At 69.9% G+C, this 57671-nt stretch carries 51 protein-coding genes (1 of these 51 running past the window's edge); 17 read left to right on the forward strand and 34 right to left on the reverse strand.

What is annotated here, in order from left to right:
• Positions 1–99: 99 nt before the first annotated feature.
• The 7 genes from JNW98_RS06935 to JNW98_RS06965 form a co-directional block, all read right to left on the reverse strand.
• On the reverse strand, positions 100–1062 hold the full coding sequence (locus tag JNW98_RS06935) for a hydroxyacid dehydrogenase (RefSeq protein ID WP_223767195.1): 963 nt from the start codon (positions 1060–1062) through the stop codon (positions 100–102).
• A 116-nt stretch (positions 1063–1178) separates the two neighbouring features.
• Complete coding sequence (locus JNW98_RS06940; protein ID WP_223767196.1) at positions 1179–2735, reverse strand: type VI secretion protein; 1557 nt, start codon at positions 2733–2735, stop codon at positions 1179–1181.
• A 2-nt stretch (positions 2736–2737) separates the two neighbouring features.
• Positions 2738–4171, reverse strand: coding sequence for an ATP-binding protein (locus JNW98_RS06945; RefSeq protein ID WP_223767197.1), 1434 nt, complete (start codon positions 4169–4171; stop codon positions 2738–2740).
• Between the two features lie 54 nt (positions 4172–4225).
• The gene (locus tag JNW98_RS06950; protein ID WP_223767276.1) at positions 4226–5779 is read right to left on the reverse strand and encodes an SCO6880 family protein; all 1554 of its coding nucleotides are present in this window, start codon (positions 5777–5779) and stop codon (positions 4226–4228) included.
• 2 nt (positions 5780–5781) lie between these two features.
• Positions 5782–7194 (reverse strand): hypothetical protein, encoded by a 1413-nt coding sequence (locus JNW98_RS06955; protein WP_223767198.1) that lies wholly within the window; start codon positions 7192–7194, stop codon positions 5782–5784.
• The gene (locus tag JNW98_RS06960) at positions 7184–8059 is read right to left on the reverse strand and encodes a DUF8175 domain-containg protein (RefSeq protein WP_223767199.1); all 876 of its coding nucleotides are present in this window, start codon (positions 8057–8059) and stop codon (positions 7184–7186) included. The genes JNW98_RS06955 and JNW98_RS06960 overlap by 11 nt, the downstream gene beginning before the upstream one ends.
• 262 nt (positions 8060–8321) lie before the next feature.
• Positions 8322–8630 carry a DUF8827 family protein gene (locus JNW98_RS06965; protein WP_004955155.1) on the reverse strand — a complete coding sequence of 103 codons (309 nt, stop codon included), beginning with the start codon at positions 8628–8630 and terminating at the stop codon, positions 8322–8324.
• Between the two features lie 402 nt (positions 8631–9032).
• On the opposite strand from JNW98_RS06965, the gene JNW98_RS06970 reads away from it, so the two are divergent.
• Complete coding sequence (locus JNW98_RS06970; protein ID WP_308015509.1) at positions 9033–10601, forward strand: serine/threonine-protein kinase; 1569 nt, start codon at positions 9033–9035, stop codon at positions 10599–10601.
• A gap of 21 nt (positions 10602–10622) precedes the next feature.
• Here the strand turns inward: JNW98_RS06970 and JNW98_RS06975 are convergent, their stop codons facing one another.
• The gene (locus JNW98_RS06975) at positions 10623–11591 is read right to left on the reverse strand and encodes a GlxA family transcriptional regulator (protein WP_223767200.1); all 969 of its coding nucleotides are present in this window, start codon (positions 11589–11591) and stop codon (positions 10623–10625) included.
• The gene (locus tag JNW98_RS06980; RefSeq protein ID WP_223767201.1) at positions 11588–12184 is read right to left on the reverse strand and encodes a cysteine hydrolase family protein; all 597 of its coding nucleotides are present in this window, start codon (positions 12182–12184) and stop codon (positions 11588–11590) included. The genes JNW98_RS06975 and JNW98_RS06980 overlap by 4 nt, the downstream gene beginning before the upstream one ends.
• 213 nt (positions 12185–12397) lie before the next feature.
• Here JNW98_RS06980 and JNW98_RS06985 point away from each other — a divergent pair, with 213 nt between their 5' ends.
• From JNW98_RS06985 to JNW98_RS06995, 3 genes are all read left to right on the forward strand, one after another.
• The gene (locus JNW98_RS06985) at positions 12398–14095 is read left to right on the forward strand and encodes a serine/threonine protein kinase (protein WP_223767202.1); all 1698 of its coding nucleotides are present in this window, start codon (positions 12398–12400) and stop codon (positions 14093–14095) included.
• A 180-nt stretch (positions 14096–14275) separates the two neighbouring features.
• The gene (locus JNW98_RS06990) at positions 14276–15280 is read left to right on the forward strand and encodes a bifunctional lytic transglycosylase/C40 family peptidase (protein WP_308015510.1); all 1005 of its coding nucleotides are present in this window, start codon (positions 14276–14278) and stop codon (positions 15278–15280) included.
• Positions 15281–15471: 191 nt separating this feature from the next.
• The gene (locus JNW98_RS06995) at positions 15472–16206 is read left to right on the forward strand and encodes a phosphatase PAP2 family protein (protein ID WP_223767204.1); all 735 of its coding nucleotides are present in this window, start codon (positions 15472–15474) and stop codon (positions 16204–16206) included.
• Positions 16207–16272: 66 nt separating this feature from the next.
• Here JNW98_RS06995 and JNW98_RS07000 read toward each other — a convergent pair whose 3' ends face one another.
• Together JNW98_RS07000 and JNW98_RS07005 are read right to left on the reverse strand one after the other, a co-directional pair.
• The gene (locus tag JNW98_RS07000) at positions 16273–17853 is read right to left on the reverse strand and encodes an FAD-binding oxidoreductase (RefSeq protein ID WP_223767205.1); all 1581 of its coding nucleotides are present in this window, start codon (positions 17851–17853) and stop codon (positions 16273–16275) included.
• Positions 17854–18033: 180 nt separating this feature from the next.
• Positions 18034–18213, reverse strand: a complete 180-nt coding sequence (locus tag JNW98_RS07005) for a hypothetical protein (RefSeq protein WP_223767206.1) — start codon at positions 18211–18213, stop codon at positions 18034–18036.
• Positions 18214–18334: 121 nt separating this feature from the next.
• On the opposite strand from JNW98_RS07005, the gene JNW98_RS07010 reads away from it, so the two are divergent.
• Together JNW98_RS07010 and JNW98_RS07015 are read left to right on the forward strand one after the other, a co-directional pair.
• A complete protein-coding gene (locus tag JNW98_RS07010) occupies positions 18335–19390 on the forward strand; it encodes a hypothetical protein (RefSeq protein WP_223767207.1) in 1056 nt (351 codons plus the stop codon).
• Positions 19391–19555: 165 nt separating this feature from the next.
• Positions 19556–19750, forward strand: coding sequence for a hypothetical protein (locus JNW98_RS07015; RefSeq protein ID WP_223767208.1), 195 nt, complete (start codon positions 19556–19558; stop codon positions 19748–19750).
• Between the two features lie 82 nt (positions 19751–19832).
• Here the strand turns inward: JNW98_RS07015 and JNW98_RS07020 are convergent, their stop codons facing one another.
• On the reverse strand, positions 19833–20252 hold the full coding sequence (locus tag JNW98_RS07020) for a metal-sensitive transcriptional regulator (protein ID WP_223767209.1): 420 nt from the start codon (positions 20250–20252) through the stop codon (positions 19833–19835).
• A gap of 287 nt (positions 20253–20539) precedes the next feature.
• On the opposite strand from JNW98_RS07020, the gene JNW98_RS07025 reads away from it, so the two are divergent.
• On the forward strand, positions 20540–21160 hold the full coding sequence (locus tag JNW98_RS07025) for a DUF47 domain-containing protein (RefSeq protein WP_171171115.1): 621 nt from the start codon (positions 20540–20542) through the stop codon (positions 21158–21160).
• A gap of 6 nt (positions 21161–21166) precedes the next feature.
• Entirely contained in the window at positions 21167–22165 is a 999-nt protein-coding gene (locus JNW98_RS07030) for an inorganic phosphate transporter (protein WP_223767210.1), read from the forward strand.
• A gap of 293 nt (positions 22166–22458) precedes the next feature.
• Here JNW98_RS07030 and pstB read toward each other — a convergent pair whose 3' ends face one another.
• From pstB to pstS, 4 genes are all read right to left on the reverse strand, one after another.
• A complete protein-coding gene (gene pstB, locus JNW98_RS07035; protein ID WP_223767211.1) occupies positions 22459–23238 on the reverse strand; it encodes a phosphate ABC transporter ATP-binding protein PstB in 780 nt (259 codons plus the stop codon).
• A gap of 33 nt (positions 23239–23271) precedes the next feature.
• Entirely contained in the window at positions 23272–24354 is a 1083-nt protein-coding gene (pstA, locus tag JNW98_RS07040; RefSeq protein ID WP_372459182.1) for a phosphate ABC transporter permease PstA, read from the reverse strand.
• The gene (gene pstC / locus JNW98_RS07045) at positions 24351–25376 is read right to left on the reverse strand and encodes a phosphate ABC transporter permease subunit PstC (protein ID WP_223767212.1); all 1026 of its coding nucleotides are present in this window, start codon (positions 25374–25376) and stop codon (positions 24351–24353) included. Before pstC ends, pstA begins: the two co-directional genes overlap by 4 nt.
• Before the next feature lie 112 nt (positions 25377–25488).
• Positions 25489–26619, reverse strand: coding sequence for a phosphate ABC transporter substrate-binding protein PstS (gene pstS, locus JNW98_RS07050; RefSeq protein ID WP_223767213.1), 1131 nt, complete (start codon positions 26617–26619; stop codon positions 25489–25491).
• A gap of 385 nt (positions 26620–27004) precedes the next feature.
• Between pstS and JNW98_RS07055 the strand changes: the two genes are divergently transcribed.
• The gene (locus JNW98_RS07055) at positions 27005–28183 is read left to right on the forward strand and encodes a C40 family peptidase (RefSeq protein WP_223767214.1); all 1179 of its coding nucleotides are present in this window, start codon (positions 27005–27007) and stop codon (positions 28181–28183) included.
• A 593-nt stretch (positions 28184–28776) separates the two neighbouring features.
• Positions 28777–30018, forward strand: a complete 1242-nt coding sequence (locus JNW98_RS07060; RefSeq protein WP_223767215.1) for a PP2C family protein-serine/threonine phosphatase — start codon at positions 28777–28779, stop codon at positions 30016–30018.
• Between the two features lie 13 nt (positions 30019–30031).
• On the opposite strand, the gene JNW98_RS07065 is transcribed toward JNW98_RS07060, so the two are convergent.
• The 4 genes from JNW98_RS07065 to JNW98_RS36525 all read right to left on the reverse strand — a co-directional run bounded on the left by JNW98_RS07065 (position 30032) and on the right by JNW98_RS36525 (position 32238).
• A complete protein-coding gene (locus tag JNW98_RS07065) occupies positions 30032–30370 on the reverse strand; it encodes a DUF2516 family protein (protein WP_223767216.1) in 339 nt (112 codons plus the stop codon).
• 192 nt (positions 30371–30562) lie between these two features.
• A complete protein-coding gene (locus JNW98_RS07070; RefSeq protein ID WP_223767217.1) occupies positions 30563–31186 on the reverse strand; it encodes a hypothetical protein in 624 nt (207 codons plus the stop codon).
• A gap of 43 nt (positions 31187–31229) precedes the next feature.
• The gene (locus tag JNW98_RS07075; protein ID WP_223767218.1) at positions 31230–31607 is read right to left on the reverse strand and encodes a helix-turn-helix domain-containing protein; all 378 of its coding nucleotides are present in this window, start codon (positions 31605–31607) and stop codon (positions 31230–31232) included.
• Between the two features lie 136 nt (positions 31608–31743).
• Positions 31744–32238 carry an Lrp/AsnC family transcriptional regulator gene (locus JNW98_RS36525; protein ID WP_308015514.1) on the reverse strand — a complete coding sequence of 165 codons (495 nt, stop codon included), beginning with the start codon at positions 32236–32238 and terminating at the stop codon, positions 31744–31746.
• 465 nt (positions 32239–32703) lie between these two features.
• Between JNW98_RS36525 and JNW98_RS07085 the strand changes: the two genes are divergently transcribed.
• From JNW98_RS07085 to JNW98_RS07105, 5 genes are all read left to right on the forward strand, one after another.
• Positions 32704–33855 carry an HNH endonuclease gene (locus JNW98_RS07085; RefSeq protein WP_223767219.1) on the forward strand — a complete coding sequence of 384 codons (1152 nt, stop codon included), beginning with the start codon at positions 32704–32706 and terminating at the stop codon, positions 33853–33855.
• Positions 33852–35186 carry an SMODS domain-containing nucleotidyltransferase gene (locus JNW98_RS07090; RefSeq protein WP_223767220.1) on the forward strand — a complete coding sequence of 445 codons (1335 nt, stop codon included), beginning with the start codon at positions 33852–33854 and terminating at the stop codon, positions 35184–35186. Before JNW98_RS07085 ends, JNW98_RS07090 begins: the two co-directional genes overlap by 4 nt.
• Positions 35187–35372: 186 nt before the next feature.
• Positions 35373–36803, forward strand: a complete 1431-nt coding sequence (locus tag JNW98_RS07095) for a zinc finger domain-containing protein (RefSeq protein ID WP_223767221.1) — start codon at positions 35373–35375, stop codon at positions 36801–36803.
• 282 nt (positions 36804–37085) lie between these two features.
• Positions 37086–37412: a hypothetical protein gene (locus JNW98_RS07100; protein ID WP_223767222.1), complete on the forward strand. Its 327-nt coding sequence runs from the start codon at positions 37086–37088 to the stop codon at positions 37410–37412.
• Positions 37413–37448: 36 nt separating this feature from the next.
• The gene (locus JNW98_RS07105; RefSeq protein WP_223767223.1) at positions 37449–37655 is read left to right on the forward strand and encodes a hypothetical protein; all 207 of its coding nucleotides are present in this window, start codon (positions 37449–37451) and stop codon (positions 37653–37655) included.
• A gap of 218 nt (positions 37656–37873) precedes the next feature.
• Here the strand turns inward: JNW98_RS07105 and JNW98_RS07110 are convergent, their stop codons facing one another.
• On the reverse strand, positions 37874–38137 hold the full coding sequence (locus JNW98_RS07110) for a helix-turn-helix transcriptional regulator (protein WP_223767224.1): 264 nt from the start codon (positions 38135–38137) through the stop codon (positions 37874–37876).
• A gap of 163 nt (positions 38138–38300) precedes the next feature.
• Between JNW98_RS07110 and JNW98_RS07115 the strand changes: the two genes are divergently transcribed.
• Together JNW98_RS07115 and JNW98_RS07120 are read left to right on the forward strand one after the other, a co-directional pair.
• Positions 38301–38747: a hypothetical protein gene (locus JNW98_RS07115; protein WP_223767225.1), complete on the forward strand. Its 447-nt coding sequence runs from the start codon at positions 38301–38303 to the stop codon at positions 38745–38747.
• Positions 38748–39038: 291 nt separating this feature from the next.
• A complete protein-coding gene (locus JNW98_RS07120) occupies positions 39039–42629 on the forward strand; it encodes a tetratricopeptide repeat protein (RefSeq protein ID WP_223767226.1) in 3591 nt (1196 codons plus the stop codon).
• A 127-nt stretch (positions 42630–42756) separates the two neighbouring features.
• On the opposite strand, the gene JNW98_RS07125 is transcribed toward JNW98_RS07120, so the two are convergent.
• The 13 genes from JNW98_RS07125 to JNW98_RS07185 all read right to left on the reverse strand — a co-directional run.
• A complete protein-coding gene (locus JNW98_RS07125; protein WP_223767227.1) occupies positions 42757–43311 on the reverse strand; it encodes a hypothetical protein in 555 nt (184 codons plus the stop codon).
• Positions 43308–43478, reverse strand: coding sequence for a hypothetical protein (locus JNW98_RS07130; protein WP_223767228.1), 171 nt, complete (start codon positions 43476–43478; stop codon positions 43308–43310). The genes JNW98_RS07125 and JNW98_RS07130 overlap by 4 nt, the downstream gene beginning before the upstream one ends.
• Positions 43479–43484: 6 nt before the next feature.
• Positions 43485–43718 (reverse strand): hypothetical protein, encoded by a 234-nt coding sequence (locus tag JNW98_RS07135; RefSeq protein WP_223767229.1) that lies wholly within the window; start codon positions 43716–43718, stop codon positions 43485–43487.
• 243 nt (positions 43719–43961) lie between these two features.
• Positions 43962–45086, reverse strand: coding sequence for a restriction system modified-DNA reader domain-containing protein (locus tag JNW98_RS07140; RefSeq protein WP_223767230.1), 1125 nt, complete (start codon positions 45084–45086; stop codon positions 43962–43964).
• Positions 45087–45091: 5 nt separating this feature from the next.
• The gene (locus JNW98_RS36530) at positions 45092–46783 is read right to left on the reverse strand and encodes an AAA family ATPase (RefSeq protein ID WP_223767231.1); all 1692 of its coding nucleotides are present in this window, start codon (positions 46781–46783) and stop codon (positions 45092–45094) included.
• Entirely contained in the window at positions 46767–48266 is a 1500-nt protein-coding gene (locus JNW98_RS07150; RefSeq protein ID WP_223767232.1) for a class I SAM-dependent DNA methyltransferase, read from the reverse strand. The genes JNW98_RS36530 and JNW98_RS07150 overlap by 17 nt, the downstream gene beginning before the upstream one ends.
• Positions 48263–49612 (reverse strand): restriction endonuclease subunit S, encoded by a 1350-nt coding sequence (locus JNW98_RS07155; protein ID WP_223767233.1) that lies wholly within the window; start codon positions 49610–49612, stop codon positions 48263–48265. The genes JNW98_RS07150 and JNW98_RS07155 overlap by 4 nt, the downstream gene beginning before the upstream one ends.
• Positions 49612–52665 carry a DEAD/DEAH box helicase family protein gene (locus JNW98_RS07160; RefSeq protein WP_223767234.1) on the reverse strand — a complete coding sequence of 1018 codons (3054 nt, stop codon included), beginning with the start codon at positions 52663–52665 and terminating at the stop codon, positions 49612–49614. Before JNW98_RS07160 ends, JNW98_RS07155 begins: the two co-directional genes overlap by 1 nt.
• 1035 nt (positions 52666–53700) lie before the next feature.
• Positions 53701–54279, reverse strand: coding sequence for a TniQ family protein (locus JNW98_RS36830; RefSeq protein ID WP_372459183.1), 579 nt, complete (start codon positions 54277–54279; stop codon positions 53701–53703).
• 398 nt (positions 54280–54677) lie between these two features.
• A complete protein-coding gene (locus JNW98_RS36835) occupies positions 54678–55244 on the reverse strand; it encodes a TniQ family protein (RefSeq protein WP_223767236.1) in 567 nt (188 codons plus the stop codon).
• Positions 55245–55421: 177 nt separating this feature from the next.
• Positions 55422–56597 carry a TniB family NTP-binding protein gene (locus tag JNW98_RS07175; RefSeq protein WP_223767237.1) on the reverse strand — a complete coding sequence of 392 codons (1176 nt, stop codon included), beginning with the start codon at positions 56595–56597 and terminating at the stop codon, positions 55422–55424.
• The gene (locus tag JNW98_RS07180; RefSeq protein WP_223767238.1) at positions 56590–57330 is read right to left on the reverse strand and encodes a hypothetical protein; all 741 of its coding nucleotides are present in this window, start codon (positions 57328–57330) and stop codon (positions 56590–56592) included. Before JNW98_RS07180 ends, JNW98_RS07175 begins: the two co-directional genes overlap by 8 nt.
• Positions 57327–57671: the final stretch of a hypothetical protein gene (locus JNW98_RS07185; RefSeq protein ID WP_223767239.1), read on the reverse strand. The gene runs 648 nt beyond the window's last position; 345 of the gene's 993 nt are visible here — the last part of the coding sequence; its start codon lies beyond the right edge, outside the window — the gene reads right to left on this strand; it ends in the stop codon at positions 57327–57329. Before JNW98_RS07185 ends, JNW98_RS07180 begins: the two co-directional genes overlap by 4 nt.

Genomic DNA, 57671 nt, shown 5'->3' on the forward strand with positions numbered 1-57671 from the left:
GGACGCCGCCGAACTAAATTTGATAAAGCCGTGGGCTGGATCGTTGGAAAACGATCCGGCCCACGGCTTTTTTGCGTTTCCGCGGCATCGCTTTTCCCGTCACGCCATCCGCGCCCATTCCTCCCGCTGCACCGCGCCCACCAGCGGTTCACCCCGCGCCAGCCGCCCCACCTCGTCCACCGCGAAGACGCCCAGCCGGCGAACCTCGTCGCCCTGGCAGCCGGCGATGTGCGGCGTGAGGAAGACGTTCGGCAGGGAGAACAACGGGTGGCCGGCGGGCAGGGGTTCGGGGTCCGTCACGTCGAGGAAGGCGTCCAGGCGGCCCGCGGCACACTCCCGTACCAGGGCGTCCGTGTCGATGAGCGAGCCTCGCGCGGTGTTGACGACCGTGGCGCCGTCCGGCAGCAGGGCAAGGCGTTCGGCGCTCAGCAGGTGCCGGGTCTCCGGAAGTTCGGGCGCGTGGAGCGTGACGATCGAACTGGATGTGCACAGGGTGTGGATATCGGCGGGCTCGGCCCCCAACCGCCACGCGTCCGCCGCGGAGACGTACGGGTCGTACAGCAGGACCCGGTAGCCCGCCTCGGCGTCGCGCAGCCGGGAGAGGACACGCCGGCCGATCCGGGACGCGCCCACGACCCCCACGGTCCGCCCGTCCGCGCCCTCCCGCTCCCTGAACACCGGCCACTTCCCCGGCCGGTAGCCCGCCATCGCACCGAGGGCCCTCTTCGCCGCCAAGGCGATCTGGGCGTAGGCGAACTCGGCCACCGGGCCGGCGTTGACGTCGGCGGCCGAGGAGACGGCGAGTCCCCGTTCCCACACCGCCGGCGTGACGATCCGTCGCACCGAGCCTCCCGCGTGCACCAGCGCCCGCAGGCGGGGTGCCGCCGTGAGGGTCTCCTCGTCCAGAACGAGAGACGTCCCCCAGCCCGTGACGACGACGTCCGCGTCCGCCAGGGACCCGACCGGCGTCGCCCACCGCGCGAGTCCCGCCCGCAGCTCCGGAGGGAATATGGCGGCTGCCTGCTGCCGGCCCGCCGTCACGCACACACGCAGATCCGTCACGACCGTCATCTAGCGCGCTCTGCCCGCCCCCGTGGAACGGGAAACATCCGCCGTTGTCCCTGAGGGGGAAGATCCGGCCATTCCTTCGGGTCCGGCCGGCTGGAGGCGTGCGCCGCTCAGTGGGTGAGGGCGTGGCGGGGCCAGCGGGTGCGGGCCTGTTCCTCGGAGCGCATCAGGGCGAGAGTGGGGAGGCCCAGGCCGGCGCCGTCCTCCAGGAGGTCGGGGAGGGCGGGCAGCGGGGCGACGGCCGCGACGTCCTCAAGCACCAGGGTGAGTGGTGGGTCGAGCCGACCGGAAGGTGACCGTTCGGCCACGCCCCGGCCGCGCTCGACCACGTTCGCGGTGAGTGCGGTCAGCAAGGGCATCGCACCCGGGCGGGTGCGGGGATCCTCAATCGCCTCACCCACCACGTAGAGCGTTCCCATCTCGGCGACGAATGATTCCAGCGCGAGCACATCCGACCGATTTGGATTGCACGCATCGCGAATGTGGACTGATGACAGCGCATTGAGCGCACGGGCCGTCAACTCTTGCGCCATGTCTCGTCGTTCCGGGTGACCGGTCAACGCGGACTCCAGCTCACCCGCCGCGCCGCCCGCGGCCTTTGGGTTGGTGCGGAGGATCCGTACGGGCTCGTGTGCCGAGGTGCCCTGGGCCCAGCGGTGCACCTGCCGGAACGGGCGGCCGTCCACGGCCGCCGCGTGCAGCCAGCAGCGAAGCAGCGTCTCGGCCGTCTCCGCGGTCACCGAGTCCAGCGAGCTCAGCGGGCGGACGGGCGCGAGGAGGGCTTGTGCGCGGGCGGCGGCCGTGACGCGCGACTCGCAGTCGGCCGCCGGGTTCCAGCGGAGCCGGTCGGGGGTGTCGAGGAGGTGCCCCGGGTCGAAGACGCGGACCGGGCCGAGCTTCGCGCGGGAGTCCTTCGTGTCCGCCCACAGTTCGGGGTCGCTGGTGGTGACCAGCACCGGTCCGGCCGCCTCCAGGATCGCCCGGGCGGCTATGGAGCGGCGGTCGGTGCCGTAGACGAGGCGCTGGGGTCTGGCAGCGGGCGTCGGGGGAGTGGTCGGCGTGGGGGGAGCGGCGGGCGTGGGCGGGGCGGCTTCGGCAGGGGCGGCCGGCTCGGGCGGCGTCGCGCTGAGGGGCTCCTGCGGGAGCCGCGCTGCCGTCAGGGGTGCTTCGGTGGCCGCAGGGGTGGGGAGCGGCGGTTCGGTCGCCGTGGGGTCCGGCACGGTCGCTTCCGCCGTCCGTTCCGCGGCCACGCGTTCCGCAGCCATGCGTTCCGCGGTCGCCCGTACCGCCGCCTCCCGCCGCGCCCGCCGGACGCGGCGCCACCGGGCCAGGGTGCCGAGCGCGAAGACCAGCAGGACGACGGCCACGAGCGCCTCGCTGATCGCGAAGCCCCAGAACAGCCCGTAGCCCGACAGTTCGTCCGGCGGGGTGTCGGGCCAGGCGGTGGGGAGGTCGCGCGGGTCGGACATCAGGTGCCGCAGGGCGGCGGGCGTATGCGTGAGGTTGACGGCCGCCGGCCAGTCTCCGTGCGCGAAGAAGCCGGCCAGGCCCGTCGCCGACCACAGCAGCAGCGTCACGCCCAGCAGGAAGGCGAACGTGCCGACCAGCAGGCCGTCCGGTACCCCGCCCGTGCCCCGCTCCCCCGGGGGCCGCGTACCGTGCGCCACGGTCAGGCCACCGTCGACCGGGGCGTCGACCGGGGCGTCGTGCCGTATACCTCGTCCTCGTCCGGATACCGCTCCATCGCCGCCGTCGCCCGTTCCGCCACCGCCCGTTCGGCGGCCGGGTCGCGGTCGAGGACGCCGTCCTCGGTCATGGCGCGGTCGGTGTAGACGAGGGGGCGTTCGGCGTCCGTGATCAGGTGTTTGACGACCTGGACGTTGCCGTTGACGTCCCAGACGGCGATGCCCGGGGTCAGGGTCGGGATGATCTCCATGGCCCAGCGCGGCAGGCCGAGCACCCGTCCGGTGGCGCGGGCCTCGTCGGTCTTCTGGGCGTAGATCGTCCGAGTCGACGCCATTTTGAGGATGGCCGCCGCTTCTTTGGCGGCCGCCCCGTCGACCACGTCGGAGAGGTGGTGCACCACGGCGACGAACGACAGGCCGAGCCGGCGGCCGAACTTCAGCAGCCGTTGGAAGAGCTGGGCGACGAAGGGGGAGTTGATGATGTGCCAGGCTTCCTCGACGAGGAAGATGCGCTTCTTGCGGTCCGGGCGGATCCAGGTGTGTTCGAGCCAGACGCCGACGATCGCCATGAGGATGGGCATGGCGATGGAGTTGCGGTCGATGTGGGAGAGGTCGAAGACGATCAGGGGGGCGTCGAGGTCGATGCCGGCCGTCGTGGGCCCGTCGAACATGCCGCGGAGGTCGCCGTCGACCAGGCGGTCGAGGACGAGCGCGACGTCCAGGCCCCAGGCTCGTACGTCGTCTATGTCGACGTTCATGGACTCCGCGGACTCGGCTTCCGGGTGGCGGAGTTGTTCGACGATGTCCGTCAGCACCGGTTGCCGGTCGGTCACCGATTCGTTGACGTAGGCGTGGGCGACCTTGAGCGCGAAGCCGGAGCGTTCGTCGAGGCCGCGGCCCATGGCGACTTCGATGATGGTGCGCAGCAGGGCGAGCTGGCCGGTGGTGGTGATGGACGGGTCGAGCGGGTTGAGCCGGATGCCGCCGTCGAGGGCGGCCATGGGGTCGAGCCGGATCGGGGTTATGCCGAGCTGCTGGGCGATGAGGTTCCACTCGCCGACGCCGTCCTCGCCCTGGGCGTCGAGGACGACGACCTGCCGGTCGCGGAACCGGAGCTGCCGCAGGACGTACGTCTTCTCCAGCGCCGACTTGCCGTTGCCGGACTCGCCGAGGACCAGCCAGTGCGGCGCGGGCAGTTGCTGGCCGTACAGCTGGAACGGGTCGTAGATGTAGCCCTTGCCGGAGTACACCTCGCGCCCGATGATCACGCCCGAGTCGCCCAGGCCGGGCGCCGCGGTGGGCAGGTAGACGGCCTGCGCCTGCCCGGTGGAGGTGCGGACGGGCAGGCGGGTCGTCTCCACCTTCCCGAAGAGGAAGCTGGTGAAGGCGTTGGTGATGGCGGAGAGCGGATCGAGCACGGCGGTCGCCCCTAGGTCTAGCGTCGTCTGCGGCGTCTGACGGTCATGTGCCGGTCAACGCCGGATGCCGGTCGCGAACGGCAGCGTGTTGACGAAGGCGCGGTGGTGCTCGCGGTCGCACCACTCCAGCTTGAGGTAGCTCTTGCCGGCCGACGCTCTTATGGTCCGCTTGTCGCGGGCCAGTTCCTCGGGGGAGCGGGACGAGACGGTGATGTAGCCGACCAGGTTGACGCCGGCGGCGCCGCTGGCCAGGTCCTCGCCGCGCTGGTCGACGCGGGAGTGGTGGGCGACGTCGCGCGGGTCGACGACGCGGTTCATCTTGGCAGCGCGGGAGGCGTCGGCGTCGTCGTTCGTCTTCTCGGTCAGCATCCGCTCGATGGCGACGTCCGTGGGCTCAAGGTCCATGCAGACGGCGACGGTGCGGATGACGTCCGGGGTGTGGACGAGCAGCGGGGCGAGGAAGTTGACGCCCACCGGGGTCATCGGCCACTCCTTGACCCACGCGGTGGCGTGGCACCACGGCTCGCGCGTCGACGACTCGCGGGTCTTCGCCTGCAGGTAGGTGGGCTGCATGGCGTCGAGCTCGGCGGGCCAGGCGTTGCGCTGGGTCATGGCCTGGATGTGGTCGATCGGGTGGTCGGGGTCGTACATGGAGTGGACGAGGGACGACAGCCGGCTCTGGCCGAGGGGCTGGCGGACGCGGATGTCGGCCTCGGCGAGCCGGGCGCAGATGTCCGTCAGCTCGCGGGCCATGACGACGGCGAGGCCGCCGTCCCGGTCCAGCTTCCGCTTGCCGCCGCCGTGCCGGGAGGCGCGGGCGATGGCCTGGGCCTCGGCGGAGAGCTCGCGGGTGTAGTGCATGCAGGCGACGAGGTAGGCGCGGTGCTGCTCGGAGGAGGTCGAGACCATGGACTGCAGCTGCTCGTAGGACTCCTTGAGCCACTCCGGGGACTTGTGGTCGCCGCGCCGCTCGACGTCCTTGGCGTGCGCGTCGGGGTCGGCGGGAAGCGTGCGCGCCAGCATCTGGAGGCGGGTGACGTAGCCGTCGCCGTTGGCGACGTGCTTGAGCAGCGTGCCGAACCGTTCGACCAGGGCTTCCTGGTCTTCGGAGTCGCGCAGGCCGACGCCGGGGCCCTCGATCTCGATCGCGGCGGTGACGGTGCGGCGGTCGGCGTGGAGGAGGACGGCGATCTCGTCGGGGCCGAAGGGGGCCGAGAGCCAGTTGATCCGGCCGATGCCGGGCGGCGGGCCGACCTCCACCTCGCGTCCGTCGAGCCGGGTGCCGGCCTCGACGGCGGCGGAGCGGTAGGTGACGCCGCGGCGCACGGTGCGCTTGTAGCTGCGGTTGATCTCGAACCACTTGTAGAAGGTGCGCTGCTTGTAGGGCACGTAGACGGCGGCGAGCGCGAGGGCGGGGAAGCCGGTGAGCGTGAGGATCCGCAGCGGCAGGATGGGCACCAGCAGGCCGCACATCATGCCGAGGAAGGCCCCCGCGATGATCAGTCCGATCTCGCCGGTCTCCCGGTTCTTGCCGACGACCGCGTTGGGGCGGGCCCGGCCGATCAGATACGTACGGCGGGCCGCGACCGGCGGGGACTGCGCCTCGATCGTCAACTCCGCTCACCTCCAGAGGTATTGCCGTTGTTCTGTGCCCGCGTGCTCTGTGGCCGCGGTGCCGGGGTGGCTCCGCCTGGGGTGCCGCCGCCGGGTGCGCCGCCGCCTCCGGTCGGGGGGCGGCGGGCGCTGTGGGCGGCGACGCCGCCGGAGACGGGGTTCGCGGGACGGGCGGGCTGGACGCCGCCTCCGCCCCCGCCTCCGCTGCCGCGGGCGCTGTGGGTGGTGATGCCCTGCTTGACCAGGCTGGCGGGGGAGGAGATCACGGCCGCCGCCTGACGGGACGCGGCGTCCTTGCTGGCGTTGCGGCTGCTGATGATCTCGTCGCCGAAGCCGGGGACGAAGCGGTAGATCATCGCGCTGGAGAAGATGGCGAGGATGATGATCGCCAGGCCGGACACGACGGCGGAGAGTTCCTTCGGGCCCTGCCCGGAGGAGAGCGCTCCGGCGAGGGCCAGCACGATCACGATGATCGGCTTCACCAGGATCACCGCGATCATGATGCCCGCCCAGCGGCGGACGTGGCCCCACATGTTCTTGTCGACGAGCCCCGAGTAGACCGCCGTGCCGAGCAGCGCGCCCGCGTAGAGCAGGGCCGCCCTGATCACCAGCTCCAGCCAGAGCACGCCGGCGGCGAGGACGGAGACGAGGGAGACGACGATCAGCATGATCGGGCCGCCGCCGATGCCGTCGCCCTTCTTGAGGGCTTGCGAGAACGAGTTGAAGAACTGCTCGTTCTTCGCTCCGGTGCCGGACGCGATGGCCTCCGTCACGGCGTCCGTGGCCTGGACGACGGTGTAGAGGATCAGCGGCGTGAAGGCTGAGGCCAGCACCGTCAGCCACAGGAACCCCACCGCTTCCGTCACCGCCTCCGTGAACGGCACTCCGCGCACGGCGCGCTTGGCGACTGCCAGGAGCCAGAGGACGAGCGTCAGGATCGTCGACGCGGCGAAGACGACGGCGTACTGGCGGAGGAAGGTGCCGTTCGTGAAGTCCACGTTGCTCGTGTTCTTCACGGCTTCCGACAGCTTCTCCACCGTCCACTGCGCGGCCTCGGCACAGCCCTTGGCGAGGGCGGCGGCGGGGTCTATGGCGTTGGCGGTGTCGGGGGGGCCTTTGGGGGCTTTGTCGGTGGGGGATTGGCAGTATTGGCGGGCGGGGCCGTGGATCAGGTCACAGGGGTCGTTCGTGCGCCCCGGTGAGGGGCTGCCGCTCGGCGACGGCGTCGTGGACGAGCCCGGGGAAGGCGTGCCGGAGCCCCCGGGGGAGGGCGTGGTGCTGCCCCCCGGGGTGGGAGTGGGGGGGGCGGGAGCGGCGAAGGCCCGGGCCGAGAGGAGGACAGCGGTCGTCTGCACTGCTACGCAGACGGATGTGAACGAGAGGGCACGTCGAGTGCGCCTACCTGGCATAGGTGAACCCTCCGTACCCCTTCACGGCGTTGGCGATGGCATCCGCACCGGATGCCGGATCATCTCCATTGACCGGGGCCGGCCCTGGGGTCTGCGAGTGCTCGGCGACCTTCCAGTCGCCGCCCGTCCAGCTCAGCTGCATGCTTATGGTGAACCAGCTGTTGGCCACCGGCTTGGTGGAGCCTTGCCCTGCAAGCCCTACGAGCCCTGTGCACCAGACTTCGACCGTCGGGTTGTCGTCGCCGGCCTTGGTGACCTTGGTGCCGACGGGGACCGTGCGGGAGACGAAGGTGTAGCCCTTCGGGGTCGTGCCGTCGTCATTGAGCCCGAGGTTCTTGAAGAAGGCCGTGGAATAGGCGCTGTCCAGTGTTCTCTGGTACTTGTCCACCGAGGAAGGCGCCATGACGGTCTTCACGATGTCGTGGCGTTTGTCCACGTTGAACATGTCCGTCGAACCGAGTGCCACGGCGAAGTTGGCCGCTGCCGACTGGGCGCCCTGCTCGTCGTGCCCGAACCCGGAGGCGATCCCCCCGCTCTTCCCCTCCACCGGCTTCACCCCCGACGGCGCCGTCGCGCTGCTGCCGCCGCCCTTCGCCGCGTTTCCGTCGTCGCTGTCCGACGACGAATCGCCGCCGCCGCGGTTGGCGAAGGCGATGGCGGCGATGAGGAGGACGACCACCGCGACGATGGTGATGAGGTTGCGGCTGGGGCGGACCGGGCGGCGTTGGGGGGCGTAGGGGTCGACCTCGCCCTCGGGGAGCCGGGTGCGGGTGAGGTGGTGGTCGTCGGCGTCGTACCCGCCGTAACCCCCGTGGTCGCCGCCGGAGCCCTGACCGCTTCGGTAGCCGTCGTCACCGAGACTCATCGCGTGCCTGCTCCCTCATGCGTCGTCGCGGGCGTGCCGCCATGAGACGACGGTAGCGGTGCGGGCGGTTTCCGGGGGGAGGGCCTGAGGGAGTGAGGGGGCATCAGGAAGCAGCCTTGGGTGGGGGGACTCGCGGGTGAGCGGGTTCGCGCGGGGTGGTGGCACCGTACGGGCGCGCCGGGGGGCGGTGGGTAGGGCCGTCCGGGCCGGAGCGCGCCGGTGGTCCGCCGGCCGGGGCGGCCGGGTCCGGCGGACCATCGGGTCACACGGCCATGCCGTAGACGATCGTGAAGAGCGTGCCGAGCGAGCCGATGATGAACACACCGGTCAGCCCCGCGACGATGAGGCCCTTGCCCTGCTCCGCGCTGAAGGTGTCGCGGAGCGCCGTCGCGCCGATGCGCTGCTTCGCCGCGCCCCAGATCGCGATGGCGAGGCAGAGCAGGATCGATACGGCCATGATGACCTCGATCATCACCCGGGCCTCCCGGCCCAGGCTGCCGAACGGCCCCCAGTTCGGGGCGATTCCACCGATAATGGTGTTGATGTCGCCTTTTCCGGCTGCCAAGAACATTCGTAACTCACCGCCCCTAGAGGGTAGTTGCGCCGCCTCTGCCGCACGGCAAAGGTCGGTACCTATCTTCGCCGACGATGCCGCACTTGCATGTCGATTTGGCGGCATTTTTTGACGGAGCCCGCATATGCCGACGGCAGATCCGGCCGCCGTGGCCGCGCGGTCCGCCGGCCGTTGTCAGTGGGTAGCCCTATGGTGACTCTGTGTATCACGCATGCCCACGGCGGGCAATGGGCGTGAGGGCAGGGGGTGTACGGATGTTCGGGGATCCGTTGGTGTGGTCGGTAGGCTGTGGGGGCCGTTCTCGCACGCGCCGCGGAGGGCGGTGGCGGGGCCGGTTCATCGCGTTCATCGCACTCATCGCCTGGGCCGTGGGGTGCGTCGAGTTCAAGGGTGGTTGGGGTGCTGGTTGCCGAACGCTACCGGCTGGGGGAGATGCTCGGCCGTGGCGGTATGGGCGAAGTCTGGTGCGGGCAGGACGAGGTGCTGGGGCGTCAGGTCGCGGTCAAGCTGCTCCTGGGCGACGACGGCGACGACTCCGCCGCCCAGCGCTTCCGGCTGGAGGCCCAGACGGCGGCTCGCCTGAATCACCCTCAAGTGGTCTCGGTCTACGACTTCGGTTCTTGGGACGGCCGCTTCTACCTGGTGATGGAGCTGGTGAACGGTCCCAGCCTGGCCCAGCAGCTGGCCGCCCGCGGACCGCTGTCGCCGGCCGGGGTCGCCGACGTCGCCGCGCAGGCCGCGGCCGGGCTGGCGGCGGCCCACCAGCAGGGGGTGGTCCACCGCGACGTGAAGCCGGGCAACCTCATGCTGGACCGCAGCGGCACGGTGAAGATCGGCGACTTCGGCATCGCCCGCTTCGTAGACGAGACGTCGGCCGGGCTGACCCGGGCCGGGCAGATCGTCGGCACGAGCACCTATCTCGCTCCCGAGCGTGCGCTGGGGCGCGTGGCCGGGCCCGCGTCGGACGTCTACGCGCTGGGGTGCGTTCTCTACCACTTGCTGGTCGGGCAGCCGCCGTTCTGGGCCGAGAGCCCCACCGCGCTCCTCTACCTCCACGTCGACACCCCGCCGGTGCCGCCGCGAGAGCACCGGGCCGAGGTGTCGGGCGCCCTGGACGACTACCTCCTCCGCATGCTCGCCAAGGAGCCGGAGGCGCGGCCTTCGGCGCAGGAGGTGGCCGACTGGTTCGCGAGCGGGGCCTGGCGCGGCGACCGGCAGCCGTTCGCACCCGCCATGGCACCGCCCGTGCCGGCACCTTCTGCCATGACGCCTCCTGCCACGGCGCCTCCCGTCGGCGCTCATGCTGCGGCGCCGGCGGCCTTCCCTTCCGCGCCGGCCGGGGGCGTACCTCCGATGCCGTCCAACGGTCCCGTGGGCACCCCGTTCGCGTCGGCGGGCCACCTGGCGCCGCCGCACCAGGAGAGCGTGACGACGTACGCCCTGCCGGGCTCGCCGGCGACGCGCACGACCCCGGCCGTGTCCGGGCGGCGACGGGCCGACGGCGGCCGTGGCAAGGGGCCGGGCCGGGGGCTGCGCAGTCCCAAGGCGCTGGCCGGAGCGGCGGCGGGGGTGGTGGCGTTCGCCGTGGCGGCGGTCATCGGGGCGTCCCTGTTCGCCTCCGACGGCGACGACGGCAGCGGGGGCCGCCCGGACGGCGGCCGCACGGGAGAGATGAGCGAGGGGCTCCAGCGCGACGCCGGTGACACCGGTGGCGCTGGTGACACCGGTGACGCGGGCGGCGCGCGGCGCGTGACGCCCGCGGCCACTCCCGGACTGCCGCAGGGAGGCGGTCGGCCGGTCCCGGGAACGGACAAGACCGGCGGGGACCGTAAGGAGAAGCGGGAGAAGGCGGGGAAGTCCGGGCAGGGTTCGGCGCGGCACGGCGGCCACGGCGGACGCACGAGCGCCGACGACGCGCAGGACGCCGAGGGCGACCGCGATGACCGCGACGGCGGGGACGACGACTGACGCCCCGGCCGGTGGGCCGGCCTAAGCGGGAGCCGGCACCGCTGTGCGCGCGGGTGCCGATGCCGGCGCCGGCCCCGGGCCGGGCTGCGTCCTGCCCCTGAGCCGGCGCAGCATCCGGGCGTCCTGGAAGCCGACGGCCCGCGCGGCCGATTCCACGGTCGAGCCCTGGGCTATGAGGTGTTCGGCGTGTTCGAGCCGCAGTTCCTGCTGGTAGCGCAGGGGCGTCAGTCCGGTCGCGTGGGTGAAGTGGCGGGTGAGGGAGCGTTCGCTGAGGCCGACGGCGGAGGCGAGGTCGGAGAGGCGCAGGACGGAGGTGTAGCGGGAGTCGATGAGGTCCTGCGCGTGGTGGACGGCGTCGCTGAGGTGCGCGCGGTGCCGCAGCATCGCGCTGTGCTGCTGGTCGTCGCCGTTCCGCCGGGCGAAGACGACCATCTCCCGGGCGACCCGCGCCGCGCTCGCCGCGCCGTGGCGGAGGGCGACGAGGTGGAGGGCGAGGTCGATGCCGCTGGCGATCCCCGCCGAGGTGATGATCCGCCCGTCGGTGACGTACAGCACGTCGCGCACCACGTGCGCCTTGGGGTAGCGCCGCGCCAGTTGGTCCTGGACGTCGTGGTGGGTGGTGCAGCGCCGGCCGTCGAGGAGGCCGGCCCGGCCGAGGGCGTCCGCGCCGGCGCAGATGCTGGCCACCGTCCCGCCGGCGTCGTGGTGGGCGACGAGCCGGTCGAGCAGCGGCCCGGGGATGCCCACGGGCTCCCGGAGGGCGCGGGTGCGCCATCCGGGGACCACGACCAGGTCGTCGGGCGTCAGCACGGGCCAGTCGGTGCCGGCGCGCAGGGTGATGCCCTGTGCCGTGGGGACGTCTTCCCGCTCGCTCACGTACGTGATCCCGTAGGGGTGCCCGAGGTCGTCGGCCGTGGAGAAGACCTGGGCGGGGCCCGCGAGGTCCAGCAGGTGGAGCCGGGGCACGAGAAGGAAGACGACGCGCGTCACGATCCGGTCAGCTCCTTGGTCACCTCGTCGACGGTGGCGATCCGCGCGAAGCGGCCCGCCAGGGCGTACTCGGTGCGGGCCACGATCGCGTCGGTGGTCAGCGTACGCGGGTCCGCGAGGATCTCCTCCAGGGTGCGGCCCTTCGGGGCGTCCCAGTGCTCGATGGGGTGGGTGGCGGTCGCGTCGGTCACGAACGTCACGTCGTAGCCCAGGTCGGAGGCGACGCGGGCGGTCGTCTCGCAGCACTGCTCGGTGCGGATTCCGCTGATCAGGACCTCGCGGACGCCCTGCTGGGTGAGGAGCTGCTGGAGGTTGGTGGTGGTGAAGGCGTTGTGCGAGGACTTGACGAGGACGGGCTCGCCGGCCGCCGGCTCCAGCCCCTCGATCGGCCGGTTGAAGCCGAGCTCGGGGTCGAAGACGCTGCCACTGCCCGGCTCGGAGTGCAGGATCCAGACGACCAGCTCGCCCTTGGCCCGCTGGGCCGCCACCAGGCGGTTGACGTTCTCGACGATGTCGGGGTTGTCGGTGGCGGCCCAGTTGGCCCGCTGGCGGAAGGATTCCTGGACGTCGATCACGATGAGTGCGCTGTTCATGCCTTCATCCTGCGGGGCGGGAGGGGGCCTGCTGAAGGCTTGATCGGGCCTGGGGGCGGAACGATCCGGTCACGAGCGGAGAGGTCGTCCCGAGGGCGGGTCGGGCGCTCGGGGGCGTCCGGTCGGCCCCCCAACCGGAGTGACTCGCTCCGTTAACTCCCGCCCCACCCCTCCCCGTTCGAAATCGCCCGGCCCTGTGGCAGAGTCTCGGCCGTGGAACCCCTGCGCCCTCACGATCCCCCGGCCATCGGCCCGCACACGCTCCTCGCCCGGCTCGGCAGCGGCGGCATGGGCCAGGTGTACCTGGGCAGGTCGCCCGGCGGGCGGCAGTTGGCGATCAAGGTGATCCGGGAGGACTTCGCCCAGTCCGGCGAGGCGTCGGCGCGCTTCCGGCGCGAGGTGGCGACGGTCGGGGCGGTCCGCAGCGCGTACACGGCCAACCTGGTGGACGCTTCGTTGGAGACGGTGCCGTACTGGCTCGCCACCGAGTACGTGCCGGGCCCCACGCTGACGCGGGCCACCGGCGAGCGGGGGCCGCTGCCGCCGGAGACCTGCTTCCGGCTCTTCGCCGCCCTCGCGGAGGCGCTCGCGCAGGTGCACGGGCATGGGATCACCCATCGCGACCTCAAGCCGCACAACATCATCCTGTCGCCGGTCGGTCCGAAGCTGATCGATTTCGGCATTGCCCGGGGCGCCGAGCAGACGGCCCTCACCCGGACCGGCATCGCGCCCGGTACCCCCGGTTACACCGCGCCCGAGGTCATCACGCGGAACGAAGTGTCGTTCGCCGCCGACGTGTTCGCCCTCGGCGCGACCATGGCCTGTGCGGCGACGGGCCGTCCTCCGTACGGCGAGGGGTCCCTGGAGTCCGTCGTCTACCGCGTCGTACACGGCGAGGTCGACGCGGCCGGACTCGAACCGCGGCTGGCCGACCTCGTCCGCGCCTGCACGGCCGCCGACCCGGCCGCGCGTCCCGCCCTCTCCGAAGTCATTGAGCGCTGTGCTGTCAGGTCCTCCCTCGTCGACGATCCGGTGTACCGCGCGGTCGCCGCTCTCGGGGAGAGCGCCCCGGAGGACGTCCCGGCGGCGCTGGCGGCCGGCCTGATACCCGAGCGGCCCTTGGGGGCCGCGGGGGCTCCGGGGGGCGCGTACACGCCGACGTACGTGCCGCCGCAGCCGGCCGGGCCGCCGAGGCGTCCGCGCCGGTGGTCGGCCTACGCGGCGGCGGCCGTCGCCTCGGCGGTGGTCGGTGGCGTCGCGGCGTACGGCGTGCTGCGGCCGGACGGCGGCGATGACGGCAAGGAGCCCGAAGTCGTGGCGCAGGGCACCGGCCGGGCGACTCCCGGGGTGTCGGGCGGCGGCGGACCGAAGGTGCCGCCCGCGTACGTGGAGCAGGCGGACAGCTATCGAGGCTCCTGGCAGCACAAGGAAGGCGGTCTGTCCTTCGAGGGCCAGTGCACCGAGCCGCCCGAGGAAGGTCTCGACAACCTCCAGACCTCCATCTCCGATCCGCAGAATCCGGACGGGGACACGCCTCCGGGGAAGGTGAGGATCGGATTCCGCCTCAAGTACCTGATCGGCAAGTTCGAGAAGCCGTACTACGTCTCGGTGGCCGTCAAATCGCCCCACTGGATCGACGAAGAGACCGGTAAGCCGAACCCGCACCAGGGAAACATCGGAAACCTCGATCTCGGGTACACCAGCAAGCCGGTGAACCTCTTCGGCGACGACCCGCAGAAGTGGGTGTACCTGACGTTTCCCGATGACTTCGGCAGGACGGTGCGGGGGAAGACCGAGGCGACACGGGTTCCGGTCACCAACGACCCGGGTGGTTGGACGGTGAACTTCCTCCACGTCAGGGGCCCGCAGCAGTACAAGAGCTTCGCGTGCGGCGGCTTCCTCGTCGAGTGACTCCGGTGCTGGAAAGGCGGCCGCGCCGGGGTATTCGCGGCCGCCGGAGCGGGGCGCGCGGCCTCAAGGCGGCAAATGCGCGGGAATGCCCTCGGGGGCGCCCCTGAGCCACCTTGTGGCTTCCCCTGATCCTCCCCTGAACTACGGGTACATGACGGGCCAGTGGGGGAGAATCGCGGGGTGCGCAAGTGGTGGGTGGGCGTCGGCGTCGGCATCGGAATGTGCCTGAGCCTCCTCGGGCTGCTCTTCTTCGCGATGTTCAGCGTGGCCTCGAGCATCGGGAGCGGGGCACGCGGTGCGGTGGGGCTCGCGAAAGGCGCGGTCCCCGTCGCGTACCAGCCGTTCCTGGAGAAGTGGGGCAACCTGTGCGAGGCCATCACCCCCGCCCTGCTGGCGGCGCAGCTCTACACCGAGAGCAACTGGAAGCCGGACGCGAAGAGTCCCGCGGGGGCGCTCGGACTGGCTCAGTTCATCCCCGAGACGTGGGCCCGCTACGGCGTCGACGGCAGTGGTGACGGCAGACCGGACATATGGGAGCCGGCGGATGCCATCGCCTCCGCAGCCACGTATGACTGTGCTTTGGCCAAGGACGTCAAAGGCGTGGGGGGCGACGCCACCAACAACATGCTCGCCGCGTACAACGCGGGCCCCTACCGGGTGATCCAGTCCGGCGGCGTCCCCGCCATCACCGAGACCCAGGGCTACGTCAAATCCATCCGTGATCTCGAGAAGAGCTTCGCACGCCCCGTAGGCCGCGTGGCCCCCTCGCAGCAGGCGGCCGGGGCGATCTACTTCGCTCAGGCGCAGTTGGGGAAGCCGTACCTGTGGGGCGGGGACGGGACGAAGGAGGACGGGGGGCGGTTCGACTGCTCCGGGTTGACGAAGGCGGCGTACGCGTCCGTCGGGATCGAGCTGCCGCGCGTCGCGAACGACCAGTGGAACGCCGGGGCGCACCCGAAGCGGGACGAGCTGATGCCGGGGGATCTCGTCTTCTTCGCGCACAACCTGAACGACCCGCGTTCGATCCATCACGTGGGGCTGTACGTGGGCGGCGGTTACATGATCAACGCGCCGCACACGGGTGCCGTGAACCGGTTCGACAAAATCGATACCCCGGATTACATCGGTGCCACGCGCGTGACGGATGCGGGGGCGAAAGCGTTGCCCAGGCCGAACGGCGTGTGAACCCTGGGCCTCCTGCTCCGTCCCTGGTCACCCTTGGATAACGTCCTGGTGATCATTGGGTGGAGAGCGGAACGCCGGGTCGGAGAGGCGCGTTCCATGGGGGTGGGCGAGCCGCGCCTCACCATGGGCGCACGGACCACGGGGGTTTGGCAGCTGCACCGAGCTACAGGCGACAGATAAGGGGGCACCACATGCCCGGACACGAGGCGGTCCATCCCCTGGCGGAGGCCAAGGGAGGCTCGTCGGGCCCCGACGTCGGCCTGCTCTACGACATCAACGGGCTGGCCAAGGACGCCCCGGGCTGGCTCGACCGCACGATGGAGTTCGTTGGCGAGTACGGAATCGTGCTCGGGCTCGGTGTTCTGATGGTGTGTGCGTGGTGGAGCGTGCGCCGCGGCCCGGACGCCCCGGCCGGGGTGGCCGCGCTGCTGTGGGCGCCCCTGGCGGCCGGCTTGGCGCTGCTCGTCAACGTGCCGATCCGCGGCTTCGTCCGGCGCCCCCGCCCGTTCCTGGAGCATCAGGGGCTCGACGTGCTGGTCAAGGGCAAGACGGACTTCTCGTTCGTCAGCGACCACGCCACGCTCACCATGGCGTTGGGCGTGGGCCTGTTCGTGGCGCACCGCCGGTACGGGCTGGTCGGTATCGGGCTCGCCTTCCTCGAGGGCTTCTGCCGCGTCTTCATGGGCGTGCACTACCCCACGGACGTGATCGGCGGCCTCGCCCTCGGCACCGCCGTCGTGCTGCTGCTCGCCCCGCTGGCGATGATGCTGCTGACGCCGCTGGCCGGGCGGGTCGCCGCCACGCGGGCCGGATGGCTCGTCCGGTCGCGGAGCGCGCCCGCGCCGGTGGCCTTGGCCGAGGAGCCGGACGGTGGTGGAGTCACGGGGCGTCAGCCTCAGCGGCACGACAAGGGGTTGGCCGCGTAGGCGGCGCGGACAGTGGAAGTGAGCGGCCCGGCCTCCCGAAGGACAGGAGGCCGGGCCGCTCACTTCCTACAGCGCCTGCGCGAAGTCGAACACCCGCTGCGGGTCGTACTGCCGCTTCAGTTTCGTCAGCCGGTCCGCCGCGTCCCCGTAGTAGGCCCGGCGCCAGTCCTTCAGCCCGGCGTCCGCGTAGTTCTGGTAGGCGGCGCCGGACGCGTACCGGCGCATGGCCGCGTGGACGCCGTCCAGCCAGGCGACCTGCGGTCCGCCGGAGGCCGACGCCCCCCACGAGGTGAGGTACTGGGCCAGGAACCGCGACCGCCGGTGCACGAACGCCGTGTCGAGCGGCTTGACGCGGTTGACCGCGCCGCCGAGCGCCGTCAGCTGGATCGACCCGCCGCCGCCCCCGCCCTTGCGGCCGAACCGCTCGGTCTGGTCGAGCAGGGTGCGGATGCCGGCCGTGGTCAGCGAGCGGTCGTAGAAGTCCGAGCGGGCGGCGTACGTCTCGCGGCCGAGCTTGCCGGCCTTGTCCCGGCCGGGGGTGCGGCCCGGCAGGTGGGACTGGGGGAGCGTCAGGTCGGCGCAGCCGGCGTAGCGGCGCATGCTGTCCAGGTACGAGCGGCTGCGCACCGAGATGCTCGCCTTGCCGCCGCCGACCTTGGCGGCCAGCTTGTCGAGCGCGTTGGCGAGGCCGCTCTTGGTGCCGAGGGAGAAGGCGGCGACGGCGATGCGCGGGGTGCGGCCGGGGGTGACGGACAGGTCGCAGGCGGACCAGATCTCGTCCGGCTGGGTCGGCCCCCACTCCTGCCAGGCGCGGATGACGTCGGCGGCCTTGGCCCACGGCCAGGAGACGTAGCCCGTCACGCCGTCGCCCACGCGGCGGGTGCGGAAGCGGAGTTCGGTGACGACGCCGAAGTTGCCGTTGCCGGCGCCGCGCAGGGCCCAGAAGAGGTCGGGGTTGCGCTTGGCGTCGCACTCGACGGTCTTGCCGTCGGCGGTGACGAGGGTGGCGCCGGTGAGGCTGTCGCAGGTCAGGCCGTACGCCCGGGAGAGGACGCCGTGGCCGCCGCCGAGGGTCAGGCCGGAGACGCCGACCGTGGGGCAGGAGCCCGCGGGGATGGTGACGCCGCTCGCCGCCAGGCCGGTGTAGACGTCGATGAGCTTGGCGCCGGCGCCGATGACGGCGGAGGACGAGGTGGGGGTGCGGATCGTCTTCAGCCGCGAGACGTCGAGCACGAGCCGTCCGTCTCCGCCCGACCAACCCGCGTAGCTGTGCCCGCCGTTGCGTATGGACACCGGTATGGAGAAGCGGCGGGCGAAGGACAGGCAGGCGGCGATGTCCGCGGTGCCGCCCACGTAGGCGACGCCGGCCGGGCGCTGCCCGTCGTAGCGGGTGTTGTACAGCTGCCGGGCGGTGGAGTAGTCGGCGTCGCCGGGGCGGATGAGGCCGCCTTTGAGGCCCTTGCCCAGCGCCGTCCAGTCGGACGCCTGGACCTTGGCGCTACGGGCGGTGGTGCGGCCGGTGGTGCGGGCCGCGGCGGCCCCGGCGGTCACCGGCGCCGCGGTCGCCGTGCCGCCGGTGAGGCCGGGCGCGGCCCAGGCCGCCGCCGTCAGTCCCGTCGCGGCCGTCAGCAGTGTGCGCCTGTCCATGGTGCGTTCGCCCCCGTTGTTCCCGTGTGCCCTGATACCCGTCCGACGTTAGGAACAGATGATCAGGATGGGGGGAACGGTTCCGCCCGGGGGCGACCCTGATGAGACCTGAGGATCCTGATGAGACCCGAGGATCTTGATGAGACCTGAAGACTCTGATGAGACCTGACGAGAGGGTGGCTAGTGGCCCACGTGCGCCAGGTGCTCGTCGGCGTCGTGGCGGGCGAGGGAGCGGGCCCGGCGGGCCGGGCCGAGCCAGCCGCAGGTGCAGCGGGCCGTGCAGAAGGAGCCGCGTTCGCCGGTGGTGACGCGGTGTTCGGCGGCGGGGACCGGGTGCGGTACGGAGTGCGTCTCGGACACACCACCACGCTACCGGCCCGCCGGGGCGCGGTCGCCGCCTCCCCGGGACCGTGACGGCGGCCCGGACGCGGTCGTTGGAAGAGAACGGGTTCCACCAGCGCGCGGCAGGGAGCTGACGGTCATGGCGGTGCAGGGGCACGGACGCAGGGCCGCGGTGGCCACGGCGGTGGCGGGCGGCCTCGCCCTCGGGCTGCTGGTGACCGGCTGCGACGAGCCGGAGCCGGCCGAGGAGCCGCGGGCCGCGCTCGGCGGTGGAAGCGGGGGCGTGCGGCAGGTGGTGCGGACGACCGACGCGCGCCTGCCGGGAGGGGTGGCCGAGGCGCTGCGCGGCGCGCGGGAGGCCCTGGTCCGCGCCGGCGGCGCCCGCGTCCACACCTCCATGGAGACGGAGAGCGGCGGGACGCGGCTGATGATCCGGGGCGCCGGCGACTACGACTTCGCCCGGCCCGTCGGCAGGCTGACGGTGCTGGTGCCCGAGGACGCCCGCGGGGACGCCGAGCACCGGCCGATCACCGAGGTGTTCACGCCCGGTGCGCTGTACATGAAGAACCGGGGCGCGGGCGTCCCCGAGGACAAGTGGGTGCGCCTGGAGACGGCCGCTCTCCCCGACGGCGACCTGCTGACCAGCGGCGCGACGGACCCGCTGGCGGCGGTCGAACTCCTCGGTGGCGCGCGCGAGGTGAGTTCCGCGCGGGACGAGGGCGTGGACGGCGTCCCCGTGCGGCACTACTGGGGGAAGATCGACTTGGCCGAGGCGGCGCGCCGGGCGCCCGCCCGCGACCGGTCGGCGCTGGCCGCGGCGGCGAAAGGGTTCTCCTCGGGGACCGTGGCCTTCGACGCCTTCCTCGACGACGCGGGCCGGCCGCGCGTCCTGCGCTACCGGTTCAGCGTCGCGGAGGAGGGGGAGGCGGGCGAGGCGGGCGGGGGAGGGGAGGCCGGTGCTGCCGCGGCTCGTACGCCGTCCGGGGCCGGGGCGCGTACGGTCGCGGAGGCCGCCGCCGTCTCGTCCGCCCCCGCGACCGCTCCGTCACGGGCCGGCGGACCGGCTCCCGGCGCCGGAGCGCCGATGACCGTGGTCTCCACGGTCGAACTCACCTCGTACGGATCCACGCCCGACATCCGCCTCCCGGCGTCCGGCGATATTTATGCGGGGACGGTCGCGTCCCCCCGCAAATAGCGGAGTCGGGCCCGCCTGGCCATGGAAATGGTCCTTCTGTGCCATGCGCGGCGTGTGTACCGATCACTAATCTGGAAACCGGACCCTCGTAAGACGCCCGGCCGGGTGCCCGGCCGGCGGCCAGTACGCCTGTACCGACACGCAAGGCCCGAGGAGGTGAATCACGTGGTTTCGCGGCGCGGTTCGTCGCCCGGTCCGGATCCCGTGGCCCTCGTCGAGATCGACCTCTACGGCGAGTTGATGATCGCCGCCACGGGCGCGGCCGAGGACCGGCTGAGCCAGGACCGGATCGACGAGGTGCTGAGAGTCGTACGGTCCCACCCCCGCCGTCCGGCGCCGCCGGGCGACGCGGACGCCTGAGCGGGGCCCCCGGGGCCCGTTCCTCGGCTTGAACCGGTTTCGAACCGGCTCGAACCGGCCTTGAACGGTTCGAACCGGCGTCTCAGGACCGCAGCAGCCGCGCGATGGCCGCCGTCGCCTCGGCGACCTTGGCGTCGATCTCGTCGCCGCCCTTGACCGCCGCGTCGGCGACGCAGTGCCGCAGGTGCTCCTGGAGCAGCTGGAGGGCGAAGGACTGCAGCGCCTTGGTGCCCGCGGAGACCTGGGTGAGTATGTCGATGCAGTAGACATCCTCCTCGACCATGCGCTGGAGGCCCCTGATCTGGCCCTCGATCCTGCGCAGCCGCTTGAGGTGCTGGTCCTTCTGGTGGCTGTAGCCGTGGGGCCCGTGGTGCGGCCCGGTGGTGCTGTGAGCATTGTCGCTTCCGGCCGCCCCGGGCGCGGAGGCGGCGGCGGGCGCGCCGTGGCAGGACGCCGCGGCCGGTTCGCCGGTGCCGGCCGCTGTGGTTCCCGTCGTGGTCATGGCGTCCTCCGTTGTCCCGCGCGTTCCGCGCCGTCGGCCGGCGCGTCGCCGTCCGTTCGGGGCGGGGGCGCGGCGCGTTCCGTGTTGCTGCCCGGCTTATACCCCATGCGTATACCCCTGCCGGGTATATGGTAGCGAAATCCCCGGCATACGGCCGTGGAGAGGGTGGTACCGGCTTGGTGTGCACTCTGCCCGATGGGCGACACTGAGGGAATGCCAGTTAGCTGTGGCCGGATGATGCGCCTAGCATCAACGAGACCGAATCCGCTGCACCCCGAGGATCCCACGTGCGCTTTCGTCTGACCCCCAGGGAGACGAGCTTCTACGACATGTTCGCCGCGTCCGCGGACAACATCGTCACGGGCTCCAAGCTCCTGATGGAACTGCTCGGCGCGGAGCCGTCCGCCCGGGCCGAGATCGCCGAGCGGATGAGGGCAGCGGAGCACGCCGGGGACGACGCGACCCACGCGATCTTCCACCAGCTGAACTCCTCGTTCATCACGCCGTTCGACCGCGAGGACATCTACGCCCTCGCGTCCTCGCTCGACGACATCATGGACTTCATGGAAGAGGCGGTCGACCTGGTCGTCCTCTACCAGGTCGAGGAACTGCCGAAGGGCGTCGAGCAGCAGATCGAGGTCCTCGCGCGAGCCGCCGAGCTCACCGCCGAGGCGATGCCGAACCTGCGCACGATGACCAACCTCACCGAGTACTGGATCGAGGTCAACCGCCTGGAGAACCAGGCCGACCAGATCCACCGCAAGCTGCTCGCCCACCTCTTCAACGGCAAGTACGACGCCATCGAGGTGCTCAAGCTGAAGCAGATCGTGGATGTGCTGGAAGAGGCGGCGGACGCGTTCGAGCACGTCGCGAACACGGTCGAGACCATCGCGGTCAAGGAGTCCTGACCTCCGGTGGATACGTTCGCACTTGTCGTGACCATCGCGGTCGCGCTCGGATTCACCTATACCAACGGCTTCCACGACTCCGCGAACGCCATCGCGACCTCGGTCTCCACGCGGGCGCTGACCCCGCGCGCGGCCCTGGCGATGGCGGCGGTCATGAACCTTGCCGGTGCCTTCCTGGGCAGCGGGGTCGCCAAGACCGTCAGCAAGGGGCTGATCGAGACGCCGGTGGGCGACAAGGGGATGGGCATCCTCTTCGCCGCGCTGGTCGGCGCGGTCGTCTGGAACATGGTGACCTGGTACTTCGGCCTGCCGTCGTCCTCCTCGCACGCCCTGTTCGGCGGCATGGTGGGCGCGGCGCTCGCGGGCGGGACGACCGTCATCTGGTCGGGCGTCGTCGAGAAGGTCATCATCCCGATGTTCCTCTCGCCGTTCGTCGGTCTGATCATCGGCTATCTGGTGATGGTCGTGATCATGTGGATGTTCCGGAAGGCCAACCCGCACAAGGCCAAGCGGGGCTTCCGGATCGCCCAGACCGTCTCCGCGGCGGGCATGGCGCTCGGCCACGGTCTCCAGGACGCCCAGAAGACCATGGGCATCGTGGTGATGGCCCTGGTCATCGGGGACGTCCAGGACAAGGACGCCGCGATTCCGCTCTGGGTCAAGCTGGCCTGTGCGATCACGCTCTCGCTGGGTACGTACGCGGGTGGCTGGCGCATCATGCGGACGCTCGGGCGCCGCATCATCGAGCTGGACCCGCCGCAGGGGTTCGCCGCCGAGACGACGGCGGCGTCGGTGATGTACACGGCGTCGTTCATGTTCCACGCGCCGATCTCCACGACGCATGTGATCACTTCCGCGATCATGGGTGTCGGGTCCACCAAGGGGTCGCGGGCCGTGCGGTGGGGGGTCGCGAAGAACATCGTGATGGGGTGGTTCATCACGATGCCCGCCGCGGCGATCGTCGCCGCGGTCAGTTACTGGTGCGTCCAGCTCGCTTTCGGGTGACCCGCTCGGATCTTCTCCTGAACGGATCGGGCCCGCCCCCTGGTATGAACAGGGGGCGGGCCTTTTTCGCTCCGCGGCGGCACCGCCATGCAGCGCCGCGGGGCGAGTCGGTGGGGGTGCCCCGGTCCCTCCCTTTCGCCGTTTCCTGGGGCTGCGCCCCAGACCCCCTTGTCGCGGCTTCGCCGCTCGTCCTCAAACGCCGGACGGGCTGGATATCGCGCCCGAGCGCACACTTCAGCCCGTTGGGGGTGCCCCCTCTGGGGGAGGGACCGGGGCACAGCCGCCCGCAGGGCCTACCCGAAGCGCCCCGAGATGTAGTCCTCCGTAGCCTGCACCGACGGGTTCGAGAAGATCCGCTCCGTGTCGTCGATCTCGACCAGCTTGCCGGGCTGGCCCACCCCCGCCAGGTTGAAGAAGGCCGTGCGGTCGGAGACGCGCGCCGCCTGCTGCATGTTGTGGGTGACGATGACGATCGTGAAGCGTTCCTTCAGCTCGCCGATGAGGTCCTCGATGGCGAGGGTGGAGATCGGGTCGAGGGCCGAGCAGGGCTCGTCCATCAGCAGGACCTGCGGCTCGACGGCGATGGCGCGGGCGATGCAGAGGCGCTGCTGCTGGCCGCCGGAGAGGCCGGCGCCGGGCTTGTCGAGCCGGTCCTTGACCTCTTTCCAGAGGTTGGCGCCCTTGAGGGACTTCTCGACGACCCCGTCCAGCTCGGACTTGCGGATACGGCCGCCGTTGAGGCGGATGCCGGCGGCGACGTTCTCGTAGATGGACATGGTCGGGAAGGGGTTCGGCCGCTGGAAGACCATGCCGACCGTGCGGCGCACGGAGACGGGGTCGACGCCGGAGCCGTAGAGGTTCTCGTCGTCGAGCATCACCTTGCCCTCGACGCGGCCGCCCGGGGTGACCTCGTGCATCCGGTTCAGGGTGCGCAGGAAGGTGGACTTGCCGCAGCCGGAGGGGCCGATGAAGGCGGTCACGGAGCGGGGTTCGACGGTCATCGAGATGTCGTCGATGGCCTTGTGGGCGCCGTAGAAGGCGGAGAGGCCGCTGACGTCGATGCGCTTGGCCATGGGATCACTTCTGCTTTCTTACGCGGGGAGCGGTCAGCGACCGGCTTTGGGGGCCTTCCAGCGGGCGATGCCCCGGGCCACCAGGTTGAGGATCATGACGAAGGCGATCAGGACGAGGGCCGCCGCCCAGGCGCGGTCGTAGCTGGCGTCGTTGCCGGCCGCCCACTGCTCGTAGATGTAGTACGGCAGCGAGGACTGCGCCCCTTCGAACGGGTTGTTGTTGATCGCCTGGGAGCCGAAGACCAGCAGCACGATGGGCGCGGACTCGCCGGCGACGCGGGCGACGGCGAGCATGACGCCGGTGGCGATGCCGCCGATGGCCGTCGGCAGGACGACCTTGAGGATGGTCCGCCACTTGGGGACGCCCAGGGCGAGGGAGGCCTCGCGGAGCTCGTTGGGGACGAGCTTGAGCATCTCCTCGGTGGAGCGGACCACCACGGGCATCATCAGGATCGCCAGGGCCATCGAGCCGGCGAAGCCGGAGTACCCGTTGTCCAGCATGATGATCCAGAAGCTGAGGATGAACAGGCCGGCGACGATCGACGGGACGCCGGTCATCACGTCCACGAAGAACGTCACGGCCCGTGCGAGCCGCCCGCGCCCGTACTCCACCAGGTAGATGGCGGTGAGCAGGCCCACCGGCGCCGCGATGGCGGTGGCGATGCCGACCTGCTCCAGGGTGCCGATGATCGCGTGGTAGACGCCGCCGCCGGGCTGGATGGTGAGCACGCCGGCCATGGAGTGCGACAGGAAGCCGCCGTCGAGGACCTTGGAGCCGCGGGCGACGGTCTCCCAGATGAGGGAGACCAGCGGGACGACCGCGATCAGGAAGCACATCCACACCAGGCTGGTGGCGAGCCGGTCCTTGGCCTGCCGGCGGCCCTCGACCCGGGCCGTGAGCCCGTAGGTGAGGCCGACGTACAGCACCGCGGCGATCAGGCCCCACTGCACCGTGCTGTCCATCCCGGCGCCGAGGCCGATCCCGCAGCCGGCGGCGAGGGCGAGGGCGGCCAGGGCCGCCGGGGTCCAGCGCGGCAGCCGGGGCTGGTGCAGGGCGGCGGCGGGCAGGGGTGCGGCGTCGGCTGCCGTGGGACGGGTCGTGGTCACGTCGCTCACGAGAACTCCTTGCGGCGGGCGATGATCATCCGGGCCGCGCCGTTGACCAGCAGGGTCAGGACGAACAGGACGAGGCCGGAGGCGATGAGCGCGTCCTTGCCGGTCTCGCCGGACTCCTTGAAGCTGCTCGCGATGTTCTGGGCGAAGGTGCCGCCGCCCGGGTCGAGGAGGCTCGTGGAGATCAGGAAGCTGGGGGACAGGACGGTCGCGACGGCCATCGTCTCGCCGAGGGCGCGGCCGAGGCCGAGCATCGAGGCGCTGATGACGCCGGAGCGGCCGAAGGGGAGGACGGCCATCCGGATGACCTCCCAGCGGGTGGCGCCGAGCGCCAGCGCGGCCTCCTCGTGCATCTTCGGCGCCTGGCGGAAGACCTCGCGGCTGACGCTGGTGACGATCGGCAGGATCATGATCGCCAGCAGTATGCCGATGGTGAACAGCGAGCGCGCGGCGCCGTCGTGGTAGGCGAGGACGCCGGTCCAGCCGAAGTACGTGTCGAACCAGCCGTAGAGCCCGCCGAGGTGCGGGACGAGGAACAGGGCGCCCCACAGGCCGTACACGATCGACGGCACGGCGGCCAGCAGGTCGATGACGTACGACAGCGGCGCGGCCAGCCTGCGCGGCGCGTAGTGCGAGATGAACAGCGCGATGCCGACGGCCACGGGGACGGCGAGGAGCATCGCGATCAGCGAGCTGACCACGGTGCCGAAGGCGAGGACCGCGATGCCGAAGACCGGCGGGTCGGTGTTGGCGCTCCACTCGAACGTGGTGAGGAAGTTGCCCTCGTCCTGGGAGAGCGCGTGGGTCGCGCGGACGGTGAGGAAGACCGCGATGGCGGCCATGATCACCAGGAGGAGGATGCCGGAACCCCGGGAGAGCCCGAGGAAGATCCGGTCGCCGGGGCGGACGGTGGTCTTCGACTTCCTGGTCCTGATCCCCTGCGCGGGGGCGGGCTGGGCCGCCGTGAGGTCGGGGGAGGCCGGGCCGGGTGGCCGGTCGGCCGGTGCCGAGTTGGCTATGTCCATGTCATTCACGGAATTCTCCGGTCTGCGGGGCCGGGCGCGCTGTGCGTCCGGCCCGTGGCGCGGCGGTGCACCGGAACGTGCGAACGCCCGCGGGGAGCGGTCGCACGGTGGTTCAGGAGAGGCTCGCGACGTTCTCGCGGACCTTCTTGGCGATCTCGGCCGGCAGCGGGGCGTAGCCGAGCTGCTTGAGCACGGACTGGCCGTCCTCGCTCGCGATGTAGGTCAGGAAGGACTTGGCGGCCGGCAGCGTGTCGGCCTTGTTGCCCTTGTCGCCGACGATCTCGTAGGTCACCAGGGTGAGCGGGTAGGCGCCCTCGGCCTTGGTGGTGTAGTTGAGCTTGAGCGCCAGGTCCTTGCCGGTGCCGGTGATCTTGGCCTCGGCGATGGCCTTGGACGCGTTGTCGGGGCTGGCCTCGACCGGGGCCGAGGCGCCGGTGTTGAGCTTCACCGTCTTGATGCTGTTCGCCGTGGCGTAGGACAGCTCGAAGTACGAGATGGCGCCCTGGACCTGCTTGACCTGCGAGGAGACGCCGGCCGAACCGTCCGCCGCCTGGCCGCCCTTGGGGGCCCAGGCCTTGGCGGGTGCGTACGGCCAGGAGTTGCCGGCGGCGGCCTTGAGGTACTTGGTGAAGTTGTCGGTGGTGCCCGACTCGTCCGAGCGGTGGAACGCCTGGATCTTGGTGTCCGGGAGCTTGGCGTCCTTGTTGAGCTTGGCGATCGCCTCGTCGTTCCACTTCTCGATCTTGCCGTCGAAGATCTTGGCGAGGGTGTCGGCGTCGAGGATCAGGTTGTCCACGCCCGGCAGGTTGTAGCCGATGGCGATGGGGCCGCCCACCATGGGCAGGTTGATGCCCTGGCCGCCCTTGACGACGTCCTTGGACTTGGCGACCTCCTCCGGCTTCAGCGGCGAGTCGGAGCCCGCGAAGGCGGTCTTGCCCTGCAGGAACTCCTGGATGCCGGCGCCGGAACCGGTGGCCTTGTAGTTGATCTGGATGTCCTTGCAGGCGGCCATGAAGTTCTTGACCCAGAGGTCCATCGCGTTCTTCTGCGCGGACGAGCCGGAGGCCAGGAGCTGGCCCTTGCCCTCGCACTTGACGTTGGAGGCGGTCTTGGAGGTGCCGTTGCCCCCCTGGCCGCCGTCGCTGTTGTCGTCCGAGCCGCACGCCGTGAGGACCAGGGCGCCGGAGACGGCGATGGCGCCGAAGGCGACGGCCCGGAGCCGGTTCTTGCGCTGAAGCTTCACTTTCTGGTGTTCCTTCCGGGAGCCGCCGCTGGGGCGGCGTGCGAGAAGTGGGTGGTGCGGTGTCGGGATTCTGCGGTTTCCGGTCGTTCGCGCGGAGCGGCCACACACGGGTGGTGGCCGCGCAGCCCCTGTTCTAGGGCCGAAATTAAGCAGATCAGGTGAAGCCGCCGAAGGAGTGAGGTGAACGAGGGGTGAACCTCGGCCGTCAGGGCGGTGGAAGCGATCGAATTGAGCCAGAACGGGATTCCGGACAACTGTGACGCAGATCTCTGTCGGTTCTCCCGCCCCCGTGACACGATCCGTTCCGCGCGTTGCGGCATGTGAGGACGTGGCGTTCGAGTCGCGGAGGTATCCGGTGGGGCGGAACGGCGGAGCCGTTGGTGACGTGGGCAGGGACGTCGCGGGGGGCGCCCGGGTGAGCAGACCCGGGGACGGGTCGCCGGGATTCCGTGGAGTGCCGGAGCTCAGCGGGATGTCCGGGCTCCGCGGGGTGTCCGGGCTTCGCAGGGCGGTGCCCGGGCTTCGCAGAGTGGTCGTCGCGACGGCCGTCGTCTGCGCCGCCGCGTCCGCCGGTGCCGCGTTCCCGCAGGCCGCCTGGGCCGACCCGACGCCGCCCCGGAAGAGCCTGGAGGAGGTCCACCAGGAGGTGGAGACCCTCTACCGCAAGGCCGAGTCGGCCACGGACGCGTACAACGCGGCGGACGAGCAGACCCGGCTCCAGGAGAAGAACGTCGGCGACCTCACCAAGCAGGTGTCCGCCGCCGAGGAGCGGGTGCGCGACCTCAAGGACCGCGTCGGCGAGCTCGCCCGCGTCCAGTACCGCACCGGCGGCCTGGCGCCGTCCACGCGGCTGTTCCTGGCCCGCTCGCCCGAGGAGTTCCTCGACGCGATCGACGGCACCCGTCGCGGGCAGGACGCCACCCGGCGGCTGCTGACCGAGACGGAATCGGCCAAGGCGGAGCTGGAGAAGTACGTCAAGGCCGCCGACGAGCGGTGGAAGCGGCTCAAGGCCGAGCGGAAGAAGAAGGACGAGGCCAAGAAGGAGATCGAGGCCCGCCTCGACGCCGCCAAGAAGCTGGAATCGCGCCTGGAGGAGAAGGAGCGCGAGCGGCTGCGGCAGATCGAGGAGGAGAAGGCCCGCCAGGCGCAGCGGCAGTGGCTCTCCTCCGACGCCCTCAAGGGCGTCTCCCTGCACGACGCCGGCACGGCCACCGAGACCGGCCGCCGCGCGGTCGCGTTCGCCACCGCGCAGATCGGCAAGGACTACGTCTGGGGGGCCGTGGGCCCGGACACCTACGACTGCTCCGGCCTCACCTCGCGCGCCTGGGCGACGGCCGGGCGTGGGATACCGCGCACCTCGCAGGAGCAGTGGCGGCAGCTGCCCAAGGTCGACGTGAAGGACATGCGACCCGGCGACCTGATCATCTACTTCTCGGACGCCAGCCACGTCGCGATGTACGTCGGCGACGGGATGATGGTGCACGCGCCGCGGCCCGGCCGGCAGGTGACGATGGCGGGGGCGGGCTCGATGCCGATCCTCGGGGTGGTCCGGCCGGGGGCGTGAGGCTTCCCGGGGTGGGGTGTGGGAGTGCGAGGGGGCGCGCGGGAGCGTCGGCAGACGGCGTGGGTGCGCCGGCTCCGTACCTCGGTACCTGTGCACTCCGGCGTGATCCCTGTGCACTCCGGCGTGGCCCGTTCTGCTGTCGCGGGGGCCCGGGCGTGACCGCCGTCTCGTAATGGGCGTCACTTCCACCGTATGTGTTCCGCCTGTAACTCTGGTCACGTAACGGCGATCACGTAACCTCCGTCACCTAACTCCCGCCGCACAAGCGGCAGCACGTGAGGCAGGCCACGTAACGCAGGTCACCCGGGCCATGGTTCGCGCCCCAGAGCGGGCGTCGTACGCGCTTCGGGGGAGCGCGTGGCCCGTTCTCGTACGTACGTGTGCGACGTGACGTTTCTCATGACGTTTTCCTCCCGGCCCGCCCCAAAAGCGGCGTTGGCGACGGCATATGACGGAGGCGGGTGGCTCCGTACCATTCCGTTCGCCCGCGGCCTGCCGCTACTGTCGCGTCGGGCGCCGCCGTCGTACGCGGCGCCGCCCTCGGGGGTGGGGCGCCTCCCGGCGGTCGCCGGGGGAGGAAGGAAACCGACGTGATGCCCGTATCCGCACCCGGCCCGGTGGCGCCCGCCGCCGGACCGTCCGACGGAGGGCTGACCCTGCTGGTCATCGAGGACGACCCGGCGGGGTCGCTCTCCATGCCCGAGATGGCCGATATGACCGTGGTGGCCGGCAAGCCGGTCCGCATTCGCACCGCGCGCAACCTCACCGAGGCGGAGCGGCTGCTCACCCACGACGTCCAGTGCATCCTCCTCGACCTCGCCCTGCCCGCCGCCGGGGAGGGCGCCGCCGGCGACCCCGACGCGCCCTGCGATGAGCTGGAGACCCTGCGCCGCGTGCTGCGGCTCGCCCCGCGCCATGCCGTCCTCGCGCTGACCTCGGAGAACGACGCCGAGCGGGCCGCCGAGGCGGTCCGGGTCGGCGCGCAGGACTACCTCTTCCGCGACGAGCTGGACGGCCGCGTGCTCAGCCGCGCCATCCGCTACGCCGTCGAGCGCAAGCGCGCCGACCTGGCCCAGCACCAGCTCACCGAGTCGCGGCTGCGGGCCCAGGAGAACGCCCGGCTGGAGCGCGGCCTGCTGCCCAACCCGCTGCTGGCCGGTTCCGACCTGCGGTTCGCCGCCCGCTACCGGCCGGGCCGCAGCCGTGCCCTGCTCGGCGGCGACTTCTACGACACCGTCCGGACGCCCGACGGTACCGTCCACGCGATGATCGGCGACGTCTGCGGGCACGGCCCGGACGAGGCGGCGCTCGGCGTCGAACTGCGCATAGCCTGGCGGGCGTTGACCCTCGCGGGCATGCACGGCGCGGAACTGCTCGGCACCCTCCAGGAGGTCCTGGAGCACGAGCGCGCCGACGAGGAGATCTTCGCGACCCTCTGCACGCTGGACATCGCGTCCGACGGCCGCTCGGCCGCCCTCTTCCTGGCCGGCCACCCGGCCCCGCTCCTGGCCCGCCCCGGCGAGCCGCCCTGCCTGCTGCCGCAGGACGACGGCGGTCCGGCCCTCGGCCTGCTGCCGCGGGCGCGCTGGCCGCGGCTGGAGGTGGGGCTCGGTGACGCCTGGAGCCTCCTGATGTACACGGACGGGCTGATAGAGGGCCGCGTCGGCGAGGGCGCGCGGCGGCTGGGGCAGGAGGGGATGATCGAGATGATCGCCCGTCAGATTAAGGAGGGACTGTCGGGCGAGGAGCTGCTGGACGCGGCGGTCACCGAGGTCAGGGCCCTGAACGGCGAGGAACTGACGGACGATCTGGCCGTGCTGCTGCTCGACCGCTGACCCCTGCCGCGGCTCAGCGTCCGCCGTTGTACGGCCCGTACGGTCCGTCGGAGCTGGAGCCGCGGCGGCGCGGGCCGCGGCCGGAGACCTGCTTCAGCGCCGGGCGTACGTCGACGAAGTAGACGATCGTGGCCACCAGGCCCAGGATCGGCAGGAAGCCCCAGACGCCCAGGAACAGGTCCACGGCGACGGTGAGGCCGAGGATGATCAGCCAGAAGCCCTTGTTCTGCTTGGCGGCGGCCCGGTAGGCGTCATCGCGGTGGATCGCCGCGTTCAGGAAGGCGGCCACGGCGAAGACCAGCAGGCCCAGGGACACAAAGGCCCAGATCGTGTTGAAGCCCTGCACCAGCATTGCCGCCCACCTCTTGTCCGTCCGTGCGACTTGTCCGTCCGTCTGCCGTGTACGGTCCGCCCGCGCTGCCCACCGTACTCGGGGAACGGCCGGAAGGCGGGGGAGGTGCCCGGATCCGTTTCCGGCGTCGATCCGCGCGGGCCGGTACGCCCCGCCGCGGCGCGTACCGGCTCCTGGTGTGAGGCGCGTGCCTTACGCGTCCGAGGTGGCGCCGGCGCTGTCGGACTTCTTGGCGGTGGTGCGGCGGGTGCCGCTCTTGCGGGCGGCGGGCTTGGCGTCGTCCTCGGCCTCGTCCTTGACGCCGTCCTTGGCCTCGGTCTTCTCGGCCTTGCCGCTCTTCTCGGCCTTTTCTTCGGCCTGTGCCTCGGCCTTCTCCTCGGGCTTGTCGGACGGCTCGGTGGCCACCGGGATCTCGGCGACCTCGGCGGGCTCCTCGCCGCGCCAGACGCGGACGGCCTCCCGGCCGCGCTCGGCCAGCTTCTCGAAGGTCTCGCCGCCCCGGGCGGCCAGCCCGACCGCCTGTCCGACGCCCTGGAGCGCCAGGTCCTGCGCGGTCTGCCCGAGCTTCTTCAGGTCGCCGTCGAGGGACCCGACGAGCTCGCCGACCTTGGCCGTGACCTGCGCCTGGGCGTCCTTGGCCTGCTTGCTCACCCGGCCGCCCAGCTCCTTCGGGTCGGTCTTCCGCAGCTGCTCCAGCCGCCCGGGAGCCTCGGCGACCACCTGCCCGAGCTTCTCGGCGGCGAGGTCGGCGGCGCCGGCCGCGGCATAGGCCGTGTCGGTGGCCGCCTTGCGGATGTCCTGGGTGGTGATGGCCATGCGATGGGTCTCCCGTCTCGCGATTCGGCCGCCCCGGAAGGGGTCAGCCGGAGGGCTTGCTGTCGTCGTCCTTCGTCGGCCCGTTCTCCCTGCGGAACGAGTCGTAGATGTCCAGCAGGACCTGCTTCTGCCGCTCGGTGATCGAGGGGTCGGCGAGGATCACGCTGCGCACCTCCGCCTCCTCCCGGGCCCGCTCGTCGAGGATCCCGGCCTGCACGTACAGCGTCTCCGCCGAGATCCGCAGCGCCTTCGCCAGCTGCTGCAGGATCTCCGCGCTCGGCTTGCGCAGGCCGCGCTCGATCTGACTGAGGTAGGGGTTGGACACGCCCGCCGCGTCGGCGAGCTGACGCAGCGTCAGCTGCGCGTTGCGCCGCTGCTCGCGCAGGTACTCGCCGAGGTTGCCGACGTTGAGCGATGCCATGCGTCGATGCTGCCCCATGCTGCTAACTTTTGCAAGCGAATGCTTGCAGGAGTGGGGGTCGTCCCGGTCGCGCCCCCTGAGCCTGAGCACGATAGGTGTCGTATTTGCAGGACATCTGTCGTCCCACCATTGCCGGTCAGCTGTCTACCTTGATCTTCTTGCACCGTACGCCGGTCAGGCCGCTCAGCTTGCCTGTGAGGAAGGCTTCGTAGGCGGCGTGGTCGCCGACGGCGACGCGAAGGAAGTAGTCGGGGCGGCCGTACATGCATCGGCACTCGATGACCTCGTCGAAGGCGGCCACGGCGGACTCGAACTCCTCGAAGCTCTTGCGGTCCTGGGAGTAGATCTCGACGTCGATTAGGCCCTCGAGGCCGCGACCGAGGGCTTCCGGGTCGAGGACGCCTGCCTGCGCCGGCTCAAACGCCTGGAAGAGGCCGGCGTCATCGCTGGGTACCGGGCTCGTTGAGGGTTCTGCGCGCCGAGTGAACCGTTGCCTAGGCGCCTGACGGAAGCGTCGACCAAGGCCACTGCGTGTACGAACGGGGACCGCAGTGGGCTGTCCGCGTCCTCGATTTCCTGCAGCTGTCCGGCCTCTGTGATGTCCGGCAGTCTCGGAGATCTCCGGGCAGATGAGCTGATGTCACAGTCATCTCCGGGTACGTCGCTGTGACTGTGTCCACGGTCGTCGTGGCGGGTAGGCGTAGTTCCGGAGGCATGGATGGATGCGTGTGAGGTGTCGGCGGAGGACGTCGATCTGGAGTACGTAAACGCAGGCGGGGTCCGTGGGCGCGAGGCGCCGGAGTGTCTGTGGTCGGTCCGGTTCGAGTCGGTACGGCCCGAGCGCCGGTTGCCGGCTTTCCGAGGGCAGGGCAACCGGTACGGCTGGTGCTGGTCAGCGACGTGTGGCGGGCATGTGGGCTACGAGTCGTGACTGGACCGCGATCGCCTGATGCTGCTCGACTGCGACCCGCTGGTGACAAGCATGTCCTCACAGCTGTTCCGGCTGTCCTGTGCCGACGGCCACCGACTGTCAGTGGCGCGTGCTTCTCTGTATGCACTTCGGTCTTCGATGGGAAGATGCGCGAGAAGAGGGCATATGGCCATCTCTGACACTGAACGCTTGAAGGCTTGGGCCCGAGCCGGGGGACGGTGCGAGTTCTGCGGCAACTACCTGCTCGAAGGCAAGCTCACCTACAAGGACTTCACCCTCGGGGAACTGGCCCACATCGTGGGCCGTGACGTAGCACCTGGCTCCCCACGGGGCATGGACCCGCTCCCGGAAGACAAGCGCGACCTCGCTGACAACCTGATGCTTCTGTGTCGAGGTGAACACAACGAGATCGACCGCAAGGGGTCACTCAACCTCATGACGGTGGAGCGCTTGCGAACGATCAAGCGCGAGCGCGAGGCATGGATTCGGCGCATGACTGGCCTCAGCCCCCAAAACGGAACCGCGGTGATCCGGTTGATCGGGCCGGTGCGGGGCTACGAGGTTGAGCTCACCAAGCCGACGGCCGCCGAGGCGGTGATCCGCTCAGAAGGGCGGTTCCCCGATTTCCCATTGAGCCTGCACGGCGACGGCTGCGAGATCGACCTCCGTAACGTGATCGGAGAGGAGGAGTCCGAGCCGGCCTACTGGGAACAGTGCAAGCGGCACATCGATCGGATTCTTGAACGTCGGCTCGCCGAAGCACTGCGCGAGGACGCCGTGCAACACGTCAGCGCCTTCGGCTTCGCGCGTCTGCCGTTGCTCGTCTACTTCGGCTCGCGCCTCGACGACACCTTTGCCGTCACTATCTACCAACGGCACCGCAGTACAGAAGCCTGGAACTGGCCCGACAACCCGGCACCCAGCACGAGCTTCACCACCACCTCACCGCAGAACCCCCCGCAGGAGGCCGAGGAGGGAGTCCTGGTACTCAACATCTCCGGCTCAATCCAGGCTGACGAACTTCCCGAGAATCTCCAGGAACTACCACGCTGGGTGATCAACCCCGCTGACACGGTGCCCTCCGTCGATGTAATCGACTCACTGGAAACGCTGAGCGAATTCACAAACTCGCTGCGCTCAATGCTCTCCAGCATGGAAGCCCAGCACAAGCACATGCGAATCCTGCACATTCTAGCCGCAGCCCCGGTTTCGGCAGCCGTGGCGTTGGGACGGGTTCACGACTCTCATGTGCACCCGAAGATGGCCATCTACGACCGAACCTACGGGCGCTACACAGTCGCGCTGGAGATTTCATGAAACTGCTGGCTTACTTCAGCGCATTCCTTACGGACACTGTAAATCTAAACCAGACGCGCCTAGATCAACTCGACGATCGCGTGGCCGCAATTACGTCAACTCTGAAGGCTGACAGTCAGATCGGCAGCCTCTACAGGACGCACATTCCGCAGGGGTCATGGGCTCACCGCACAATCATCAGGCCATTCAACAATCACGAGTTTGACGCAGACTTCCTCCTACATCTGGATGAGGTGGAGGACTGGAAGTCAAAAGACTACTTGAGGGAGGTCCGGGCCGCGTTCAAGCGATCCGCCACCTACAAGTCGAAGGTAACCAAGAAGAACCGGTGCTGCCGCATCGTCTACGCAGGCGACTGCCACGTCGACGTGGTGCCCTACATCACTCTGGCGGACGGCCGCGAGGTTATCGTCAACTACGCCGAGAATGATTTCGAAGATACCAACCCTCAGGGATTTACGGATTGCATGAAGGAGAAGGATAGCCTGGCCAACGGCCAACTGCGGCGCGTCATCCGGCTGATGAAGTACGTCCGAGACTACAAGCAGACCTTCAGCGTACCGTCCGTAATTCTCACGACTCTGCTTGGCGAACGAATCCAAACCTGGCACGAAGCTACGCGCTACAGCGACACTCCCACAGCTCTAAAGGTAATTCTGGCCGATCTGAGCGCTTGGCTAGACCTGCACCCGCTCATGCCGAACCTCGCCGACCCAAGCTGTCCGGAGACAACGTTCAACCACCGCTGGAACCAGGAGCAATACGAGAACTTCCGAAAGAAGATCAAGCTGTATAGCTCATGGGCAACCGAGGCATATGACGAGGAGGGCAAAGCGCTGAGCCTTGCAGCATGGCAGCGCGTCTTTGGCGACTCGTTCCAGCAACCGAGCTCGGCTCAGAAGTCTCTGACGGCATCCTCGGATATTCAACCGACCCGCGAAGCTCGTGCCCCGCACGAGCAGTACATCGAAGAGTTTGGCTTCAGCTGGCGAGGAGGGTACAAAGTACGGATCAACGCTCAGGTTCTCCCGAAGAGTGGTTTTCGGAACGGCCCCCTACGCCGTCTCCGTCGAGTGAGCGTCTTTCAGAGCCTGCGCTTCACAATCACCACCGATGTTCCAGAGCCGTACGACCTCTATTGGAAGGTCAGGAATCGCGGCCCCGAAGCCGCTGCGCGCGATCAACTCCGAGGCGCGATCATTCTCGATGAAGACCGAAGCAGAACCCGCGAAGAGTCAACATCTTGGAAAGGACAACACTATGTGGAGGTCTACATCGTCAAAAACGGCCGTGTCCTAGCCACTGATCATCACGACGTCATCATCAGCTGAGCTCAGGCGCCCGCCGGACCCGGCACTGCGCTGGCGTCCATCAGCAGGCATCGGGTTTGCGCCCCGCCGGAGCTGCCGAACACACGGCCCGGAAGGGAACATTCGTACGCGACGCGTGACCCGTGCGCGGGACGTGCGGGATGCGTGCGCCTACGCGCCCGCATGGTGGCTGGCAAGTTGCGGCGCATGCCTACCCGACTGAGTGACGCAGCTTTCGACGAGCAGACGTGGTCCTCGGGGCCGGTGCGCCGGGCCCTGTGGAACGTGACCTCGTCGGACATCGCGACGATCGTGTGCCCGACCTGCGGGGCTTCGCAGTACGCCCCCTGCCGGACCTTGCGGAACCGTCCGACCACGGCGCTGCACCATGGCCGCACCCTCCGCTATCTCAACGTCCGCTTCGCCCTCGACCTGCGCGAACCCCATCACCGCAGCGTGCAGCGACGCAGCGGCCTCGGCCTTGATGCGGCGGGCCTGCGCACCGTGCGGATGCCGCACCCGCAGCCCTGGCGACTGCCCCTGCCGGAACTGTCGGACTTGATCAACGTCAGCTTCCTCGACCTGGCCAAAGTGGTGACCGCGCAGGCGTGCGGGGTACGCCGCACGGGTCTCGACGAGCTGCTGTACGGCCCGGACCGTATCGAGCAGTGCATCGACGCCCTCACCTACGCGCTGTACGACCGGCAGATCAGACGCGAGATCCGGATCCTGTCCGGACAGTGTGATGAGACGGCCCGGAATCTCAAGGTTCAGCAGCAGGCGGTGTGGCAGCAGTTGCGGGAAGCGGAGCGCCGCTTGAAGGCCCAGCGCGTCGAGGAGCTCACCACCGCCGGAGTGCTCCCGTTCCCGCCCGCCACCGATGACTCCCGGCGTGTGGCACGCGCCTGGCTGGGCCGCTACCTCAGCGCCGAGAAGGACGCCCTGGTCCTCGAGTTCGCGACCGTGGCAGGGGTGCCCGCCGCGGCAACCGCGCCGATCCGCTGCATTCAGGAGAAGATCACCCGCTGCATCGACAACGGGTGGCTCATCGCACCGCTCAACGACGCCGTCCGCTGCGTCCTCGCACTCGACGAGTCGGCGTTTCGAAAGCGGCTGCTCACCGACGCCGGCCGCCAGGACGAACGCGATGACGTGCTGTGTCATCCCCTGGTACTCAACCGCTGGCGCGATCAGCTCAACGAGAGCCTGCGTGCCGTCGCCCCGGGCGCGGACAACCCACACACCAAGCACCTGACCGATCTGACCCGCACGCCGACTCCCCGCACCACCGTGCAGCTAAAGCAACTCCAAGCCCGGCGGCGACTGTTCGCGGCTCTGCTGCAGCGCCGCGCCGAGGCCGTACGCCTGATCACCGCGGTCAACGATGGGCTGTCCATCGCCGAGCGCGGCGATCCCAGCCATGCACTGCTGAAGCAAGCCGGCGACCAGGCCTACAACGAGCTCGTACGTCGCCACCCGGATCTCTACCAGCGCATCCGTGCGCACCTGGCAGGGTTCGAGACGCGCTATGGGCGCCTGCAGACCCCCGGCTCGCGCACCCGGCTGCGCGAGCAGATCTTCGAGGAACTCGACCGCGCGGCAGTGCGGACGCCGGCCAGTGTGACCGTGCGGCGGTGAGCTGACGCGATGCCGCGCGGGTAGCCGCATCGCGACCCGGTCCCCGCTCCTGTGGCCCGCCGCGGCCGACGGAGCGCGGACTGGGCGGGATTCGGGGCCGTGGCGGTATCGCGTCGTTGGTGGGCGGTATTCGGCTGGCGGCGCACTTCCGCAGCACCTTCTGCGGGGGCACACTGGCTGAACGGAACCCGGCAGGCGGTCAGCGTCTGCGCAGCTCAGCCCGGCGCAGACACCGCTGCCTACGAGCGGGCGGCCGACTTGGTGCAGCGGGCCGAGGACTGCGTGGCCGCCGGGACCAGCCTCACCACCCTCCTCGACCACACGGGCACCGGGGAAGGCGAGCCGTCGGGCGGCGGCTGGTCACCTGCCAGCGGGGCACCCGCAGGGCGCCGCGACTACGTCCTGGTCAAGCCGGTCGTGAAGTGGCACGTCCGGCTGCTGCTCACCAAGGTCAGCATGGTCTACCTGCTGGCCATCACCGCCTCCACAGTCGGCGTCGCCTACTCCAACGGGCTGGGAGAAGGGTGGGCTGGCTGGCTCTACATCCGGGCACACGTCGGCTTCAGCATGATCTTTGCCGCGTACTGGGGCAGCGGCCGGCTGGACTGAACGGCCGGGGCGACCTGGATCGGTCCGCCACTCGTCGTGCTCATGGACGTGTGCATGGGCGCGCTGTTCCATGACGCCTGGCCGCTGCTGGCCTACTTCCCTCCAGCGTGGCTGGTGTGGCTCCTGTTCTGCGTCCCGGGTCTGGCGTGCCTCCCCTTCACCTGGCGCATCTGGTTCGGCCGGCCCCAGCCCCGGACGCCCGCGCAAGGCGAAACTCCCTCGCTCCGCAATGTGCCCTGGTAGTGGCCTCCCGGCGTATCCGGCTGCGGTGACACATGCCGCACTGCCAGGCGGTCGGGTGGGAGCCGCCTGACGGCACGCCATGCCGGGCGCGCACACGTGCCCACCGACGGGCTGCGCCATCTTGCCTCTGCGCAGCGGCAGGAAAGGATCAGATACTCGAATCTGGCACGGGCGCCCGAACGCTGCGTCCCCTTCGGGTGGGCCTTGCCTCCCTCAGGTCAGCGCTCGGATCCCGGAGGCTCGTGCCCCGTACACAGGGGATCCAGGAGTTCGCCCAGCGAAATGCCGAAGGCGTGGGCGAGGGCGTGCCAGGTACCGAGTGATCCGATGGTGCGACCCTGTTCGACCTCGGTGAGGGTGCGGCGCGACAGGCCGCTGCGGGCGGCGAGCTCGTCATAGCTCCAGCCCCGCTCGGAACGGTGCCGGGCGAGTGCCTGCCGGAGCGCCGTCGGGTCGGGGTCCGGCGGCGGAAAGATCGTCACCCAACCATCGGACGGTGCAGACCCCTGCCCTGACAGTGCAGACCCCTGCCCTATTTGTGGCGGTACGAAGACGCCCCGCGAGGGCAGAGGTCTGCACTACTCTCTCCGCGCGTCGCCCGGGTCGAAGGCCGGCGACGATCTGATGACGGCTTGGAGGGATCCGATGACCACCGCCCCACCCTCGCGCGCCTGGACGGTCACCATCAGCAGTCCGGCCGGGCGGCCCCTGCTGATGTGCAGCGCCTGCCCCGGACCGGACCCTGCGGCGAGTGTCCCGCGAGGGGAGGAGATGCGGCGGCATCTGGCGCGCCACGTACCGGAATCCGGCCTGGAGCCGCATCTACGTACGTGTCAGTGCCGCGAGCGGTTCTGCGTCTGGCACCGGCGCCAGGGCCCGTGCAACGGCGCCCTGCGGCTGGTGCTGATCCGGGCGGACCAGGGCCGGACCTGGCACCTCGCCGATGCTTGCGCCGCCTGCGCTGTCGCGATTCCGCAGGCGGCGACCGTCCCGGAGCCCCCTGCGCCGCACGGCCGGACAGCGCGCGACTCGCCGGCGACCGACGCCTCGTATGTGCTCGAAGAGCCCGGCGAGTGGACCGAATCGCTGTGAACACCGCCGCATCGCGGCCGTGACAGGGATCTGCATGGGCGGGTTCCAGAGCGGCCGGCCCGCTCACGCTGCCGCCAGCAGGGGTCAAGAGGCATCATCGGGATGCCGGACCCTGTGTCGGCTGGCCCCGTTGTGCGCGCCCGCGACGACAGAGGCGATTGTCAGACGCAGTCGCTAACCTTCTTTGATCTGAGTGGCGTTGGACGAACTGGGGATTCGATGGTGCGGATGGACGGCGGTCGGTTAGCAGCCCGAGGGTTTCAGTACCAGTACCTGCGCACACTCGAAGCGATGTTGACCGCATCGGATCAGGAACGGATCCACGGCTGCCGGATCGAGGGGCCTACGGACACGACTTCGACCGCGGCGGTCGACGTGGTCGACTTCGACCTTGTCGACAGGGAAGGCGACTGTCTGCTCGCCGCGCAGGTCAAGAGCGCTTCGCCGGGACGCCAGGTCAGCGCCCCGGATGCCTTCACGATTCTGGCCGAGCTGGTCTGCAAGGTCGAGGCCGAGCGGTACGAGCTGATCACGGCTGCGGTGCCCGACCGTAACTGCCGGACCCTGGCCAAGATCCTCGATGCGCCGCCCGCTGACACCGATCAGCTCAAGTCGCAGCTGGCGCAGATGTTGCAGCGGGCTCCCTCAGCAGCGACCCGCCTCGAGGCATTGACCGGGCCGGACCTGGAGCGTCTTGCCCGCGCGCGGGTGGTGTGCGACGCCCGGGACGTGGAGGGCATCCGCCAAGACCTGCACGAGCGGCTGCGCAAGCGGCGGGCCCGCCATCGCGTCGGCCTCGGCAGCCGCTCCGCGGGCCTGATCACAGGGCATCTTCTCGCCGAGATCATGCGCCGCGCGGCCGACCCCCACCAGGCGTACTGGAGCATCGCCGACTTCACCGACGCCGCGCTCGTCGAGGACGACGTGCTGGTGCGCGCGCTGGGGCGCCAGGACTGGGGCTGCGTGTTCGGCCCGCTCGCGCCCGTACCCGACGTACCCCGTCCTGACCTTCTCGCCGACATCACCGAAGCCCTGGCCCCGTCTGATCCGCGCGACCGTTCCGTCAACTCCTGTGTCCTGTCCGGCCTGTCGGGTATCGGGAAATCGAGCACGGCCGCCGCGTATGTAGCCGCACACGCCGACGCCTACGACCTCGTCCTGTGGGCCGAGGCCGCCACGGAAGAGTCCCTGGCCGGCTCCTTTCGGCGCATCTGGGGGCATCTGAACGGGCAGGCGCACGATACCCCCGCCGGCGCGAGCACCCCGTACCTGCGGGAACAGGTCCACGAGCTGCTCGCGGCGCTGCCCGGACGCTGGCTGCTCGTCTTCGACGACGCCACCCCCGACGGGGTCGATGCGTGGATCCCGCGGCTGGGGCGTGGCGATGTGCTATTCACATCCATCGACAGCGCCAACTGGCACGGCCTGCCCCGCGTCGGCCTGTCACCGATGGACCATGCCCAGGCAGTCGACCTCCTCACCCGTCGCCTCCGGTTGAACGCCGACACCGCGGCCGTTCACCGGGAAGACCTGGACGCTCTGGCCGAGACGCTGGAGGGGTGGCCTCTGGCCATCGAGCTGGCCTGCGGATACATGCGCACCTGCCAGATCCCCGTCGAACGACTGGGCACCTTCCGTACCCTCCTGCTCGATCGGGCCCTGGCCGACAAGAGATCCAAGCCATCGGGCTATCCGCGGACCCTGGCAGCCACCGTCGAGCTGAGCCTGGAGCGACTGGCCCGCAACACGGCCGACGACAGCCACTTCTCCCTCCCGGTACGGGAACTTCTCGGGTTCCTGTGCAACTTCGCCGCCCAGCGCATTCCGGTGCACCTGGCGATGGCCTGCGCGTTCATCCCGCCCGACCTCGTCCCCGCAGGCAAGGAAGCCGTCGTGGTGGACGAGGCCACTGTCCCGGTCAGGGAGATGATCCGGTCGCTGATCCAGGTGTCCTTCGTCCGCTACGACGAGCCGCTCGCCTCCCGCCATTCCGAGATCGCCGGCAGCGACGACACCGTGTCGATGAACACTGTCCTGCAGCATCTGCTGCGCCAACACCGCGCCCACGGCGCCCAGGTGGAGACGGCACTCTCCCGCAGCGCCTTCCACACCGCGCGCTGGCTCGGCGCGGCCCTCGACTTCGACGACGCCGACCGGGCCTGGGAGATCGCCCCGCACGCGGCGGCCCTGGCCGGCCACATCCAGGACATGCAGGTCAAGGACAACGACACCGCGCTCCTGATCGGCAACCTCGCCGGATTCGAGTACATCCAGGGGCAGATGGACCAGGCAACGCGGCTGCTGCACCTGGAACTGGACTGGCTTCAGGAACTGGCCGACCCCAACAAGCTCCTGATCGCGCAGACCCGCATCTCGCTGGCCCAGATGTACGCGCACCACAGCATCTCCGATCCGGTGGAGCAGGTGGTGAACCTGCTGTCGCCGCTCGTGGAGTACGTCGAGCACCTGCCCAAGGAGCAGGACGGCGAGAACGCGGCCGCGCTGTTGGCAACGCAGGCCCGCATCCTCCTGCACAACCTTGCCGACTCCCGCCCCGACAACCCTCACCTACAGCCCGTGCTGGACGCCTTCACCCGACTGTCCGATCAGCTGCCCCAGACCTCGGCGGTCAGCGAGCGGCTCGGAGCCGAGCGGATCGCCCGCCTGTTCGGCGACGGAGATCTGCAGGGTGTCGAACACGCCGCCCGCGACCAGCTCCCCCCTCCCCACCACACCCACGCCCGTTCCTTCTACGCCGCCGAGATCCAGCGCCACCTCATCGAAGCGCTCGTCTACCAGCGCCGCTGGGCAGAGGCCGAAGCGGAGTTCGAGGCCTTCCTCCCCTACACCGGACCCCGGTCGCTGTACCGCTCCTCCGTCCAGGACTTCGTCCACAACATTGGGCTCGCCTGCGCCCTGGCATGGATCGAATCCGCCGACGACCACGCCGCGGCGCTGCTGCGCCGCGTGCTGACCGAGTGCGGCATCGAGCATCTCGATGCCGCACTGCGCGAGCATGAGCGAGCCCGGTTCACCCTCCTCAAGGCGGTCGACGCCGCCGCCCACCACGACGCCGACGCCTTCATCGCCCTGACCGTCGAGCTGCGCGACAAGTCCTTCGACATCGACGGCATCAATCCGACCGCGCCCTGGGAACGCCTCATGATGGCGCTGCTGGAACGGGTCACGGCTATGACCAGCAAGCAGATCCACGACCATGCCCACGCAGCCGGCGAGGCACTCTTCGACGAAGAGCGCATTCTCCCCGAACAGCGCGCGTATCTCCGCCAGATCGTCGAAGCGGCGGTGGCCGATGTGCACTGCGCCCTTAGCGGGCGGCCACCCCTCCAGGCGATCGGCGTCATCCGCGATCCGCGCACTGTCGCCGACGGGGCGCGCCCTCCGAGGACCCCCATCGTGCTGATGGAGCCGCGTCACATGCTCACCGCCACGGCCGCGGTCGGGGTGCCCGCCATGGAGTACCAAGTCCACCGGATCAGCAGCGCAGGCTTTCGTCGGATGATCCCCGAGGCCCCGTCCGTCCCCTTCCTGCCCGGATGGCGGTTGCGCCAGCGCGGCAACCACATGGAACTGCGTGACCCAGAGGGCACCGTCTGGGCCCGCGCCCTGACCAGCCTGCCGCCCCGGTGGAACGATGCGGCCGCCGCCAGCAAACGGGTCCTGGTGGTTTACGGATTCGGATTCACTCTGGAGGAGCCACCCGAGCGGCGCCCGGCGTTCGCTTCCCCGCAGGCCTTCGCGGAGCACTTCCACACGGCGGCCACTTCCGGGATGCTGACGGCCGCGTTCGTCGAGTGGGACGCTGTGCGGCCCCGCAAGCAGACCTCCCGCCAGCAGGGCCGCAAGCGGCGCAAACGCTGACACGCGGCCCGTTCACCGAACTCGACCACACCAGACCGGGCGCGGTCTCATTGACCGTCGTGGCGACGGTGCGCGCTGCCCCCGCGCACGGCGCCCTCGCCGTCGTTCACCTCTCGACGCGAGGCGGTCACAACGGGCCGAGGACCTGCGCCATCTGTTGGCCCAGGTCGGCGATCACCTCGAAGGTGGCCTTCTCCGGGGCCTGTACGACGTAGTAGGCGAAGACGGCGACGCCGAGGGGCAGGTACCACCAGGAGTAGACGTCCGTCCGGTGAGGCAGCACCATGCGAAGGATCCTGAACACCAACGCTGCCAGAGCCATGGTCCCGAGCGTGTAGAGGGTGGACCACCACAGGGACGGGCCGGGGTCGGCGGTCCAGGTGGCCCGCACACTGGCCCCGGAGATCGCGAGCGGGATGATCGGGGCCAAGGGCAGTAAGGCGAGGGCGAAGAGATCGCCAAGCCCATTGAGGAAGTAGACGTCCGCTGGCTCGTAGTACCAGCCCCCTTCGTCGTCATCCTCGTCTTCGTCGTCAACCTCGTCGTCGGCCAGTACGAACTCTGCGCCGTGATAGTGGTACTCGGTGATGTGCTGGTCGCCGCCCGCCTGGTAGACGCGGCCTTCATCCTCGGCGCTCGCGTTCATCTGCCAGGACGCATCGTTGTCATATGGGTCGGTCATTGTTCGTGGATGAACTGATTGCCGCCTGCCTGGTAGACGCGCCCGTTGTCGTGGACTTCGGCACGGAAGCTGATGGGTGGACGGGACGTATCGGCCGGCGCCAGCCGTGCCAGCAGTTCCTCGAACTCGGCGGCTGCGGTGCGGTCATCCAGGAAGAGCGTCAGCATCCGCCCCTACCACACCGACTGCAGGGCATCGCGGACCTGCTGCCTCTCGCCTTCCGGGACGGCGAGCAGCGTCTGGCGGGTCGCGTCGGGATCCCGCTCGACAGCATCCGTGGTCTCCGGTTGGAAGCGACGCCACAGGGCGACAACGCCCGTACGGAACGCGCTCCATCCATCGGCCGCCATGGCCGAGACCAGAGCCGCACCACCGGCACTGGCCAAGGTGATGAGTGTTGGATCCACGGTGCCCTCCTTCCCGCTGATGTCCAAGCGTTCAGCTGCCAGTGAAGCATCACCTCCGTGCAGCAGCTCGGAACTTCATTGAGGCGATGGATAGGTGGCCGGTTCACACCTGTCCACGTGAGGCGATTTGTCCGCCCGCGCTATTCGATACGCGACTGCCGTCCCCTCTCGCCGCATCGCAGGCCGAGTACGCCGCGCAGCGGCCATGGGTCGCGCTTCGTGCTCGCCGCCGGTACCGGTGTCTCACACGAGCGCGATGGGCGGGACGTGCTGGGCGCGGAATTCGGCGAGGGTCTGCTCCACGCCGCCGATGGTCAGATGCCAGAAGTCCCAGCCGTTGATCTTGTTGCTTCCGGTGGCGACTCGGGCAGCGGTGGTCGGGGTGCGCCAGAGGCGGCCCGAGACGTCGATGTGGCCCTCGTGGTTCAAGACTGCCTGATGGACCTTCTTCTCGTGCCGGCCGGTGAGGGTGATGCCGGCCTTGAGGTCGTCCGGGTCCAGATGTTGCAGCAGGTCGTGCAGGTCGACTCGGGAGCGTGCCGGGTCGGTGGTGGGTGCGGCGGCGGGCGTCGTTGCGGCCGTGGCGGGCGCGGCGGCCGGCTGGGCGACGGCACGGTGCAGGGCCAGAGCCATGGCGGCTGCCGCACTGTAGGGCGCCTCGGGTCCCACCTTGTCGTCGACCAGCTGCTGGATGTCGGTCAGGTCCCCGTGGCGGGCGAGTACGGTGACCTCCCGTATGAGGCGGGCGCGGAGCGGGACGAGGTGGGAGTCGTTGAGCGCCAGGATCCGTATGGTTTCGTCGGCGCGGCACAGGCCACGGTTGGTTTCGGCCGGCGAGTAGGGAGTGTTGCTGCGCCGGGCGTAGCCGCCGGAGTCGAAGCCGAGCAGGTCGGGGTCGCTGCGGTGGGCCGGGTCCAGGAGCAGCGGCTGTTCGCGGTTCAGGTCGTCGACTGACGTGCGGGCGCGGGTTCCGCCTATGAGCGGGAACTGGCTGCCCTTGGCTCGGCCTTCCCGGACACCGTTGTAGCGGGCTCCGCCGCTGTTACAGTGCTTGCAGGCGATGCGGTAGTTCGACACGTCGTAGGCCAGCCACCAGTATCCCGGGTGGCCGGGCACCTCGAGTACTTCGGATTTCGGCCGGAAGTGGTCGACGGTGATGTCCGCGCGCACGATGAGGGTCTCGCAGTACCAGCACTTGACGCCGACGAGACCGAGGAGCAGGTCGCGTACGGCGTCCTCGGCCCAGTGCGAATTGAATTCACGCTCGGTGCCAGCAGCGACGGCGGCCCTGACCGCGTCGAGGGTGCGTTTGGCCTTGGCTGCCCAGGCCGGCGGGGCGGTGAGCCCTTGCATGTTGACGTGTCTCATCGGCGTCAGATCACCGACGAGAAGCGCTCGTGGAACAGCTCGGCGACCAGGGCCTGCAGTCGTTCGGGCGAGGGCGGGTTGGGGCCGTGGGCGGCCTCGAGGAGCGCGAGGCGTCTGCGGTGGAGCTCGGCGAGGAAAGCCGCCACGAGCGGATCACGGTCGGAGTTGGGAAAGTCCATGGTCTCCAGCTGGGCGGTGACGTCGCGCAGTGCAGCCTGTTTGACCGGGTCGCCGGTCGCCTCGGGGAGCAGCGCGTACTGGCGGTCGATCAGTTCCTGGGTGTGCTCGTCAAGCTGGGTGGGCAGGTCGAACAAGTCGGTGGTCAGCAGGCCGCCGGCACCTTGTCCGCGCGGGTTGGCCCGCGGTATCACCGCGGTGGCCTGGCCCTCCACGTCGGTGGTGACGACGCGGATCTGCGCGCGGGTCATGTTGGATACCAGGAGCGGTTCGTGGGTGGCGGTGAGGAACTGCGAGTGCTGATGCGGTCCCAACACGTTGCGTACGGAGGAGTACCAGCGCCGACTCCACTCGGGGTGGAAGTGGGAGTCGGGCTCGTCCAGCAGGAACAGCGACTCATGTGCCCGCTGGAGCCTCAGCAGGCCCAAGGTGGTGAGGAGTTGCTGCTCCCCCGAGCTCAGGTCGTTCAAGCCAACGGTGAGCGCGCCGGGTTTGTCCAGGCGGACGTCGACGGTGAGGTAGCCGGCATCCAGCAAGGTGGCGAGCAGGCCGAACATCGACAGGTCGCTGTCGAAGAGGTTACGGAAGGCGCGAACATCTTCTGCAGTGCCCAGGACGATCTGGAACCCGTCGGCGGGGCTGCCGGCTCCGTCCACCGGGTCGGCATCGGGAATGAGACCGAACCGCCCCGATTCGGCGGCGGCCGCGAACAGGGTGCGGGCGGGCCCGCCCAGGCCCCAGTACGGGAGGGCGGACAGGTGCGGGGCGCGTGCGGCGCGTGGCGCGCGGATCCGCAGGACCGCAGAGGCCACACGCTGGAGGTAGGAGTGGCGGCGCAGATAGGTGCCGAACGAGTCGGACCAGTGGGTGGTCTGCGCGAGGAGCAGCAGCGACAGGTGCGCGGGCGTACACAGGAACACCGGCGTGTACAGAGGGCAGTTGATGGGCAGGGTCAGCTGCTCGGTCCACAGCTCGCCTTCGTTCGGGGCGTGATGTGCGCGCCACTGGTCGAAGTCCGTCATCCACTGCCGGCGCCATTGGCCGATGCGGCGGGCGGCGAAGCGGCGGTGCTGGTCGAACTCGCTGGTCCAGGGAGCCTGGGCGTGCGCCTGGTAGCCGAAGACGTGATCGGGCAGATGCTGCGCCCACACTGCGCGGGCCACGCGTATCGGCCGACCCACGGAGGTGTCCACGGATAGCTCGGGTGAGGTATCGGGGGAGGTCTGAACGACCCGGACCGTCCTGTCGTGGACCTCGTAGTCAAGTTCGAAGGCGAAGGCCGCACGGCGGCCCGGCCGGTGCAGGGCGCCGAAGATCTCGGCGAGCGCGTGCAGGGCTCGGGACTTGCCGCCGCCGTTGGGGCCGATCAGGGTGGCAATGGCATGGCCGCCATCGAGGGCGTCAGTGAGGTCCAGCTCGAAGTGACGCAGGCCCCGGTAGGAGGGAAGTCTCAGTCGCAGCAGCCGCACGGCATCCCCCCGGTCAAGGTGCTCCTGGTCGCCGTCACCGCTCCGCCTCACGATCCGGGCCGTCCGCGTGCACACCGTAGGGGCGCAGTGTTTCAGCCAAGGAGGCGAATTCGGTGAGGGCGGCGCCCAGTTCAGCGGTAATCTCCTGGGCCATGCGGTGCAGGTCGGCCTCGGGCTCTTGCAGTGCGAAGGGCCCGGGCGGGGGTTCGGCGACCTGAAGGTCCAGGTTGGCGCCGGGCCGGGCGAGCAGGTCCTGGACGGCGAAGGATCGGAAGAGGGGGGTCTCGACTCGTTCACTGCGGGGTCGGCCGGGCCGGTAGGCGGACACGAAGTCGCTGTAGTCGGGACCGGCTGGTGTCGTGGGCTTGGCCGTCGACGTGTGCAGGGAGCGCAGGTCGTACACCCACAACCGTGTCGTGGACGGGCTGCCGTCGGGGCGCGGTTCGGGCTTGTCGAAGAACAGGACGCTGGCCTTGAGACCGCCGGCGTAGAAGATGCCCATGGGAAGCCGCAGCAGGGTGTGGACGTCGCACGCGGACAGCAGGCGCTGCCGGATCAGCTCACCCGGCCCGCCTTCGAACAGCACACTGTCGGGTACCACGACAGCGGCGCGGCCGTCGGTCTCCAGCAGGCTGTGGATGTGCTGGAGGAAGTTGAGCTGCCGGCTGGTGGTGAGGGTCCAGAAGTCCTCCCGGTAGGGCTCCTCGCTGGTGGAGCGGCGCCCGAACGGAGGGTTGGTGAGCACCAGCGTCGCCCGCCGCACCGGTGGGCGGGCCAGCGCGTCCCCGACGGTGATGCACGGGTGGGTCTCGTCGGCCCGGGTGACGCCGTGCAGGACGAGGTTCGTCGTGGCCAGCCGCGCGGTGGCGTCGACGAGTTCGGTGCCGAAGAAGGTGCCCTGGTCGAGCCGCTTACGCTGAGCCGCGGTGACACCTGAAGGAAAGTGGTCGACCAGGTAGTCGAAGGCTTTGATCAGGAAACCACCGGTGCCGCAGGCCGGGTCGGAGACCGTGTCATCGATGCCGGGCTGCATGCACTGCACGATCGCCTCGATCAGCGGCCGGGGCGTGAAGTACTGGCCGGCGCCGGTCTTCGTGTCCGTGCTCATGCGGGCCAGCAGCGCCTCGAAGACAGCGCCGATGTCGGCTGAGGACCACTGGTAGCGGTCCACCACGTCGACGATCAAGCGGTGTAGGAGGGCAGGGTCCGGGATGCGGTTTTGTGCCCGCCGGAAGAGCAGCCCGAGCGTTCCGGGCCGGGCGGCGAGCTGGTCCAGGATCTGCTCGTACGCCGGGATGAGGGAGTCGCGCTCGGTCGAGGTGAGCTGCTCCCATGCGTCGAAGCCGAGGGTGTCGCGCCCGTTGAGGGGGCGTTGGCGTTGTTCATAGGCGCGTTTGAGGACGATCAGGCTGGAGAGCTGCTCGATGAGCTCCAGGCCCGAGGTGCCGTTGTCGCGCAGCACGTTGGCGTAGTTCCACAGCCGGTCCACCAGGGCCTGGTCGTGTTCGGGGCGGGAGGAGACGGTGGGGTTCACAGCACAGACTCCTGTTGCCCGGACGGGGAGAGCGGAGGGGACATATGACCAGTGAAAGCGCGTTCCAGGAGGTTACGCCGTAGCCGTCCGGCCACCTCGAGAGCGCGTTCGGCTGCAGCGCAGGCCGCGTTCAGGGCCGCGGTGTGTGACTGGACCACCGCAACCAGATGGTGCTGCTCGTCTACGGGAGCAACCGGCACTGGCATGAGCCGGATCCTGGCCAGGCTGATGGATGCCGGCCCCGCGCTCTGGGTGGCGTTGCGGTGGCACCACTGGCGGCCGAGGCCGTTGGCGTGCCAGGCCAGCAGGACGGGGTGGAGCTGATGGGTGGTGATCCGGGCACGGAAGACGTGGCTGTGGGGGACGCAGTGGGGCAGCTGGTCCTCCCAGATCCAGCCGCGGCCCAGGCTGTCGATCGATCCGCCGCCGGTCAGCAGCACATCACCCGCCCGCAGTCGGGCTGCCTCGGCCCGTGATGGGGGCAGCCGGATCGTGCGAACGTCGTCCAGGTCGAGGCGGCCGCGCTGCACGTTGGCGACCCGAAGGCAGGAGACGTCCGTATCGGCGGGATTCCACTCCTGCGTGCCGGATGGGGTGATACCGCGGGTGACCTCGGCGACATCGTGCAGGCGGGTCCACCGCCAGCGTTCGGGCAGGTCGGGCAGTGTCCCGTCCCCTGCGCCGGCAACCCGGGGCAGGTCCGCGGGAACCCGAGCGGTATCGGTGAGAGCGCCGCGCCCTGCCCGCGCGGTCAGGGCGCGGCTAAGGACGTCGGCCTGGTCGAGGGCGCTGTGGGTGCGGATCGTGGTGGCGTCGATGCGGGTGAGGTGGTCCCCCAACAGGCCGACGATCCGGCGCTGTTCCCCCACAGGGGGCAGCGGCAGCAGGACGTCGGCCAGATCACGCTGGTTGATCCGCCAGATCGCTGCGCCGCCCTGGCGGGCGCGTGCCTCGATCTGGCGCCGCATGACGGGCGACTTCCACAGGTGTGCGAGGTAGCGCGGATCGAGGACATCGGGGCGTACGCGTACTCGGATCATGGTGTCAGGGATGGCCGTCGGGGCCGGGGGGCCGTCGACCAGCGCGCCCTCGCCGACCAGGGAGTGTGAGCCGTTGACCCGGCCGACCAGCACATCCCCGTGTTCGGCCAGCAGTATCGCGTGGCCGTTGTCACTGCGGTCGCTGCTCTTGGACTGGGTGAAGTCCACGGTGACTGCCCGCAGCGCCGGCATGCGCAGTACGGGCAATCCGCCCTCGCCGGGGCGCGGGGACCGGCCGTTGACCAGCGGTTCACTCAGCACATCGGCCAGCCGGACGATCCTCCAGCCGACAGGCACCTCATTCATCACGCCAGGGCCCTGCGCAGTTCGTCCAGAAGGTCGATAGCGGCGTCGGGCCCGAAGGCGTCAAGGAAGCCGTCCGTGCCGCCGCGCGCCGAGAAGGGGATGCTGTCGAGATACGCCGGATCGAAGCGCGTCTCGGTGGCCACCACATCCGCGATCTTCTCGATCCACCACAGCTGGGCGGAGTTAAAGGGGCCGGACCGCTCGACGAACTCGGCCAGACGCCGGCCCACCGTCTTGTCTTGGCGGTGCCCCCGGCTACCGGATGTCGTTCCCCGAGCAGGGGCCGGCCGGTCGTACAGGTCGAGCAGCACCTCTTGGAGTTGGAGGTCCTCGGTGAGCGGGTAGAGGGCCTCGCGCCGCTCGTCCTCGACGGCTCTCTTGCCTCCCGCCCGGCGCAGCGATGCCAGGTGGTCCGAGTCGACCGAGTCGAGGAGACGGGTCACCAGCTCCTGCAGAGACCGGCCCGCCAGCTTGCGGATCTCGGCGCCGTCGGCGTCACTGAGCGTGGGGATGAGCCGGGCGAGCCGGACGGCGAGTTCGGCTGTCTCCTGCGGCGTCGCCCGGCCGTCAGTGGCTCGGTGCAGCAGGCGCTCCAAGGCGGCCCGTCCCCTCTGCCCGGATGCATCCGTCACGTTCACCAGGGGCTGGAGGTGACGCGAAGCGCCCGCCGCATCGACGACCACGAGCTGCGCCTTGGCATCCGCTCCCGGGGTGACGGCGCGCAGCTCCGCGGACGAGATGGTCTGCGTTCCCATGGCCAGCAGCTGCTCGTAGTAGGCGGCGGAGCGCACCTCGCGCAGGATCAGCAGGCACTCCATCACCCGCATGTCACTGTTCCCAGAGATCAGATCCGTCACGACCGCGATCCGGAACTCCGGCGTCGTGCGGAACTCCCGCAGCAGGTCCGCCACATACGCGTCACGCGGCGCGATCCGTCGGCAGAAGACGTCCCCGGCGCCGAACACGTCGCGGACGCGCTCCACGACCTCGTCCGCATGCAGTCCGTCCTGCGCCAGCACCACTGTCTTGGGGACCCCGAGGAGCCCGCCGCCGTGCTGCATCCGATCGGGGAACAGGGTCGGCAGCGCGTTACGGAAAGCCGTCACCACGGTGGCCAGGCGCTCAGACGGGACAGCCCTTGCCGGGCCCTGCCCTACGGTGAAGGCCAGCTCCTCGTCCAAATCCTCGTAGCGGGCGCGGCGCGAGCTGCGGGATTGCACACCGACCGCGTCGACAGGGGTGGCAAACGCCGACTGCCGGTCGCCGTCGACCTGGATCTGGTAAACGGAGTAGTCCACGGCGACGCCGTCGGCGACGGCCTGTTCATAGCTGTAGGAGTTGACCAGGTTGCCCTTGAAGAATCCCAGCACGGTAGCGGTCGGCGTCGCGCTGAATCCGACGACGGGAGCATCGAAGTATTCGAGAAGGGCACGCCGCTGTCCGTACAGCGCGCGGTGGCAGTCGTCGACGATGACGAGATCGAATGAGTCGGGCGGCAGCGTCTCGCAGTAGGTCACTTCCAGGGGTGTGGCATCGGGATGCGCCTGCCGTTCGGCGGTCTCGTACGCCGACACGCTCTCGGATCCGTCCTCGGCTGCTGGGGTGCCGGCGAGCATGGCGGACAGACGCTGCACCGTGGCCACGGCCACGGAAGCCGACGGGGCCAGGCCGTGCGCGGTCAGTTCCTGGACGTGGTACACGTCATCGAGAGGGCGCCCTCCGTCCGGCATGCTGAACTGGCGCAGCTGTGCGATCAGTTGGTGCACGGCGAGCTTGCGGTCGGTCACGAACAGGATCCGGCCCGCACGCGCGTGGTGGAGCTGCCGGTAGGCGGTGAAAACCCCGGTGAAGCTCGCCCCGGAGCCAGTGGCCATCTGCACCAGGGCGCGCCGCTGACCGGCCGCGAGGGCCTGCTCGATGGCCATCACCGCCCCGCGCTGGGCAATGCGCAGCTGGTCGAACCCCTCGTCCTGCCGCTGCAGGTAGGCGGCCTGGCGGGCCCGGTAGGTCGGTGCCGCGCCGTCCGCCTCCGCTTCGCGCTGCCAGCGGGCCAGCGTGCGGGGCTGATGGATGCCGCTGACCAAGCGCGCGTGGGATTCGGCGTCATTGGCGTCGCGGAACAGCAGACGCCGACCATCGCTCACATACCGGTACGGCAGCGGCGAGCGCCACACGGGCCACGGCAGGGAGCCCGCCGGGGCCTTCGCCAGTGCGCCCGCCTGCTCCATAGCCTCGTCGAGATCGATGCCGTCCCGCTTACACTCGACGATCCCGACCACCTGTCCGCCGACCGTCAGCAGCATGTCCGCGCGGAGACCTGCGGCCAGGCGGGGCTGCACCAGGACGCAGCCCAGGGAACGGTTGAGCTGAGACTCCTCGCCAGCGGCCAGGACGTCCCATCCCGCCTTAGCGAGCCTGCGCTGCACTTCCGCGGAAATGTCGGCTTCGCGCAGCGGTTCATAGGCGGCAGCGCGTGCGCTGGCGATCAGTTGTTCACGTTCGGCGACCGCCAGGGGCGTGGGAGTGACGCGCTGTTCGAATTCGCGGCGCAGGCGGGGCAGGTCCTCCTCCAGCGCAGCAACCCGCTGCGCCAAAGCCCGCAGATCGGATGCTGAGGCGTGGACGAAGGTCATCGGCTCCGGGTCGCCGGTCAGGGCGCGGAAGAGCCAGACGGCCAGTGCGAAGCAGCGCCCGACCAGATGCGCCGCCACGTCCCGCTCATCATGCGCGCCGCCGTCGAGGCGGTGAAGGTCGTTGAACGCGTCCCGAACCGGCCCGGGAAGCATCCCGGCTCGAGACAGGAGGTCCAGACGGGCCTGCTGATCGCCCGTAGGCAGGCGCACCCCGGCCTGGCGCCCGAGCTCAGCGGCAAGAACCTCACCGAACTGGCATGCCGCCACCACTGCTTCAGCGGGAGCAGTAGCCGCGCGGGCCTCACAGGATGCGCCGTGAAGAACAAGAAGCGGTTCGTGGGGGAGCAGGAATCCGAAATTGGCTGACGCCAGAGCCAGGTCCGTGAACCGGCTTTCGAGCACGCTCGGCTCCAGAGCCACGCCGACCCTCCCTACCTGCACTGCGGCGCCGCGGAATCCGCTACAGAACGCCTCTCACCCTACCGTCCGGCCCCTACCCACAACACAAACTCTGCGCCCCGATTCAGGCTGGTTGCCCTTTCTCATGCCGACGGGCAGAAGGGGCCTGAGGTGCGAAGCCGAAGCTCCCAGTCGATCCGAGCGGCCTGGTCGTGCTGTCGGCCAGCCTCGGTGAGGGGGCTCCGCTGTCACGGTGCGCCGCCGAGGTGTGGTGGTGCTTCAGGTGGTGACGCCGAGTTCTTGGCGTGTGCGGTGGATGAAGTCGCGGACAGTCGACTCGCGCTGCCAGGGGGCCAGGGCCATGTTGAAGTCGGCCACGTAGTCCGTGGCTCGGCTGGACTGGACGCGGGCGAGGATGTCGACGGCTTACTGCGGCGACTGGCACCTGTCCAGTCGTCCTCGACGGCAGACCGCAACTGCTTCGAGATCCAGCCTGGGCGCCGCAAATAGGTACTGAGTGCCCGGTCGGCGTCACGCAGGCGCAACACCAACGGGGCCAGGCGCTCTCGTGCTTCGTGCCGGTCCGGGGTTCCAAGGAGTTGCGCCGCGATGTCCAGGACTGCGCCCGTGACCAGGGGGGCGGGCTTCCGGCCAAGACCGAAAGATCATGGCAACGATAGCTCTCAGGTCGGCGAAGTAGTGGGCAACGGGGACCGGCGCCCCAGCGCTCATGGTGGTCGCTGGCCCTCCTGCCGCGAGTAGGTGCCCCAGTTCGCGCTGGACGTGGAACAGCACGTTCATGGTGACGGGATCAGGTTCCCCGGGCGGGGTGTCTGGCCGGGCAAGGTCGGCTCCGCAGGCCCCCTTGGGCTGCCGGTGCGAGGCCGATCGTGCGGTGAAGCGGCACTGTGTTGGGTGGAGCGAGTCGTCGGACAGGCGCGCAATGCCGTTTGCCGTGTGGACGAATTGCGCGAGTGTTCCGCAACTGGTGCATCGGTGCGACAGGAGTCGTCGGTGCTGGAGACAGAGGAAGATCACGGGGAGACGCCACAGCCGCTACCATGCGCCTCCGTGGCGGTCCTGAATTGCATCGCCGTGCCCGGTGAGGCAGAAGGGGCAGTAGCGCGAGGAGCGGGTCAGCACCCACGGGTTGTCGTAGATCATCCGCGTTGGGGTGGTGCGTGGCGTGAAGGCGGGGTTCAGTGGCCCGTATCGCTCTCCGAGCGGGGCGAGGAGCATGCCACTGACCTCGCCGGGCGCCAGGCGGGTGGCTCGGGCGAAGCCTGCTATGTGTTCGTCGTCCAGGTGGTACAGGAGCCCCAGGGGCAGCCGGGTGGGCAGGCCCGGGCGGGTGCGGGGTACCAGGCCAGTGCGGACAGAGACCTCTGCGGGTGTCGTGCCGAGCCTGTGGGCAAGGCGCAGCACGAATCCGGTAAGGGCCTCGTCGGGTAGCGGATCAAGGCTGCGGGGCAGGGGACGCACGTCGCACGTCATTCTCACCCCGCTTCCGCTGCCGGCGTCTGCGAAGCGCCGCGGGTAGCGGCCCTGCGCGGCCGCGGAGCGAGGCTGAGAATACGGCTCAGGGGTGGGGATACCCCGAGATCTTTCACGTGCCTGGAGCCGAGCGCGTGGCATTCCTCCACTTCACGCCGGTAGAGGGCAACGAGCTCGGTTCGTTCCTCAGAGCGGTCCGTCGCTCTGAGGAGTCGGTCCGCGATCCCCAGAATGGCACCGGTCGTGAGTGCCGTGGCGGGAGGCGCGAGGAAGTAGTCGCGGGACGGAGCCCCCATGACCCGGCTGCGAAGGTCCCGGGAACTTCGGTGGCGACCTGCAGCCTCGCGCTCAATGGCCCTGGCCAGCACCTCCGTTGCCGCCAGAGGGCGCGCCTGAGGCCAGGACGCGTAGATCAACGCGGTGACGGCCCGCAGGTCCATGAAGTACTGCGCCACAGAGACAGGTTCCCCACAGCTCTGGGTCTCGGCCGGACCGTCGGGAGAAAGCAGTGCATCAATGCGCCTCTGGACATCGATGATCTACTCTCGTGTCGCACGGTCCTTCGCCACGATCCGGCCGCGCGACCTGTCAGTCATGTAAGCGCCGCACACAGCCCTTTCCCTGAAGTCGGGCTGGAAGATGGACGGTGCGCGACACTGGATGGGGTGCAATCCTTCATAGGTGGCATGAGCGATGAGTCCTTGCCGGGTGGCGTGGGCGGGACGCCCACAGGAGGGGCAGCAGCGTCGGAGCGTGCGGCGGTGCTCGACGCAGACGAAGACCACCGGCAGGTGCCAGTGCCTCTTCCACGAGCCACCGAGTTCGGCACCCAGAGGGTTGTCCCTTCCGGCCAAGCAGCGCTCGCAGAACTGCGTGCTACGCAGGTTGACCCATCGCCGGGGATTAGTGAGGAGTTGAGGCCCGTACCACGGAGCGTGCGCTTGGCTCAGTGGTCCATAGCGCTCGCCGAGGGGAGCCAGCAAGAGGTTCTCCATCTCGGAGAGCGACAGGCCCGCCACATGCGCAGCTTCGGCGAGCCTTTGCGGAGGGAGGGAAAGAAGTGATCCCGCCGGCACATGGATTCCCACTCGGTCCGTGAGGCCCATGCGCGTGGCGATGACCGCGGGTGAACTCCCGTGTGCTGGGCCAGGCGCAGGATCAGTCCCACGAGCGATTCGTCCTCGAGGGGCGCGAGAGTACGGGGCAGTGGGCGTGGGGTCATGCCTCGGCCGCCGGAGGAGTGCCGCGGTCGTCCAAGACCGTGTTCCGCCTCTTCCGGGGCTTCACGCTCTTCGTCTCCACCTTCCGCTCCGGCCCTTGCTCCGGTTCCGGGGAGGTGTCGACGTCGGGGATCTCACCGGATTCGGCGTCCCGCACGCCGTACCGGCCGGGATGTTGCCCAGGTTGATGGTGATCTCGTCAAGGAGGCCGATGATGCCGTGGGTCCGGCGGCGGAGGTACTCGGGCATCGCTCCTGCGGACAGCGTGCCCGGTCCGGCGTTGAAGAGCCGGATCTGGTTCTCCGTGGATTCGAGGTGATCGACGAACGCTGCGGTCCCGGCGTCCGTGGTGAAGTCGAACGGGTCGAGGTTGACCAGGTCGAAGCGGCGTTCGGTCTGGGTGGAAGCATCAGGGTTGTAGCTCTTGCCCTTCTTCAGCGGCTCGTAGACCCACTGCTTGGTGCGCGGGTCGTGCCAGCCTTCCCTGAGCAGCCCGGAGCGGGGGATGTTGACGCCGATGAGGACGAGCGTGACATCCAGGTCCATCAGGCCCCGGATGAGGTCGAGAGTGTCCTGGTCGTCCTCCCGGTGCATTTTCAGACGAGTGATGTCGTCAATGATCAGGACGGTGGTGGCGTGCGCCTTGAACGATGCCCGGACGTTGCGGATCACGCCGCGCAGGTTCTTGCCATAGGGGGCGCCGTAGTAGTCGAGGATCGCCTCGCACAGGCCGATCGGGGTGGCCTTGACCGGGGTCTGGCAGTAGGCGACCGGCGCGATGATGTCCCGGGTGCCGGGCATCGGGTCGAAGTAATAGGCGCGGTTCTTCTCGAACAAGTCGCGCCAGGTGTCATCGAATTCGGCGGCGGTCCGGCAGGCGGTCTCGGTCTTGCCCTGGTAGCCGCCGCCGTTGATCATCAGTCCGTCGAGGGTGCTCGGACCGATGCGCATTGCGTTGTTCTGGATCCGAGAGCGCATGAGCGTGGTGACCACCGCGCTCATCGGAGTCTCCTCCATCCGCATGTTGACGTGCGTGGCAGCGCGATGCAGGTCGTACAGCGACTTCTTGCGCGGACTCATCAGCCCGTACTCGGCCACGGAAATCTTCTTGACCGGCACGAACAGCTCGCGCGTCCTTCGGAACTCCTGCCAGCCCTCATGAGTCGTTCGGTCCGGCCGGGGGCCGAGGCGCAGGAACGGTACGGGCCTCTCCGTCTCCTCCGGGGCCTGGTCACTCATTTCGCTCCTCGTCCGTCGCTTGCGCATCACGGCTTTGCTGGTCTGTGGCTGGTGCGTCGGGTGGGGCGTCGTCGTCCGCGATGACGAAGAGGTTGCGGCCACGGCGGCTGGAGCCGAGCGGAGCCGACTCCGGCGGCTTCCGTGGCCCGGCCGCCTCGCGACGTCTGCGCCGGTGGGCGTCCAGGCTCTCGGTAGCCTCCCGGGCCCTCTCCCGCCACGGCGGTTCCGTTTCACGCACACCGACAGCGGCCAGTCGCGACGGTGCGTCCGTTGCCTGCGACGACTTTGACGGCTTCGGCCGGTCCACGGCCGCCGCCCGAGCTTGGGTGATCTCCCGTGCGTGCTGGGTGCGCTGGGACTTGGTCAGCTGGGACGACCAGTTCGCGACCGGGTCGACCGCGCCCAGCATCTCCAAGAGGACCGGGACGAGGTCACTGTCGGAGCGCGGCTTCAGCCCCGCTTCCCGTACGCGCATGAGGAGTTCCTCGACCCGTGCGTCCCCGAAGGCCGGCATCTCGCCCTCCGGAGGCAGGCCCGTCCAGCGCAGCTCATGCCACTCGTGTGTATCGGGGTCATGGAAGAACACCATCCGTCGGTCCCGCGGTTCGCGGTGGATGACCCACTGCTTCTTGTACCGGCCGCCCCGGGCGGATTGCAGGTCGGGCTGGTGCAGCAACTCGGCGTCGTACCAGAGCCCTTTGACCTTCACACCCCGCCGGTAGATCCGCTTCACGTGGTGCTCGGGCAGGAAGCGGTAGTACGTCTCCGGTGACGGGATGTCCAGGTCGAAGCCTTCCTGCGCGAAGGAGGCGGCGACGGGGTGTTGGGGCTGTGGTCGCCACCCGGATCCCAACAGGGGGCGAACTCGCCGAGCCTGCGGTTCTGCCAGATACCCACCACCCAGGTGGCGATGAAATGTTCCATCTGGCTGAGGGTCAGCACGGCGTCGCCCTCCGGATCGGCACCGCGGTCGGCGACGTCGACTCCCGTGTAGCCGGGCAACTTCTCGAACACCAGCGAGCGGATACCGCCGAAAGTGCGCTCCACCGCGGCCTTGTCCTGGGGGCGCAGAAC

It is taken from the genome of Streptomyces huiliensis (assembly GCF_020037025.1).
In the GTDB taxonomy this organism is placed as follows: domain Bacteria; phylum Actinomycetota; class Actinomycetes; order Streptomycetales; family Streptomycetaceae; genus Streptomyces; species Streptomyces huiliensis.

What these genes read in the sequence shown, in the direction of transcription:
- JNW98_RS06955 (WP_223767198.1), bottom strand. Translation starts at nt 7,194, where the DNA reads ATGCCAGGTAGGCGCACTCGACGTGCCCTCTCGTTCACATCCGTCTGC.
- JNW98_RS06960 (WP_223767199.1), bottom strand. Translation starts at nt 8,059, where the DNA reads ATGAGTCTCGGTGACGACGGCTACCGAAGCGGTCAGGGCTCCGGCGGC.
- JNW98_RS06965 (WP_004955155.1), bottom strand. Translation starts at nt 8,630, where the DNA reads ATGTTCTTGGCAGCCGGAAAAGGCGACATCAACACCATTATCGGTGGA.
- JNW98_RS06980 (WP_223767201.1), bottom strand. Translation starts at nt 12,184, where the DNA reads ATGAACAGCGCACTCATCGTGATCGACGTCCAGGAATCCTTCCGCCAG.
- JNW98_RS06995 (WP_223767204.1), top strand. Translation starts at nt 15,472, where the DNA reads ATGCCCGGACACGAGGCGGTCCATCCCCTGGCGGAGGCCAAGGGAGGC.
- JNW98_RS07000 (WP_223767205.1), bottom strand. Translation starts at nt 17,853, where the DNA reads ATGGACAGGCGCACACTGCTGACGGCCGCGACGGGACTGACGGCGGCG.
- JNW98_RS07010 (WP_223767207.1), top strand. Translation starts at nt 18,335, where the DNA reads ATGGCGGTGCAGGGGCACGGACGCAGGGCCGCGGTGGCCACGGCGGTG.
- JNW98_RS07020 (WP_223767209.1), bottom strand. Translation starts at nt 20,252, where the DNA reads ATGACCACGACGGGAACCACAGCGGCCGGCACCGGCGAACCGGCCGCG.
- pstB (WP_223767211.1), bottom strand. Translation starts at nt 23,238, where the DNA reads ATGGCCAAGCGCATCGACGTCAGCGGCCTCTCCGCCTTCTACGGCGCC.
- pstC (WP_223767212.1), bottom strand. Translation starts at nt 25,376, where the DNA reads ATGGACATAGCCAACTCGGCACCGGCCGACCGGCCACCCGGCCCGGCC.
- JNW98_RS07060 (WP_223767215.1), top strand. Translation starts at nt 28,777, where the DNA reads ATGCCCGTATCCGCACCCGGCCCGGTGGCGCCCGCCGCCGGACCGTCC.
- JNW98_RS07065 (WP_223767216.1), bottom strand. Translation starts at nt 30,370, where the DNA reads ATGCTGGTGCAGGGCTTCAACACGATCTGGGCCTTTGTGTCCCTGGGC.
- JNW98_RS07070 (WP_223767217.1), bottom strand. Translation starts at nt 31,186, where the DNA reads ATGGCCATCACCACCCAGGACATCCGCAAGGCGGCCACCGACACGGCC.
- JNW98_RS07075 (WP_223767218.1), bottom strand. Translation starts at nt 31,607, where the DNA reads ATGGCATCGCTCAACGTCGGCAACCTCGGCGAGTACCTGCGCGAGCAG.
- JNW98_RS07085 (WP_223767219.1), top strand. Translation starts at nt 32,704, where the DNA reads ATGGCCATCTCTGACACTGAACGCTTGAAGGCTTGGGCCCGAGCCGGG.
- JNW98_RS07090 (WP_223767220.1), top strand. Translation starts at nt 33,852, where the DNA reads ATGAAACTGCTGGCTTACTTCAGCGCATTCCTTACGGACACTGTAAAT.
- JNW98_RS07095 (WP_223767221.1), top strand. Translation starts at nt 35,373, where the DNA reads ATGCCTACCCGACTGAGTGACGCAGCTTTCGACGAGCAGACGTGGTCC.
- JNW98_RS07115 (WP_223767225.1), top strand. Translation starts at nt 38,301, where the DNA reads ATGACCACCGCCCCACCCTCGCGCGCCTGGACGGTCACCATCAGCAGT.
- JNW98_RS07120 (WP_223767226.1), top strand. Translation starts at nt 39,039, where the DNA reads ATGTTGACCGCATCGGATCAGGAACGGATCCACGGCTGCCGGATCGAG.
- JNW98_RS07125 (WP_223767227.1), bottom strand. Translation starts at nt 43,311, where the DNA reads ATGACCGACCCATATGACAACGATGCGTCCTGGCAGATGAACGCGAGC.
- JNW98_RS07130 (WP_223767228.1), bottom strand. Translation starts at nt 43,478, where the DNA reads ATGCTGACGCTCTTCCTGGATGACCGCACCGCAGCCGCCGAGTTCGAG.
- JNW98_RS07140 (WP_223767230.1), bottom strand. Translation starts at nt 45,086, where the DNA reads ATGAGACACGTCAACATGCAAGGGCTCACCGCCCCGCCGGCCTGGGCA.
- JNW98_RS07155 (WP_223767233.1), bottom strand. Translation starts at nt 49,612, where the DNA reads ATGAATGAGGTGCCTGTCGGCTGGAGGATCGTCCGGCTGGCCGATGTG.
- JNW98_RS36830 (WP_372459183.1), bottom strand. Translation starts at nt 54,279, where the DNA reads ATGCCACGCGCTCGGCTCCAGGCACGTGAAAGATCTCGGGGTATCCCC.
- JNW98_RS36835 (WP_223767236.1), bottom strand. Translation starts at nt 55,244, where the DNA reads ATGGGCCTCACGGACCGAGTGGGAATCCATGTGCCGGCGGGATCACTT.
- JNW98_RS07175 (WP_223767237.1), bottom strand. Translation starts at nt 56,597, where the DNA reads ATGAGTGACCAGGCCCCGGAGGAGACGGAGAGGCCCGTACCGTTCCTG.